The following is a 56,262-nucleotide window of genomic DNA, read 5'->3' on the forward strand; positions in this document are numbered from 1 at the left end:
GAAGGCGGAACTCATCTGGCGGCAAGGCTGGCCAAACCGGCGTCAGGCGGAAACTGCAATCTTCCAGTACATAAATGGCTTCTACAACACCCGTCGCCGACATTCATATCTGGGCGGCATCAGCCCACTCGCGTTCGAAGCCAAGGTGGCATAATGAGATAGGTGACCGGCACAAAACCGTTACAAGTCCAACTGTTCCGATCGCAGCCCACGAGGCGAGAGGCAAACCGAGGGCAGTTGAGAAGTTCACCTCGGGTTTGATACCGCGGTCACTGGAGCGCCCCTCGTATCGATGTCCGACGTGATCACTAGCCGGTAGAGAAAGGCTCTCCCTTCAGCAGCGCAGCATCGACAGCGGCGGGGGAGATCGTGGTGGTGAACTCACAGCCGAAGAAGCGATCACTTTGCCAAGCTATCCGCCCTGTCACGACCTCTTGGTCTGGAAGACTGATATCGACCCGCTCATCGACAGCCAGAGCTCCAGGCTCAGCCTCCAAAAGAAGCCCTCCTCGGGAGATGTCGAGCACAAAGACCGGGAGACCATCAGCCGAATGCGAATTAGCTGCCGCCGAAAGACGCAAGGCTCGCCGCTCGGTCCGGCGGCGGTCAGCTGCTTTTGCCGTGCCGCTCGTGATGTTCGCCGGGTTGTCAGCGGGATGTCCAAGTACGGCCTTCAATTGCATTTGCTCAACCTCCGTGGGGGCGGCAGTAGCGCAGGACTCTTAAGAGAACCTTCGCCTCTCGAATCCGCGTGAGCGGCGGCACATGAGAAGCACTGAGGTGCAGATCGGGGCTGAGTCGACACACGCGGACTAACCGTTTCCAACTTTTGATGATTACTGCTTCTGGCTTGCAGGAAGGATTAGGCAGGCGGCTTCTCTCGGCTTAATGCTTGTCCACCGGCCCGTACTTTAGGTTCAATCTGCCCTCTGAACGTATGTCACGAATTCGCGGTGTAGATAGCCTTGATACGCTCGGCCAAAGTCAGCGGATCGAACGGTTTGGCAATCACGTCAACGGCACCTAGCTGTCGAAGACTCTCTACGTGCTGAGGCATCACGCTGGCGGTCATGAACACCACCGGGATATCGCGAAGGCTCTCGCTTCGCCTGATCTCAAGCAGAACTTCAGCGCCATTTAATCCGGGCATACGGTAGTCCAGTATGATGATGTCAGGCCTCGCGGTCTTGAGCGATCTTAGAGCATCCTCTCCCGACGGATAGTGTGTTAGATGAAACCCTCCGAAGTCCTCCAGTCCGATCCGCGCAAGTTCTGCGATATCCAGATCATCTTCGACGAGTACAACCCGCTGAAGAACGCTCATGCGACTTCCTCCTCGCTCGAACTTGATAAAGTAAACCAGAAGCAGGCGCCCTGTGCCGGTTGGCTCTCGTAACCGATTTCGCCTTGGTGCTGGTCGATGATAGCTTTAGTAATTGCGAGCCCCAGACCTGTGCCTGTAATCCCTGATCGATGACTTGGATCAGCTTGCGCAAAGCGCCGGAAGATTTGCGAACGGAAGTCAGGCGGAATGCCAGGACCGCGATCTGCAACACTCACCTTAACCTGCCCATCCTCATGCTGACCAGTCACCTCCACGGTCGCGCCGGCTGGTGAGAATTTAAAGGCATTTGAAAGGAGGTTTGAAAGCGCTTGCGCCAAGCGCCCGGTGTCCCCTCTCACTGGGAGAAACTCGTCCGTTGTCAGCGCAATTTCGACTTCATGAGATACCGCAAGGGGGCGCAACTGCTCACATACTTCGCGCAGAACCTGTGCGAGATCGATCTGTTCCGAATGCATCGTTAGCGCGCCTGAACCAAGCTTCTCGATGTCAAGAATGTCGTTCACGAGTTCCGCTAAGCGCACAGCATTTCTGCTGGCCATTTCCAGCATCTTCTTCCCTTTTTCATCAAGCGCCTCGCCGCTCGTTTTATTGAGCACCAGAAGTGCGCCGCGGATAGATGTGAGCGGAGTTCGTAATTCGTGGCTGACCGTTGAGACGAACTCGTCCTTCATTCTGACGACCTGCCTTCTTTCGGTGACATCATGCACGGTGAGGATGGAATGCTTTCCCGGTATCGCACTGTGCCAAACTTCAAAAATTTTTCCGTCGCCCCCGCACAACTCGAATCGGCTAGGTTCATCACTTTTGAGGCTTGGCGAGAGGAGCGAAGCCGTAAGTCGTTCCGAATTGCTCGAGCTTTCCCATCCTCCCTTCGCTGCAGCTGAAAGCAGTTCATGCAGTTGTGTTTCTCCAGCCGGCCAGTCTGCTACCTTCAAACCCATCAGTTGAAATAGTCGTTCGTTAGAAAGGATGAGCACGCTTGCAGCGTTGAAAACGGCGATCCCCTGTTGCACGTTGTCGACGGTAGCGCGCAGCAATTCGGTCTGAGCTCGGAGCTCACTCTCCCGTTGGCCGCGTAGACGGCTACCGATGCGCAGCTCCATTATGCCGGATACTGTATGCGCCAACAGACTTAAGCGGCGCGCATCTTTTTCTGAAAACCGACGGGGGCTTTGGTCGATTACGCACAACGCTCCAATTGGGACTTCCGAGCCGACCCGGATCGGTGCACCTGCGTAAAAACGGATGTAGGGCTCACCCGTAACCAGCGGGTTGTCGCAGAATCGCGGATCAGCTTGCGCATCTTCAACTACGAAGACTTCGTCTTCCTCAATTGTGAAGTTGCAAAATGCGTCACTCCGCGGGCTGCCATCTGCACCTAGTCCGCAGGCACTTTGAAAGATCTGACGATCGCGACTAAGCACCGTCACTGCTGAAATCGGAACATCGAATAGCTCGGCGGTCATCTGCGTGATCGAATCCAGCTCCGGTTCCGGGCCTTCTTCGTCGAGTTGATACTGCGCAATCGCTAGCTGGCGAACGTCTTCGAGGTCAGTCATGCCAGTGCAATGCAGTGGCGGCGCAAAGGGTTCACACTCAATCTCATCAAGGGCACTTTCGTAACTTTTGCACGTTAAGGGCCGAGCAATGCTTAAACAAAACGTCGAATTATGACTGCACCAAAAGCAGACAATCAGGAAAGAAATCTGGAGACGCGCTTGGCGAGCCTGCGCGAACGCTTCAAGCTGCGCCTGCTCACTGATCATGAAGCATTGGTCCACGCCGTCGCGAGCGGAGACGCTGATAGGACGCTAAGAACTGTGCACAGATTAGCCGGAGCAGCGGCGAGCTTTGGTTATGTGCAAATTGGAGAATGCGCGGCCGAGGTTCAGGTGAGAATGAACTGTGGCGCTTCAGCAGAAGAGTTAAAGCCAGCACTTGATCGGCTAATCGCCGAGCTGGGAAGGTACGGAGAGGGGCCGAGATGAGGGGAGGGTTACAGTGATGGCTGACAGCGAGGCTGTGAGGATCAATCGTCTTAAAAAATGTTGCCTTGGTTCCGCGTCCTTAGCGGGACTGTTAGCCTTCGCCCCTACAGCGCACGCCGATCCGGAAGTGTACGGAGGCTATTCCGTCGGAGGGCTGTACTCAAGCGATGCCGCGCGAACCGTGGACGAAGAGCTCGACGGCTCGGCCGTGCTTGGCAGGATCTATGTTGGCGCGAGCTTCGACGCCGAGGGCAACGAAACACGCTTTGAAGCATCGAGCGGATACTACGCGTATTTTGATCGTGAGAATCGCTGGACTAATCGGGTCGAGGCAGAGCAAATCATTAGGCTCGGGAAAGACTTTAAAATATTCGTCGAGGCTGCTGGGGCCACGAATCTCATCACTTTGGAGCGCCGCGGAACCGATCAAGCAGGTGCTGGGGCGGGCTTAGAGTTTGAGAAGGGTGACCACCGAGTGAGCGTTGCCGGAGCATTGCGGCGACGCTGGTACGAAGGTGGCAGCGCAAGCTCTTGGGCGCCCCGCATCGAGGCTGCATACCGGTACCAAATTGGCAGCTGGCATTCTGCGCAAATAGAAGCTGCTTCCGATTGGGTAAATAGCGATCTTGAGAGGCTCAATTATGGAAGACTGCAGTTGGGGGGATATTATACTCGGCCGCTGGCCCGCCGAACGCGCGTACGCGCAGGGCTGGTTCATCGGCGGTGGACTTGGGACGCCCGCCTGACGCCCGAAGGGGAAGAACGCAGAGAACGGCTTTGGATTCCGCAAATCCGCCTCACTCACCGTCTTCCGGACAACATGAACATCGATCTCGATTACCGGCACGTAATCCGCACCTCGAATGATGAACGGTTCGATCGCAGTGGCAATCGCGTTTCACTGACCTTCCGAAATGCTTTCTGACGAAAGCTACACGTTGAAGGGGGGCGTCGAGTTTGCACGATTTGACAGGAAAGATCAGGAACGGATTGGGTGGCTTCCCGGTCCTCTTTGTCATTCTGCCTTTACTCCTTGGCTTTTTAGTCGCGGGTTTGTCACAACTCGGCTTCTTCCGCGTGCCGAATGCCCTGGTTTTTGATCTTGCTGTTGCACAGGCGCGCTCGACCGAACCCCGCGTGGTGGTTGTTCGTGCCGATCCGGAGAACCTTTCGCGGCTGACCACACGTTTGCGAGAGCTCGGGGCTGAACTCATCTTGGTGACTGCGGACCTAGCTGAAAAAAGCGTACCGCCGCCCGGGGCGCTGATAGGTTTGGCTCCAGCCAGGGTACCGGGAACAGAAACTTGGGTCTTGCCTCCCCTTCCGAGAGCTACCGCTGATATCGTGCCATATAATCAACGGCAGGTCGGACGCCGCTTCTTGTTCTCAATACCCGGCGAAAGCGGATCCATTACGACCCTGGAGGGAGCTGTCGCTGGACGAGAACACGAGAGCTCGGACGGTTTCATTGGATTGGCTGCCGCAGCGATCATGCCAGTTCTGGAAGCCAGACAAATATTGGAGGGAGCATTTCGCCCCAACACCCTCGATGGCAAATACATCGTAATCGGGCCTCCAGCATCTGAGGACCCTCCTTCTATCCTGACTTCGGAAATTCCGGGTAGTCCTGCGGTGGGAAACGCAGGTTTCCACGCACGTGCAATACAGGCGATCTTGTCCGATCAAGTGGTCTTCCAACTGGAAGGTGCCCTTCGATCTCTCATCTTGATTGCCGCTGCCGGGCTCATAGCGCTCCTACTTTTCTACATCTCGCCGCAGCAGCGGATCGCCGTTGCTTTCTTAGCCGCAGTTCTCTCAATCTCTGTTGGCTTGGCTCTGGTATCTGTTGCGGACATCCTCCTGCCTGTCGCCGAGCTTATTCTTTTGGCGCTTGGTCTCGGTCTCGCAGCGGCAGCCTTTGCAGCACGAGAACGGCGGCAGCGATCAGATCAACTGCGCGAGCAAATAGCTTCTCGGCTGCGGCGGGATCAAGATGTACAGGATCCCTCGCGACGGGCTGAGTTCTTTTCGACAGCCGCCAAGCTCACAGGCGTTCAACGCAGCCTACTTTTGAGGGAGCGAAGAGACGGCACATTTGTGCCGCTTGCCGCGTTTGGGCTTACCGAATCTGAAAACTCGATGAGTTTAGCGCGCTCGCCTGATTTCACGCGCGCCGACGAGACACGGCCTGAACCAGCGGATGTTATGGGTTTGGTCGGGTGGCATGATGCACAAATTAGTCGAGTAGACGGCACAGAAGGGGAAGGCGTCTACTGGCTGTACGTTGTGCCATCTTCATCGCGGGATTATCATGCAATTGCGGCGGCGGCGGCGCGGCTGGCGAGGAGTAGGGCCAGGCAATCGGATGGGCTCGAAGAGCCCCAATTCGGACCCCGTCGGCGCGAGAAAGCAGAAGTTCGGCTCGGACGAGCCGTCGCCGCCTTGCTCACCAGAGACGAGGAGCTTCGCCGTTATTTAGCCTCACTCCACACCGCGAGCATACTGTTCGATGCAGCCGGTATGCCAGTAATCATGAACGCAAATATGCGAAGTCTTATGACCAGATGCGGCTTGCAGCCCTCCCGAACAACGCCCGTAGATCTGGCTGTGGCAATCACCGGAACAGAAACTGACAGGGTGCGAACAGCCATTGGAAAACTCGTCCGGTATGGTGGCCACTTGCGCCTCCCTTCTGAGGCAGAAATTGACGGTCGCAGCTATCTAGTTCGAGCAGCGGAAATTGCGGGCGATCTCCTTGTGGAGATCATAGATACGACGGAACAGGAGCGGCTGAGCAGAATACAGACGGAGCTTGCAAGCGGCATTGATGCGCAACTTAGAAATGACCTTGAGGCAATTGGATTAGCGGCCAATCTAGCGGGTAACGAAAAGCTCGCTCCAGAGAAACGTAGGCGCGCATTCGGATTAATTAGTCAAGCAGTGGAGCGCACGCGGGAGACGCTAGATGCGTTAGCCCGCCTCGTAGATCCTTCCGCCCTGAATGCAAAAGGCGAACCTTTTCCTGTCAATCCCCGCTCTACTTTGGAGCAGGAGTTGATGAAGATAGCTCCACTAACCGAGCGGGCGGGGGTTACACTCGATGTGCGTCAGCCCGCCCTTACCTCGCTCGTCATGGCAGACCCGAGGCTGCTAGAGGAGCTTATCGCGGCGATGCTGCAAGTCGTCATCAGTGATAGCGGACGTGGATCCAGAATTGCGGTAAGCCTTACCGAAGCCGCGCAAGAGACTCGTCTCGAAATCGCGGGCGGTTTCGGCCTGCCCGCCCGACGGCTTGCAGATTCGCTTGCCTCGAACGCTGTTGACGTGGCGTTCCCGCTCCGCGTTATCAGAAGTATTCTTCCGCATGTCTCTCACTGGGGAGGGGCGTTCCAGGCCGAAAGCGAGACTGGTGAGGGATATAAATTCAACCTACAGTTGAGGCGAGCATGACAGAGTATCGGCGTATTCTGCTGGTCGAAGATGATCCATTACTGAGTGAACTACTCGAGATGTGTCTCGTTGCCGAGGGGCTGGATGTCGATCATGCCGGTGACGGTTTAGCTGCTCTGAGGAAGCTCGATGAAGGTGAATTCAACCTCATCGTTCTCGATCTTATGATGCCCTTTATGGACGGTTTCGCCTTTCTGAAACAGCTGGCTGCTACTCCAGGTGAGAAGCCGCCGGTTCTGGTTCTTTCAGCGAACACCGATGCGCAGACAGCAGAGCGGGCACGCAAGTGCGGCGCTGCTGCAGTCGCACGTAAGCCGGTCAACCACGAGGAATTCGTTGCACTCGTGCTCTCATTGGTCGAGCCAGGGCAAGACGAGGCATGATCGATTTCGTCCTACCTATCTTGCCTGACGGAAGCCTAGCAAGTTCGGTGATTACAACCGTTTGGGTAGGGGTGCTGGTCGTTTGTTTCTTCAACCTACGATTTGGTTGGGTGCTCTCCGGCCTCGTAGTACCAGGTTATGTTGTCCCGCTTCTGATCACGAAGCCGCTTTCCGCCATGGTGGTGCTCTTTGAAGCATCTTTAGTATACTGCTTGTTTTGGCTTTTTTCGGAAAAGCTATCCGGACCGAGCCGCTGGAGCAGTTTCTTCGGGCGTGATCGCTTTATGGGGCTGATCCTCGTGACCGTCTCCGTCCGTCTCGTCATGGATGGCTGGCTCCTGCCGATCGCTGCCGAGCAGCTAAGCGAGAACTTCGGGTGGCGAATAGAGTGGGCGAACAGCCTTCATAGCTTCGGCCTGATTGTTATAGCGCTCTTAGCAAATCAGTTTTGGAAGCCTGGCTTCGTACGTGGAATGGCTCAATCTTTGGTGATGATTGGGACCACCTTCATTATAGTACGCTACGGATTGATGGAATTCACAAATTTCCGCATCGGGTCTGTCGCATACCTCTACGAAGATTTCGCCACTTCGATACTAGCCAGTCCGAAAGCTTACGTCATTCTGATAACAACTTGCTTGGTCGCCTCGCGGCTGAACCTGCTTTACGGTTGGGACTTCAGCGGGATCTTGATTCCGGCGCTTCTGGCCCTGCAATGGTATCAGCCTTGGAAAATTCTGACCTCGATCGTCGAAGCACTTGTAATCTTTTTTCTCGCTAGCGCCCTTCTGTCTAGCCGTCTGTTTTCTGGCAGCACGATAGAAGGCGGGCGCAAGATCCTGCTCTTCTTCAACATCAGCTTCGCCTACCGGCTCATTCTTGGCCATGCGCTCTCTTGGGCGGACTTCGAGTACCGCGTGACAGACTACTATGGCTTCGGTTATCTCCTGCCGACGCTGATTGCACTGAAGGCTCACGACAAAGGTATTCTTCCGAGAGTTCTCCGAACCACGGTGCAGACCAGCCTCGTAGGAGCCGTTGTGGGCAGCGCCATTGGGTTTAGCCTTAACCTGCTCCTGCCGCGGACGAGCAATCAGGCTCTTGCGACAGGGTCAAATGCACAAAGATTGCTAGTTGCACCCGCGCGGATGGTCGCAGTCACGGTCGGGGCGGCCCAAATCGATGCCGCAGAAGGAGAGGCCCCTAGTATTCCGAGGCGTACGGCGGAAGGCCTGCAGCGTGCGTTAGCAATGATCGACAGTGGCAGGACAGGAGCGGAAGCACGATTGCTGCTAAAAGACGCCGGTTACTTTTTGGAGCCTCTTGCTGGGGGCGGCTGGGCTATACGTCCCCGGACGGAGAGCGGAGTTGCTTTTCTCTTTGATCCCTCCACGCAACTAAACGGCTGCATAAATGTTCGTGAGCCGCTTCTTGTGCCGGGGCTCGCGATGGCTTCTTTGGGCATCAAAGATGCACTACAAGCACGTTGGCTCGCAATTGGCGGCGGAGCTCGGCTGGCAGAGGCGAAGGCAGGGGTTTCTCTCTCGTATTCCTTCGAAGAAGCGCTGGGACCATGCTTGAACATTTCGTTTAGAAGAGATGGGCATGCGCTCATGAGACTTGCCGGAGAGACAGGAAGTCAGCTCGCGCTGACATCGCTGCGGTCGCTTTTGCCTCGGCTGGAGATAACCTTTTCCAGCTCAGCAGAGCAAGGCTCTTCACTGGTCCTTACATCTAGAGCCGTAGAGAGCGTGCTCACCGAAATGGCACCTCTCGATACCGAAAATCGTACGGCTCAATCGCTCACTCGCGAAGAGCTTGCCTTCCTACTTTTCGAAGTTGTCGATCCGCTGCTTGAAGGAGGCGCATCCGCGGTCCCGATCGTGCGCAACGCAGCCGCTGCACTTGATCTCAAGGTTACGCTTGAAGAAACTCAAGCCGGCCAACAAGTGATCGCGTTAAGGCGCCGCGGTGAGCCCGACCAAGTCTTCATCCTGCGTCCGGAATCAAGTGGACCCATCCTTCAGATCAGGGCCGATGAGAACATCCAGGATTTAGCTCAATCCTTATTCCGTAAACTCAATGCTCGGGCTCTTCTTGTAATTACCGAACGGAACACACCTAATGAAGAAGGAGCCGAACTGGCTGCTCTGATTTCCCAAGCGTTACTGCGTCGTAGCTCGAGAGAAGCGTTAATATTGCAGTTGAGGCGTCGGCCGGTATCCTATGCCAACTCGGACGAAAATCAGATGTTGCTGGCTACTGACCTAATTGGGCCTGGTGACGGCTTGGAGGAAGCTCTCGTACAAGCGCTCAGAAAGGCAGAACTAAATGTTCGCCCGCTCGAGTCTAGCGTCGGTAGTGCGGGGCTCGAGATTGGCTCCGCCGCACAGTTGCGATTTGCGCGACAAGCTCTTGGTGCACGCGTAGCGATCCTCTGGGCTCCCGCGGAGCAGAAACGATGAGGATACTCGGTAGATCGCTGTTTGCGGCCGCGCTACTTGGCTCGGTAGGGATAGCCATATTCCTGCTCATGTCGCAGCTGCCCTCCTTTGAGGCACGATCCCCGTTAACTGCAGCTAAGGATCTGGATGCCAGCATTGTCTATCCATTGCGCGGCCAAACTACCGAGTTCGTGTTCAGCACACCACAGGAGCAGACTAGGATACTCTCAAGCGCCGACGTCTTACCAGAGGGGACTTTCCCGAGCTATGCTTACACCGTGGAGGCACTAGACGGCGGTGGACGGGTTCTCTGGAAAAAAGATATTAACCTTCGTTCTCTTCGCCTCTTCGTGCGCGGCCCAGAAGGGCTCCTAATACCCCATGCTTTCACCAGCGCCGATAAATCAACGATCCCCTCGGCCGGAGACGAGACTTTAATCGACTTCGGTCAGCCGGTCGCTGCAATTCGTTTACGGGAGCACTGGCGCGGTCCTCATGTCGGCCGTATTCTGGTGCGCGTTCAGGAACACGAACCGATTGCGAACCGCCAATTGAAAACCGCCTGGCAGCGGCTTAGCGTCGCTGAACAGGAGGACCTCGCAGCGGGTTCACCTCTCGGCCCGGAACTCCTGACGATTGAGGAAAGACGACAGCTGCTGATCAACCGCTGGAAACCTGTCGGGCCTTCCGGCATTCCTGGTCGCGACTATTCACAAATCATGCTTTACGAGCGCCCGGGTGAAAAGATTGCGGCCCCGGAACTGGCAGACTGATGCGATGCCTGGAATCACTTCCTTCTTTTTGCCTCTTGCTGCCGGAGCAGCCATCGTGATTGGGTTCGTCCTTCCCCCCTTGTTTGATGCTTCGCAGCCGACTGAACTCGATGCTCACGCTTATCGTCGCGCACAAGCGGACTTCACCGGTCTGATGATTGGGCGATCGGATCAAGCCCCAGAAGGATTTCGAACGGGAGAAGCAGAAGGTTTACTTTCAGCGGCAGTGGTGCAGGAGCTAAAAGGACAGTGCCGGGGTGGTGGGACCTACCTAGTTCGGAAGTCCGCTGCGCCCGGGCCGCCGCTACTCATCGCTGCACCACATCGGCGTGCAGACCGGCTGACAGGGACGCTGACGCTGCGCCTCTTTCAAGAAACCGGAGCAGCAGCCGCTGCATGGAACAGTGTTCATCGTCGTGCTAAATCAGAATGCAGGGGCACTACGGACTTGGCTCGCTTGCGGTCTCACCCGTTCACAGCTTTTGCGGCGGCATTCGCTAACACTCACCCCAACGGGCGCGTAGTACAGATCCACGGCTTTGATCCCGCACGTCGGATCAGCGCCGCCGGAAGACGCTCGGCCGTTATTCTCAGCAGCGGCTCGGAGGAGATCACGCCGGCAGTTTCGGCAGTGACCAATTGCTTGCGCAGAGCCATGCCAAATCACCGAACTTCTGCATTCCCCATCGATGTCCGCGAACTAGGGGCGAGAAAAAACGCGCAAGGCCAGGCATTGCGTGCGCTCGATTTTCCGGGGTTTGTTCATGTCGAGCTCGCTTATCACCTTCGAAAGGAGCTGATGAATGATGAGAACTTGCGGAAGCTCTTCGGAAAGTGCCTCCAGGCGGGCTTATGATGAAGCAGTCTCCAGATATCCGCAGGGTCGAACAAGACTTGGAAGATTGGGTTCGGAGTGATTTGGGGCCGGAACCGGATGCGACCGCAGCCGCTGAGTGGGTGCAAGCGCGTTTCGCCCGCATTGCTGAGCTTGATCGGCTCGAACTTATGTTTGAAGCGCAGTTTAAGGCTGCGCTAGATGAAGCCGGACGGCATGCTGCCATTCTTGATCTAGTCGCAAAGCTAGGCAGGCGTCGCGGCGAGCTGGCCCGCGATGCCCGCTCTTTAACTCTTTTCTTCGACCGTGAAGCTGCGATCGAGCGGGTGCGCCGCCGTATAGGTGAAGAGGAAAGGGCAATATCCTTTTGGATGCGCCGAATGGGTCCCGTGTCAGGTGTTGCCTTGGGCAATGCTGCGATTCAGGGCGTGCTTAACTCGGCATGGAGTTACACCCGTGATCCTCGCATTCGGGAGAGCGGTTTCATCTACTTGCGCCTGGCTTTGGAAGGAGGAGCTGGCGGGGACGTCAGCGAAGCAATGTTGTGGCAGGCCCAGCGGGCGTCATTGCAGAAGAACGAAACGGTTTGGATCCAATGCGAGGCACTGAAGATTCTCTCAATCGCGTTGCCTCAAGCGGCCGTGGAGATTGTGCGGCGACGTCTGTCGGAGCCGCTTGGTGACGACGATTTCTTTGTTCGCCGACAGGCGGTGCGGCTCGTCGCAAGGGACCCTGCTTTCGACGTAAGTTGTCAAGAATTGTTCAAACTTGCGATGTCCGATCCAAGTGCTGCGGTTCGCCAGTGCCTCGCTGCGGAACTGTGGCGCCGACAGTCGGGCGCGGATGCGTACACAGAGGCTTTGTCCGAAGATCCAGATCCAAAGGTCAGGGCCACGCTGTTGGTTTGCGGGCCTCTGCTCGTCCAAGCCGTAGGGCAGGAAAGAATTGTAAGGCTATTGCGTTCGAGGCTGGAGCAGGACCAGGACAGCTTCGCAATCCGAGCGGCGCTTCGAGTTGCAGCGCAATGGGCTTGGGAGGAGCGAGCAGCAGCATCGATTTTGCGGAACGAGCTCGATGCTGCGATTAGGGAAATTTATTCATCGAATCCCGATCCGAAAGTGCGCCGCTGGGCGGCCGAAGCGGCAGAGCAGCTCTGGTGCGCTGCTGATCCGGAGGCTCGCTCAATAGCCAAGCGCATTTCCCTGGCGATCTCAACAGTGAAGGAGGGGCAGATAGTGGCGCTTCCGGGTTTGCTAAAGGAGGCTGAAAGAAGCGGCGAACGCCTTGGCCGCATTCTCAGCGTCCTCGCGCAGCATGGATTTACGCTGGAGCTCTTGCCTGGCGGCAAGATCCGCCATGGCGAACTGATCACATTCCGCAGTTGGCGCCTACTTCACGAATGGCGAAATCCGAGTTCGGACAAGCGTCAAGGCTTCGCACATTGGACTGGTCGCGTGTGGCGCGGGCGCAGGGTTGCACCAAGCGCAATCATGGCTGAGCTTGCTCCCACAAAAGTACCGGGCGAACCGCTGTTTCAGCCTACAGAGGGCAATTGGCGCCCGTGGCTCCCCCTTCCGGACCTTATCCTATCCACGATCGATACAGGCGAAATCGTCTCCGTTCACTCGGCTGAAGGAATTACTGAGATTCATCCTCCGCGCGGATTTGTGAAACGCTTCCGTGCCCGAATGCAACTTACCCGAAATTTCGCCAACTTTGCCGGTCTGCGCAACTGGACAGAAGGAAGCGGGAGTCCGCCGAGCAGCTATGCTGAGGCTTTGCGCGAGCTGGGGGTTAAGCTGGTGCTGAAGCCCAACCGCGAGCGCGATGTCGATCCGCAGGTTGTTCAATTCTTCTCGTTTGCCCCGAGCCTAGTCGCCATTCCCGCGCTGTGGGATGAAGTTGGCGTCTACTTCAGCTCTCTTTACGCAAACACGCTTACGCAGCTGGCGATATTCGCCTTTCTTGCGACTGTTTGGTTCTTTGCGAAGCACGTGATCCGAACGCAGCAGATGCGCCGCGCGCGAAGGTCCCTTGCGCTGGTGGTCGGGGGCTGGGGCACACGCGGAAAATCAGGCACTGAACGCCTGAAGGCAGCGGTATTCAGTGCACTTGGCCATCCCTTCGTTTCCAAGACGACTGGGAACGAAGCGATGTTCCTTTGGGCTCTGCCGTACGGCGATATTCGCGAAATGTTTCTGTTCCGCCCGTATGACAAGGCGACCATCTGGGAGCAGCTTAACTTGGCTGTTTTGGCAAGCAAGCTTCACGCGAAGATTTTTCTCTGGGAGTGCATGGGTCTGGCGCCAGCCTATGTGAAGGTGCTGCAGCGCCACTGGATGCGCGACGACATCGCAACGATCACCAATACTTATCCTGATCACGAGGACGTGCAAGGTCCCGCTGGCCGCAACATCCCGGAGGTAATGAAGAACTTCATCCCGCAGAATAGTCGCCTCATCACAAGTGAAGAGCAAATGCGTCCGATTCTGGTCGAAGCAGCCCGCGAACTGGATACCTCATTCAAGTCGGTGGGCTGGTTAGAAGCAGGTCTGATACCCGACGAGATGCTCTCCCGTTTCCCCTATGAGGAGCACCCCTACAACATCGCTCTAGTGACCGCTATGGCTGCGGAACTGGGGATCGACTCTGACGTGGCTATTAAGGAGATGGCTGATCGCGTGGTGCAGGACATCGGCGCGCTTAAGGTCTACCCGGAAGCACGCGTCCGCACCCGCCGACTAGAATTCGTACTCGGGAATTCGGCGAACGAACGCTTCGGGGCGCTAGGCAACTGGACGCGCGTGGGCTTCGACAAACAGGACCCTGTTGCAGAGCCAGACGTTTGGATTAGTACGGTGATCAACAATCGCGCTGACAGGGTGCCGCGATCCCGCGTGTTCGCTTCAATCATTGTGAAAGATGTATCTGCCGACCGGCACGTACTGATCGGATCGAATCTGCAAGGTTTGCAGGGGTTCATCGAAGAAGCGTGGAATGAGTTCACGCCAGCGATCACCCTGTGGCCCAGTGATCGGGAGGGTACCAACCCTCTGGAAGAGCTGAAGAGCTGGGCGAAACGGCTGCGGGTTGTCCACAGCTCAGATCAGTTATTCAGCGTTCTGCATGCAATGTTGTGCGGTCAGCCCGAAGGGATGGAGTGGGCTGCTCAAATTGAGGAGCCTGAGCCAGCTGGGATCGGTCCGCTGATCCGCGAGAGCGGGCTGCCCGACGCCGAGGCGATTGCAGGGCACTACGAGGCCTCACTTCATCAACTGCAAAGCTACGAAATGATCGAAAAGTTGGTGCAATCGGGGGGACAGCAGGCGGAGATCGACCGGCAGCTTCGGGAGCAGGCTTGGGAATGGTTCCGCGCCAAGATTATCGTCGTCGAGAACTACTATGCTACGGGCGAAGAGATAGTGCGCCTGCTTGCGAAAATTACTCCGCCAAACTTCCGCAACCGCATCATGGGGATGCAAAACATTAAGGGAACAGGGCTGGATTTCGTCTATCGCTGGCATGCTTGGGAGACGGTACACCGTGCAAGCGTCGACGCGCTCAGCGAAGACCCGATGCAATCGCAGCGCGGGCTGGAAACGCTTGCCTTTTTCCGCGAGTACGGGATTCTCTCTGCCGAGTGCGTGCAATCTACTGTTCGAGAACTGCGGTCGCGCGAAGCCTCGCAAGGGGAGATCGCCGAGGCGCAGCTTGACCTCGTTGAAACTCAGCTTCGCGAGCAACTCGCGATACAGGAAAAAGGGATTGATGAATCCCGCGGAGGGCGGTGGGCAGCCGTCATCGCTGTGCTGGAGGCTTTCCTAGATCCCGGAGATGCTGCCCGGCGGCGAAAGAAGGCTGATCTCATCTATCGCGAGCTAGCATCTGAACGGATCAGCTCCGCGCGTGCCGTCCTCGAGCTCAAGAAGCTGAACACACGTCAGAAGGGTGGGTGGCTTCTGAAAAAGGCTCAGGACTGGCGTAGAAGATTGGGTAGCCCTTGAACAGAGTGGCGGCCGCAGCAATTCTCATGGCCTAGACCTATCAGATCGCTTGCGAGAACGGCAGCGGGCCGGGGGGGCGGAGGCGCTGCCGATGCTAGCTGGACCCGAGTTCAAAACGTTCCACTGACCTCCAGCGACAGCGTCGGGCCAACACTCCGGTCGCGCAGTTCCACAAGTTCCAGCTGTTTGGTACAGCGCCCTGCGAAGACACTTCTGGTGGCAAGATCGTCAGCTCCGACCAGGTTTTTAACAGCGGCCTGCACGGTAAGCCCGAACACGTTCTTATGTTCGATAAAGAGCTCACTGTCGAACGGGCTCATGTCGTAGCTTTCGAACACTTCGCCGAGCCGCACTACGGGTGCTCGCCGTGTCTGACTGACCTCGCCGCCCCACGCCCAGTCCGTATTTGTAAGATCGTGCCGCAGCTCAAGCTCGATCTGGCGGGTAAGGTCGTTGCTGATTAGGCGTGGAATGCCGGTGAGAGGATCGTCATCGATGCCGATCGGCGGAGCGTGCGTTACCGTTCCACGCGGGACGATGACGCCGCGCTTCGTGAGAAGCTGCGCGAGCTGGCGAACCAGCGCCGCCGGTTCGGCTATCGCCGTCTGCACATCCTGCTGCGCCGGAAGGGCGTGATGATCACGCGCCCGCGAGCTCTGCAGGTCACGCGCAGATCGTAGCCGTGACGGGATAATCGCTGATCGAATCAAGTCGCTTGCTGCTCATGCGTCTGTGGAACATAGGTAGAACAGACTTCAAGCTAGTGGTCTAATTGCTTCCGTGTTTCCCACCATCTGACGCACCGAACATCCCAGCCGATCCTCCTTCTGGCAGGCTTCGCAGTTCATGAGCTAACCAGAGCAATAAAGGGTTTGGCTCTGCATCTTGCTCCGTTCCAGCGGTTGCCTGCTTCGCTGCCTCATCCGCTAGCTGCTCCAAGTCTGCTGCTGCGATCATGTGCGGCACTCCGGCGTTATGAGAGATTGTGATGGCAGCCCATTGAGCAAAGGTCTTAAAGGCTTCCTCAAGACTATCTTGGCGCCTCGAAAGTTCATCGAAGACTTCTAGCTCATCTATGCTGTTACCTGCCACGCCAATCTCCTCGTTGGGCATGACTTCATGGCAGGCGGAGCGCAGAATTGTAACACCCATCCTTCTGAGCGAAGATCAGATGAGCGACTGCAAAGGTGAGGGCTGATGCTCTACACGCTCCTCAAGACCAATGAGCTGCTGGGCAACAAGGGCTAGAATGTCGACTGCTTCCGTGCCGCTCTTGCCGCTCTCGGGACCACCCTGCTCGTCGAGAAAGGCGAGCGAGAAATACCTCTGGTCTCCCGCTCCGCTGATCTTTAAACCCTTTTATCGCCAGCTCGGCTCTTAAACTTCCGCGGCTCAGGAGATGATTATGGCTAAGCAGACTGTGGATGCCTCCAGGCGATCATTGGCTGAGATCGAGAGCGATCTTCTAAAATCCGAGGCTGCATACAATGACGCCGACACCCGAATGAAGGCTGCAGAGCGTGAGCGACAAAGCGCTTTGGAGACTATCAACCTTCATCAGGGAGAGCTTGATACCGCGCTGGCCACGCTTCGACAGAGGAGCACGCCGGGATCACGCTGGCGTTCAGGGGACCAGCCGAAGGAAGTCCTCTCATTAGACCGGGAGAGTGAGCTGCCGGGAAATAGTGAGGACGCAGAGCAAAGCACAGGTTCTCTTTCGGCACCCACCGTCAAGTCTGTTTCCGCGCACTTCGACCGCCTAAAATTTCACGCAAAGCAAAACGCACCTGAAGAGCAGCCGAGGACCTTGAGGCGTTCCCCAAATTAAGCTGCTTTCAAAATAAGTCTGGATTGGGAGATCCGCCAACCACATCGCTCCTTAGCCAGAAGCGGACTGATTGCTTGCTTCCTTCTTGCGGAGCGACAGCAGCTCGAGCATCGCATATTCCTTGCCGGTCACGTGAATACGCGCGCCATCAACATCGACGGTCTTGGCGTCAACGTTTACAGCGATCCGACCGGTGTGGATGAACGACTGGGTGTGGCCATTAGAGCGGCGCACAACGGCGTAGATTCGAGCTACCAACTCAGCGCGATGAAACGGCTTGGTCACGTAATCGTCGGCGCCAAAGTCGAAGCTGCGGATCTTGGATTCGATTTCGGCGACGCCCGACAGGATCAGCACTGGCGTCCTTACCTTGGCGATGCGCGATATTCCAAATATCTGCTGACCAAGGCTGTCTGCGCTCACTGGCACAACAGATCCGGTCCTTATTTGAACCGCGTAATTCAGGCTGCCGCCAAGATGAGCTGATGCTCACCGAAGTGGCATAGAGATCATCATTCGGCAAAGCTGTGATGAGCCAGTCCTGCACCCTTGCGCGGCGAACCTTTAGACCGGCGACCAGGCCGTAGCTTAGCACCAGCGCCGCAAGCAGTATCCCAGTACGGGTTGAAATTCACCGTTTTCTCCCGGTGAGCAGCCTTGTTGCGAAGCAGGCGCCACTAGTAGGCGGCCGTACGCGAAAGATCGCGCAGGCGCGGCCACGCGGCCGATTACCGCGAACTGCCAAGTGATCTTATGTTAAATCAGGCTTGAGCCGCGCGCTGTTCCCCCTTGGAGCATTTCGCATTTCGCCCAACCCAAAACGAACGACTGGACTCCTCCGGCAAGCCGAGCATTGGTGGTGTTGCTAATCGCGGCCGACGACGGCTGCCGCCCCGGATGATAGCACATCATCGGGGCTGTGGGTGGTGGGAGCGGCACGGTGCCGCTCAGATGGAGTCCACCACATGCCGAATACAAACATCTCTGCCGAACCTGATGCTGCCATCGCGCCGCGTCCAACCAGCAAGTCCGCAGCCGTCGTCGAGTTGCTGCGCCAACCCGAGGGAGTGACGCTCGAGCAGCTCACCGTTGCCACGGGCTGGCAACCTCACACAGCGCGCGCCGCACTGACGGGTCTGAAAAAGAAAGGCCATAGCGTCGAGCGAACAAAAGAAGATGGGGTCAGCCGCTACCGCATCACTGCAGGCACCAGTCAGTGACCCGTCTTGAGAAGGAACTCGCCGCCGTTGAGGTTATGTCGGCTGAGCAGCTTCGGGCGCAGTGGAGCAAGCTTGATCCCGCTGCGCCCCCCAACGTCGCCATACCTCTGCTTCGCTTACTGGTCGCTCACCGTCTGCAGGAAAAGCGCGAAGGAAAACTGCCGGCACTGGTCAGACGAGAGCTGACGCGCTTGGCGAAATCGGGCGAGGGCAGCGGGGCGCCTGCCATTCGCCAGAAACTGTCGCCTGGTGCCCGCCTGCTGCGCGAGTGGAACGGCCAGACGCTGCTCGTCGAAGTGCTGGAAACCGGATTTCGGTTCCAGGACCGGGAGTGGAATTCGCTGAGCGAGATCGCCCGCCACGTCACCGGCACACCGAGATCGGGTCCGCGGTTTTTTGGGCTCACCGCCAATGGCTGACCGCATATTTCGCTGTGCCATCTACACCCGTAAATCGACCGAGGACGGACTGGACCAGGAGTTCAACAGTCTCGATGCACAATACGAGGCCTGCGCTGCCTATGCCTTGAGCCAACGCCACGAGGGCTGGGTGCAGAATCCCGAACGATACGACGATGGCGGGTTCTCGGGCGGCAATATGGACCGTCCGGGTCTCAAGCGCCTGTTGGCCGAAATCGAAGCAGGTCAGGTCGACATCGTGCTGCTCTACAAGATCGATCGCCTGACCCGTTCGCTGTCCGACTTCTCGCGGATTGTCGATGTGCTCGACAAGGCTGGCGCCAGCTTTGTCAGCATAACGCAGGCCTTCAACACAACCACCAGCATGGGACGACTTACGCTCAATATGCTGCTCTCGTTCGCGCAGTTCGAGCGCGAAGTTACCGGCGAGCGGATCCGCGACAAGATCGCAGCGTCCAAACGCAAGGGGCTCTGGATGGGCGGCACGGTGCCGCTGGGATACCGGGTGAAGAACCGCAAGCTAGTCGTCGTGCCAGAGGAAGCCGAGCAGGTCCGGCACATCATGACCCGTTACCTTGAGGTTGAGAGTGTACCAGCGCTGGCCGAGGAACTTGAGCGGGACGGCTACCGGACGAAGGTTCAGAAACGGGCCAGCGGCCCTCACAAGGGCGGATGCGTCTATCAGCGCGGCACTCTCTATCACCTGCTTTCCAACCGAATCTACCTCGGGATGACAGTGCACAAAGGGGAAGCCTTTACAGGCGAACACGAACTGATAGTTGGAAAGGAGCTGTTCGCACAGGTCCAGGCGAAGCTGGCGCAAAACGCCTCGGGCTCATCGCGCCGGAAGAAGGTACAGGAGCCGAGCCTACTCGTGGGGCTGCTTGAGGACTGCCATGGCCGCCCAATGACCCCCAGCCACTCCGGCAAGAGCAGCAAGAGCCAGCGCTATCGCTACTATATCACACGACCCGACCAGGTGGGCGCAGAACTGGCAGAGCGAGTGTCCGCACCGGATCTCGAGGCGATCGTGGGTCAGAAGCTGTCGGATTGGATGACCGGGCCTGTGTTTGTGCTCGATCTGCTCGGGGACAGGCTCGCGGATGCAGTCTCCCACCAGAAGTTGCGGGCGAAGGCTGACCTGGCGGCAGCAGAACTCCGCAGCGGCAACGCGCACGCGCGAGCGCAGCTATTCTCGAAGGTTCTCGCGCGAGTCAGCCTCGGAGAGGAGGAGATTGCGCTGCATGTCAGCCACGAAGGGTTGGCGGAGGTGCTGGAGCTGGACACCCGCCAAAAAATTCCGGACGAGCAGTTGGATCTGAAGATCCCGGCGGTGCGGGTCCGCAAGGGCCATCAGCTGCGTCTCGTTGTACCCGGCCCTGAGCACAAGGTTGTCGAACCTCCGCGTCACGATGCCAGGCTCGTGGCTCTTGTCGCGGACGCACTAGCGACCCGCGATATCGTTCTGGCTTCGCCCGGGAAGGCGCTCTCCACCATCGCTGCAACTGAAGGCCGGTGCCGCACGCGCTTAAGCAAGCTTGTCAGCCTGTCGTGCCTTGCACCGGAAATTGTGCAGATGATCTGCGAGGGCAGACAGCCCGCCGGTTTGACCGCAAAACGGCTCTCAACCATCCAGCTTCCGTTATCCTGGGCCGAGCAGCGCAATGTCCTGCTTGCCGGCTCTGCAAGCTGAGGATCCGGCCCTTGTTCGCGTCAGTCAGCGGGGTTGAGAATGGTTTCAAAAAGCTGGTCGGGACTTGTGCCCGCCATGCGCGCTTGCTGCCGCTATGGCTACTTCCTTGAATCCGACCGATTACAGAGCTGAGCACGAGCAGATTGTCTCAGCGTTGTTCGGCCTGCTTACAGCCAGGCCTGAGGATGGCGCAGCACTTGCAGTGGAAGGGCAGGGGGTGGGCGGACAACGAGGTAAGTCAGAGCTGGTGTCCTCGGTCAGCGTGTTGCTTGAAGAGGCTGCCATATTGAACCAGGCGATCTCGACCATTCTCATGCTGGCAGCAGGCAGTCCTGGCTCAAATGTTGAGTAGTTCACCCGGAGTTAAGCCAAGAGTAACGCGCCGGACATTGGGCCTTCGGCAGACTGTCCGCTTACGGCAGCGAACTAAACGATCCGGACGAGCTGCCCCTTAGGCCCTGCATCCTCGAACTGGGTACCACGCCCTGTAAAAAGCGCGATTATGTCAGCCGCAGTGCGGGTGTGCTGGCTGATCTTAACGCTCGTGAATGCACCACCGCCGGCTAGCGCCATCGGAAGCAGAAGCTGATCCTGCAAATACGGCCCGGCGAAAGCGCCGGACGCTTCGTAACCCGCCATCCGCTTGCCTGCCGTCCTGCCGATGCGTTCGGCGGACAGGCCCAGCTTACCGAAACCGGACACAATCTCGGTGACGTTCTCGAAGCCCGATTCCAGGATCAGGGCAATGCCCGGGCCCTGATCGGCAGGCAGCTCGCGCAGGACGATCGCGTCGTTGCTCCAATCGGGCAAGCTCTTGAGCGCCGCCTTGCGGAAGCGTGCCGCTATCGTGTCGTCGAGCGATGCATAAAGAACCGAGCCGGAGCGACCGGTGGGTTCGCCGCGATCTATGCATTCGATCCGCCGCAGCGGTGCAGGTTCGATATCAATTTCGATACGACCGCCACCACGCGGGAAGAAACCGTGCCTCTTGATCCGCATGCCGACCTTCGGTCCCATCCGCGCAAACACGGGCAGGAAGCACTTTTCGATGAAGTCGAACGGGGGCGCCATCGATGCATGGGTTCCGCCCTCGATCACAAGGTGGGAGGGCTTGTCCGCAAGCGCCAGCGGTACCAACACCGTCTGAAGCACAAGCGCCGTCGAACCCGCTGTGCCAACGGCGAAGCTGTAATCGCCACCCGTCACGCTGCCGGGCCGGAAGATGATGCGGCTGGAGCCGAGCTCCATTCCTTCGCACTCCGCCCCGCCGATCATGCACGCCGCTTCGATCGCGGTCAGATGCTGGCGCATCAGCCCCGGCTGATCGCGCCCGCCGCGAATATTCTCGATTGTGAAAGGCTCACCGGTAACCAGCGACAGCGCGCACGCATTGCGCAGCACCTGTCCGCCGCCCTCTCCTTCAGAGCCGTCGATCGTAACCATTGTTCTGTTCCTGCAAATTTCGCCGATGGCAGCTTGAAGGGCGTCACCCCTTCACGCATACCACCTGTTTGAGCGTGTGCACGATTTCGACCAAATCGGCCTGCGCGGCCATGACCTTTTCGATCGGCTTGTAGGCCTTGGGCGTTTCATCGATCACGCCCACGTCTTTCCGGCACTCGACCCCCTGCGTATCTGCGATGTGCTCTTCAAGCGACACCTCCTTCTTCGCCTGGGTACGGCTCATAATCCGGCCTGCGCCATGCGAGCAGCTGTCGAAGCTGTCGGCATTGCCCAGCCCGCGTACGATGAAGCTTTTCGCGCCCATCGAGCCTGGGATGATGCCAAGCGTTCCCTTGGCCGCGCGCACTGCACCCTTGCGGGTAACGAGCACATTTTCGCCAAAGTGGTTTTCGCGCGTCACGTAATTGTGATGGCAATTAACCGCTTCGCATTCGGCCTGGAAGGGCTTGGCGATCTGGCCCCGCAGCGCGGCAATGACATGGGTCATCATCACGTGGCGGTTGAGTTTGGCGAAGTCCTGCGCCCATTCGACCGCCTCGACATAATTGTCGAAATGATCGGTTCCCTCGGGGAAATAGGCGAGGTCCTCGTCGGGCAGGTTGATGTGCCACTTGCGCATGTCCTGCTTAGCGAGTTCAATGAAGAAGCGCCCGATCGCATTGCCCACGCCGCGGCTGCCGGAGTGAAGCATTACCCACACGCGCTGATCCTCGTCGAGGCACAGCTCGATGAAGTGGTTGCCCGTTCCCAGCGTGCCCAGATGGACAAGATGGTTGGAGCGTTGGAACTTGGGGTAGCTCGCCGCGATCCGGTCGAACCGCTGGACGAGCGTTGCCCAGGCTTCGATCGCTTCGGTGGGCGGATCCCCCCACGCACCCTTGTCTCGCCCGCCGCGTCCCGAAGAACGCCCATGCGGTACGGCCCGCTCGATGGCCGAGCGAATACCCTCGAGATTGTCTGGCAGATCGCTCGCCATCAGCGAGGTGCGCGCAGCCATCATGCCGCAGCCGATATCGACACCAACCGCCGCCGGGATCACCGCACCTTTGGTCGGGATAACAGAGCCTACTGTCGCACCGATACCGACATGGACGTCGGGCATCGCCGCGACGTGCTTGAAGATGAACGGCATTTTCGCCGCACGGCCAAGCTGCTCACGCGCCTTGTCGTCCACAGGCACGCCCCGCGTCCACATCTTGATCGGCGATGCACCGTCAACTTCGTACAATTCGTATCCGGTCTGCGTCATGTTTGAATTCCCTTGCGAGCCCGTTGGGGGTGGTCGGCCCATTCCGACCACCCCGGCCTCGTCGCTACCGGGTGTTCGAGGACCCGGCCCTCTCATCATTGCAACGGGCGTGCCAGTCTGGCTGGCGCGCTCCAAATTGCAGCGTATGCTTCTGATATAGAAGCAAACTAGTCATGCTACCCATCTGTCGTTCGATAGGCGCGCGGCCGCATTTGCTATCGCATTGTATCGTACATTATCCTACAGGATAACAATGTCCAAAACTACAGTTATAGGCTTTCTCGGCTCTACGCTCGATGCCAGTAAGCGAGATGCGTCGCGCTGGAGCAAATGGCGGCCAACGGTGGGGCTCTGCATGCAGCCGGATCTGCGCGTGGATCGGCTGGTCCTGCTGCACGGTGCCCAGCACGAAAGTCTTGCCCAGTACATTGCCGAGGATATTGCCGCCGTGTCGCCAGAGACGGTATTCGAGCCGCATGCGATCAGTTTCGATGATGCATGGGATTTCGAGGAGGTTTACACCGAGCTACTCGATTTCGCGCAAGACTTCGATTTCGAGCCCGAAAGCGAAGACTATCTCGTCCACATCACCACCGGCACTCATGTCGCGCAGATATGCCTGTTCCTGCTGACTGAAGCGCGCTTCATTCCCGGAAAACTGCTTCAGACCCAGCCGAAGCGCGGTAAGCCTGAGCCATCGGGCGTATGGAATGCGATCGATCTCGATCTTTCGCGCTACGACAGCATCGCTCGGCGTTTTGCCGAGGGCAGCCGCACGAGCACGTCCTTCCTAAAGGGCGGGATCGAGACGAGGAACGTGCGCTTCAACACGATGATCGACGAAATCGAGCAGGTCGCCTCGCGCTCTTCCGCGCCGCTCTTGCTGATGGGGCCGACGGGCGCAGGCAAGAGCTTGCTGGCGCGCCGCATATACGAGCTCAAGGTCGATCGGCGTCGGCTCTCAGGTCCCCTTGTCGAGGTGAACTGCGCCACGCTGACAGGGGACAGCGCAATGTCGGCGCTGTTCGGGCACCGCAAAGGTGCCTTTACCGGCGCGATTGCCGAGCGCGATGGCCTCCTGCGCCGCGCCGATGGAGGGCTGCTGTTCCTCGATGAGATCGGCGAACTCGGGCTGGACGAACAGGCGATGATCCTGCGCGCAGTGGAGGAAGGCCGATTCCTGCCCGTGGGATCGGACAAGGAAGCCTGGAGCAGTTTCCAGCTTATCGCCGGGACCAATCGCGATCTCGTCGCCGCTGTCGGCGAGGGCAGATTCCGCGACGATCTGTTCGCGCGGCTCAACCTTTGGACCTTTGACCTGCCTGGCCTCGCCGACCGGGTCGAGGATATCGAGCCGAATGTGGATTTCGAGCTCGACCGCTTTGCATCTGCCGAAGACACGCGCGTCACGTTCAACAGGGAGGCGCGCGAGCGGTATCTTGCATTCGCTGCCAGTCCGGCAACGGCGTGGCGTGGCAATTTTCGCGACCTCTCCGCAAGCATCACGCGCATGGCCACCCTCAGCCCGGACGGTCGCATCGATCGGCGGACGGTAGATGCCGAAATCGGCCGGTTGGAAAAGCTGTGGAGCGGCAGCTCGTCGAGAAAATCTGAAGACGATCTTTTGCTAGTTCTGCCAGCCGAGGAGATCGGCGAACTCGATCCCTTCGACCGCGCACAGCTGGCTGAGGTCATCGCCACTTGCCGTCGCTGCCGGACGCTCTCCGCTGCCGGCCGCGAACTGTTTGCAGCGTCGCGGTTACGGCGCAAATCCACCAACGACGCCGACCGTCTTCGCAAATATCTGGCACGATTTGGACTGTCGTGGGACGATTTCGGGTGAAGGGCTAGCGCCCTAATCGAGAACAGCCGCCAGGCGGGCGCGAGCCAGATTGACTTTATCGTGGAGCGAACTGGCAATGCCATTCTTCGGATTGCCGAGGATAACGGGCCCGGCATCCCCAAGGCGGACCGCAAGAGAATTTTCGAACCCTTCTTCACCACTCGCCGCGCCACGGGCGGAAGCGGCCTTGGGTTGCCAATCATTATGTCCTTGGTCGAAGCGGCGGGTGGCACGCTGTCCCTTGATGATACCTAAGTCGGCGCGCGTTTTGCGATCCAACTGCCGCCCGCGGAATGAAATGGCGGGTTATGGGCCGTTAGCAGAATGGCAGCTAACCTGCTTTCGGTGACCTAAAGCAGACGGTCTGCAATCGGCCCAAAAGCAGACGTTAGCAGCGTCCTTGCGGTCAGCGTCCGCTATTGGGCCGTTAGCTGCCGTTCCGGTTTCGCGAAGCGAGATGATGACAGCTGCCGTTCGAAATCAGCGTGAAGATGCAGTGGCCCTGAACCTATGAAGCGCCTGATGATGAAGGCGGCAGCAGTCCCACGCGCGAAGTGCCGGCGACATGGAGCCAGAGGGAACACATCGACCTTCTCTTCGCTAAAGATGGTGAAGGAGAACGACTATGAAGTGGACTATTCTTGGAATTGCCAGTCTAGCGACAGCCGCCCCTGCGCTGGCGCAGACCCCAATTCCACAAGATGTGACTGATGGTATGTATGTAACAGTCGCCGAGGTGCGTTCCAACAGCATGGACACTTTCGAGGCTTTCGCTGGTCCCGACGGCGGGCCGATTTCAAAGCAGGAGTTTGTCTCGACGCAAGTTCCTACTGACGTTTACCCGAACAAGCCCGAAGGTCCGCAGCTAGAGCGTCTGTTTGGCCTCCTTGACGCAAATTCCGACGGGCAACTTACTCTCGGCGAATGGCGAAACCGGATTAACAAGGATCTCGGTTTTGCTGACCAGAACAGCGATGGTCGCATTAGCATGAAGGAGCTCACCAATGCTCGGCAAAACATGAGCATCGGCGACACTTTGGGAATGGTTTTCTAATCAGGGTATGCAGCGGACGATGCTTACTGGCTTGCGCCCTCAGGCACGGACCCGCCGTAATCGTGACTCCCGATCAAATCTTGCATTGGCGCTGAGAGAACCATTCGCTCTGCCAGCATCGCCGCAACGGGATCTCCTCCCGCACGTCTAGCGAAGCTCGTCCCGTACCTGCGCATGGTTCACTGCCGCAACCAAAACGGCTCCGCCTATTATGTTTCCGGCTAGCGCCGGCAGGAGAAAGCCGAAGAGGTAGTTGCCCCAAGTGATACTCCCCTGAATTGCCGCATAAGCAACCTCAGCAGATCCAGCAACGACGTGGGAAAGTTCGCCTACCGCGATGAAGTAGGTGATCGTCACGATGACGAAAAAGCGAGCTGCACCAGCTGCTGGGAAGAGCCAGACCATCAACCCGATAAGCCAGCCTGCTGCAATTGCCCGCACGAACGTGGTCCAAGTGCCGACCTGCGATGCATGCACGCCAATCTCATGGAAAGCTGATTTAGCTTCTACGCTGAAAATGTCGGTGAGCGCAGCCGATGAAGCAAACAGAAGGGTGCCAACAATATTCGCTACGAAGACCACGCTCCACAACCGCAGGAGAGCTAACACGGTCTGCTTGCTTCTGTCGTAAAGCACCGGAACGACCGCGGTAAGCGTGTTCTCGGTGAACAGCTGCTGCCTGCCGAGCACGACGACCAGAAAGCCGAGCGTGTACCCGAAACTTGTCAGCAGACCTCGCCAGGGCGCATCCGGGATACTCGCTCTCAGCAGCCCCTCTCCCATGAACGACAGGCCCATCGAGAGACCCGCTGCCAGGCCGGACCACGCTAGCGAGGTTGTTGGTCGATCAAGCTCCTCTTTGCCTTCCGAACGGATGGCCTCGTGAACCACAAGAGCACTGAGACTGGTATTCTCTTCGGCCTCGTTCTGATCGTTCGCTGTACCGGGCGAGCTATTGTCAGATTCACTCAATTTAGCAGCCTTTCTAGGCGTTCAGCATGTCGATTGATCACCATTCCCGCGCTTCAAACAAGTTTCCGGTTGCAAGATCCCGACGGCCTGAGGATCGAGCTCGTGTCTAGCGGTAGATGCCATCCTGGCAGGCGCGTGCAGCAGTTTTCCGGCATCACCCGAGCTTTCCTGCAAGCACACGTAGCAGTTGTTCTTGCGTGTATGGCTTGGGCAGAAAAGATCCGTGGTCAGGCAGCGCGTCGTCGGACATCCGGTGCTTACCGGAGGTAACAACGATTTCGATATCAGGTCGTGCGGCATAGATGCGTTTAGCGAGTGCAATCCCATCCCTTCCCGGCAGATCGATGTCAGTGAAAAGCAGCCGAATGTCGGTCCGCTCACGCAGGAAGTGTTCTGCAGTTTCGGCGTCACTCACACCCACTGCATCGTAGCCGGCGTCCTCAATCATTTCGACTGCCGCCATTCTGATTAGAAGCTCATCCTCCACGATCAAGATTGGCGTTGCAGCTTCCATTGTTTGTCAACCACCTACGGTCCGCCTAGGTTCCGGCTTTCCTCTCTTCCTGTCTTTTCAGCTGATCTTGAAGAGAGGGGCTGCGTATTGCAGAGGCATTCCCAACCAGAAGCCCTCGAACTTGTTTTTACGACACGCCTGCCGGTCATGAAATCGCATGTTGCAGAGAACCTTCGAAATCATGCCCGACAACAGTATGCCGATCATCACCCGGCTGCTGGCACGCTTTTGCGGTTCGCCAAGGGAGCCCTGAACGCTGTTAACGCGGCGATCGTGCAGAAACTTTCGCATGTGGCAAGAAGGTCAGAGTGGGCAAACACAAGATGTCACGCGCCGTTCACTGGAACATCTGGCGAGTTATCTTCCTCACTGCTGATCTCCGCGCGGCGTTCCAGCGCGACCTTGATCATCGCCAGAAGCGGATCGGCCAGCAACAGCCCCAGGATACCGAACAGCACACCCATGATGAGCTGGGTCGCCAGCACCAGGGCGGGCGCGAGGTCGACGGCTTTCTTGGCGATCATCGGCACCACGACATAGCCATCGAAGTTCTGGATGAACAGGTAGACGACGGTGGTGTAAAGACCCATTTCAATCCCGCCGGAGAACCAACGAGCACCATCAGCACCCCGGAGATCAGCGCACCCAAGTTCGGAACGAAGGCAAGCAGTCCGGTCAATATCGACAGCAGCACCGCCATGGGCACAGTCCCGATCCCAACAAGGGGAGCGACGACGGCCAGCATGATATAGGTGAACACGCCTACAATCAGCATCCCGAGCAGTCGACCTGCCATGAGGCGGCGCAAACTTACTGCCATGTCACAGACAGTGATGTAAAAGGATGCCCTGCTGGCGCGCGGGAGCATCCATGCAACGCCGCGCTCGCAGAGCTGCGGCTCAGAGGCGACATAGATCCCGATCACGATGATCACCAACACCAGGGTCAGTCCGCCCAAAAGGCCGCTGATGGCGCTGGTCAGTGTACCGATACCGCTGCTGATTGTACCGGCAATTCGCATGTCTGCTCATCGAGCGATGTTCACAATGCGCCAGATCAAGGAAACGTCCGATCATGCTGATCCCGCACGACAAACTATCGCGGTGCGAGCTGGGCCGCTTCCGCAAATAGCCGATGTATGTCCTCTGGTCGGGCAAGGTCCGTCCCTTGCGTAAGCGCCGCCGCCGCTCCGGCCGCGAGCCCGAAACGGAATGCATCGGGCAGGTCTCTATCAGTAGCGAGCGCATATAGAGTTGCCGCCAAAAAACTGTCGCCGGCTCCCACGGCACTCGCGGCTTTTACCGGGATTGCCGGAAGCCGCAGATTGCCGGCGGCATTCGCCAGAAGTGCGCCATCGCTGCCCAACGTGACCGCCACGTGTTCGGCCTGGCCGCTCTGCACGATCCCCTGCGCGGCCTCGGCAATCGCACGCTCGTCTATCAGCTCGCGACCAACCAGCGTGCTCAATTCCCCGATGCTGGGTTTGACGAGATAGACGCAGCCACCTGCCAGCCCCTGCTCCAGCGCGGCGCCCGAACTGTCCAGCACCACGCGAATGCCGCGACCGGCGACGGCTGAAATGATCCTGGCGTAAAAATCCTGCGGGACGCCTTCCGGCAACGAGCCGCTGGCCACCAGATATTCGCAATCCGTCTGCGCCAGCAGAGCAAGACAGTGCTGCCACTCGTTCGGCTGGATGACAGGACCGTTGGTCACGAAGCGGTATTGCTCTCCGGTCAGGCTTTCGAAGATGGAGGTGCTTACCCGCGTTTCGCCGCGGATCGGCACCCGAGCGCGGACCAGCTGGTGCAGATCCAGCAAGCCGTCCAGGGCTTCACCTGTCGCCCCTCCGGCAAGATAGAAACATCGGGCATTGCCGCCCAGGCGTACAAACATGCGCGCGACATTGATGCCGCCGCCGCCGGGATCGTGGCGTTCGTTGCGGCCCCTGATCTTGTGCGTGGGATGCACATTGTCGACGTCGAACGACACGTCAATCGTCGGGTTCATCGTCAGGGTTGCGATATTTCTCATCGGGTCGCCGCTGCTATTCGGGTGTGAAAGCGGGTCGGATAGGGCCGTTCACGGCAAGTCGGGTGCGGGTTCATCGGCTGGTCCTTTGCTGATACGGGAGACGATTGCCTTCTCGATTTCGAGGATCACGAACAGGGCCGCACCGATGGCGATGATGAGTGCCCCTTCGGCCAGGCTGAGCGGCCGCGTGTCAAACACACGCTGCAGGAACGGCAGATAGGTGAAGGCAAGTTGTGCCGTGATCATCGTGGCCAGCGCGATCAGCACCGGCCTGGTGCCGAGTGCGCCCGTTAGCGTCATCGATCGCACATGGATGAAGCGCACGTTAAAAAGGTAGAAGACCTCCGCTACCACCAGCATGTTGACCGTCATCGTGCGCGCCTTCTCCAGGCTAGCGCCCGCATCTTGCGCACCGAAGAAGACCAGCAGCACCGCGGTTGCGAACAGCGCCGAGACCAGCACGACACGCCACAGCAACAGCCCGGTGAGCAAGGGCGCATCGCGCTTGCGCGGCGGCCTTTCCATGACGCCCGGCTCGGCAGGCTCGAATGCCAGGACCAGCCCCAGCGTTCCCGCAGTGACGAGGTTGATCCAGAGAATCTGCGTCGCGGTCAGCGGCAATGCAAAGCCTGACAGGATGGCGAGGATGACGACGATCGCCTCGCCGCCATTGGTCGGAAGCGTCCACGCGATGACCTTGGCGATATTGTCGTAGACGGTGCGGCCTTCGCGCACGGCGGCAACGATCGACGCGAAATTATCGTCCAGCAGGACCATTTCCGATGCTTCCCGCGCGGCCTCGGTCCCGGCGACGCCCATGGCCGTGCCGACATCGGCCTGCTTGAGCGAAGGGGCATCGTTGACCCCGTCGCCGGTCATCGCAACGATGTGCCCCTGAGCCTGCAGCGCGCGCACGATCCGCAGTTTATGTTCCGGGCTGGCGCGTGCGAACACCGCGACATCGGGAACACGGCGGGCAAGTTCCTCGTCGTCCATCGCCTCGATCTGCGGCCCGGTCAGGGCCTGTGGGTCCTCTGACAGTTCGAGCTTGCGGGCGATGGCCAGCGCGGTCGCGGCATGATCGCCAGTGATCATCTTGATGGCGATGCCGGCCGAGCGGCATTCGGCAATGGCCATCCGGGCCTCCTCGCGCGGCGGATCGATAAAGCCCATCAGCCCCAGAATTGTCGCGCCCCGAAGGTCTTGGTGCGACAGTCGATCAAGATCCGCTCGCGTCTCCAGCATGGCGAAGCCCAGCAAGCGCTCGCCGTTGTTCGCCGAGCGTTCGACGAGGGCCTGCCAATCGACGGCGCTTGCCGCATCGCCGCACAGCGACAGCACCGCTTCCGGCGCGCCCTTCACGAAAATCACGTGCCTGCCGTCCGGCGCCCGGTGCAGCGTGGCCATGAAGCGGTATGAGGCGTCGAACGGGATCTCGTCCAGCCGTGGCCAGTCGCGCTTCAGGCCATCGCTCTCGATCCCGGCCTTGGCGGCGAGCGAGAGCAACGCACCTTCCATCGGGTCGCCGGCAACTCCCCACTCGCCGTCGTCCGACACCAGTCGCGCTTCGTTGCACAGCGTACCGCAACGAACCAGTTCGTCTGGATGTCCGACCTCGTCCGACACGCCATCGGCCCGGGTCACCTTGCCTTCGGGCGCATAGCCGATGCCGCTGACCGCATATTCACGATCGGGGGTGAACAGGCGCACCACCGTCATCTCGTTGCGGGTCAGCGTCCCCGTCTTGTCGCTGCAGATCACGCTGGTGGCGCCGAGCGATTCCACCGCCGGGAGCTTGCGGATCACAGCTCGCCGCCGGGCCATCCGCTGCACGCCGATGGCCAGCGTTATAGTGATGACCGCAGGCAGACCCTCCGGGATCGCCCCCACGGCCACAGCCACCACCGCAATCAATGCATCGACCCACGGGTAGTCGCGCACGAGCACTGCGAAGGCGAACAGGCCTGCGCCGAAGGCGAGGATCACCACCGTCAGCAGGCGGGCGAAAGTGTTGATCTGCTGCAGGAGCGGGGTGACCAGCTGCGGCACATCGAACAACATGCCGCTGATCTTTCCGATCTCGGTCCTGCTGCCGGTTTCCACCACCAGCCCCGTCGCCTGTCCGCGCGCAACCAGCGTGCCGGAAAAGGCCATGCTGGCACGGTCGCCCAGTGCCGCGTCCTTGCGCACCGGCGCGTCGTTCTTCTCGGCGGCGACCGACTCGCCCGTCAGCGCCGCTTCCTCAACCGCAAGGCCACGAGCGCGCAGGATCCGCAGGTCGGCGGGCACGCGATCGCCCGCCTCGATCTGCACGACGTCGCCAGGCACCAGGCCCGCTACCTCAATCTCACGCTTCTCGCCGTCGCGCAGGACATTGGCATGGGATGCAATGAGACTTTGCATACCGCTCAGCGCCTTTTCTGCCCGTCCTTCCTGCACAAATCCGACAAGCGCATTGACCAGCACGACCAGCAGGATGACCACCCCATCGACCGCATGGTCGAGCAGGAATGTCGCGGCGGCAGCGGCCAGCAGGAAGTAGATCAGCGGATTGTTGAACTGGCTCAGGAAACGCATCAGCGGAGAGACGGATTTTCCCTCGGGCAGGCTGTTTGGTCCGTGCTCGGCCAATCGCGCCTCGGCCGTCTCATCGGTCAAACCGCCACGATCCGAAGCCAGTGCGCGAAGCGCATCTTCGGCTTCGCATGAATGCCATAAATCGGTCGATTGGTTCGTCAATGCAGAATTCCCGGCTCGTTCGGCTTGAGCAACGGCATGGAATGACTTCTCGTGGAACTCTTGCCGCTGCGTTGGACTTCCATCTTATGATGATAGACCATCATTGCCCAAAAGGGGCTCTACGAATTGCAAGCAATCGGAGAACAGGCATTCAACAGCATGACACCCGCACATCTGTGGACAGTGATACCGTGCCGCCCGCCTTCGCCGGCTTCAGGGCAATCGTGCTCGATCTCGACGGCGCTGTTACCGATACGGCCAAGCTCCACGCTGCGAGCTGGAAGCGCCTGTTCGATGAGTTCCTGCAGCACTGGAACGAGCGGACGGGCTCCGGCCACGCTGCCTTCGATATCGGGTCCGACTATCGTGAGCATGTCGACGGCAAGCCGCGCTACGCGGGTGTGCAGGCGTTCCTCACCGCTCGCGACATCGAACTGCCTTACGGCGGCTCGAAAGATCCGCCGGACCGGGAGACCGTCTGCGGCCTGGGTAATCGCAAGAACGAGATTTTCAACGAAGTACTCGCCAAGGACGGTGTGGAGGTGTTCGAAAGCTCTGTGAAACTGATCCGGCGGCTTCGTCAGGCAGGATTTCGAACGGCGCTGGTTACGTCCAGCAAGAACGCGATGGCAGTTCTGGATGCGGCAGGGATTGCCGACCTGTTCGAGATAGTCGTGGATGGCGTGAAGGCCGAGCGCCTGAAGCTGAACGGCAAGCCCGATCCCGACACCTTCGCGCAAGCCGCCGAGGAACTCGGGCTGGACCCGCGCGATGCGGTGGCGGTAGAGGATGCCCTCTCGGGCGTCGAAGCTGCCAGCCGCGCCAAGTACGGCCTGGTGATAGGGGTGGACCGCAACCACCACGCAGCCGCGCTGCGCGAGCATGGGGCGGATATCGTAGTGCAGGATCTGGGAGAACTCGACATGGCCGCTGTTCCGCAAGGCTCCGGCCCTCCTGACGCGAGCACACAGTTCGTGGAAATAGCGCGCCGGCTCGAGCGGAGGACTCCGGCCGTCTTCCTCGACTATGACGGCACGCTGACGCCGATCGTGGACCGCCCCGAACTCGCGGTCCTTGATGACGATACACGCTCCGTGATCCGCAGGTTGTCCGGGCTCTGCACCGTCGCGATCATCAGCGGCCGCGATCGTGCCGATGTGGCGCGGCTCGTTGGGCTTGACGAATTGATCTATGCCGGCAGCCACGGTTTCGACATCGTCGGACCCGGCGGACTGGAAAAGCAGCACGACCGGGCGAAGGATTTTCTTGGGCCGCTGGAGCGGGCGGAAACCCGGCTGAGAGATGCGCTGGCGTCGGTCGAAGGTGCCGCCGTCGAACGCAAGCGCTTCGCCATCGCCGTGCATTACCGCCTGGTCGATCCGGCTGAGGCGGCCGATGTCGAAGCGGTGGTCGAGCGGACGGTCGCAGACGCGACGGTGGCAGACGGGGCGGTCGAAGATGGGGCCCCGATGCTGCGCAAAACAGGCGGGAAGAAGATTTTCGAGATCAGGCCCAATGTTGCCTGGGACAAGGGCCGCGCGGTTATCTGGCTGCTCGACGCGCTGGGTCTCGACCGGTCCGATATCCTGCCCATCTATATCGGTGACGACGAAACGGACGAGGACGCCTTCCGCGCATTGCGGGCCCGCGGCCTCGGCATCATGGTGGCGGACGTGCCGCAAGGCAGCGCCGCAAAGTACGTCCTCGGCGCCCCGAGCGATGTCGCCGAGTTTCTGGGCAAGCTCATCCAGCTTCTCGAGGCCAGGACATGAACGACTGGAAGCTGTGCTACGACGGTTTCGATCCCGCTCAGGAAGGCCTGCGCGAGGCGCTTTGCACACTCGGGAACGGCTATTTTGCCACGAGGGGAGCCGCCGAAGAAGCCGAAGCGGGCGAATTCCATTATCCGGGCACCTATCTCGCAGGCGGGTATAACCGCCTGACCACGGATCTCGCCGGCCGCTCGATCGAAAACGAGGACCTAGTCAATCTGCCAAACTGGCTACCGCTGACATTTCGCCCTGAAGGCGGCGACTGGCTGAACCTGCTTGCGACCGAGATCCTGTCCTATCGTCAGGAACTCGACATGCAGCATGGCCTGCTGCGGCGGATGATGCGGGTGAAGGACCGCGAGGGTCGGATAACCGCAATCAGCGCGACCCGCCTCGTTCACATGCAGGAGCACCATCTGGCAGCCATCGAATGGGAGATCCGGCCGGAAAACTGGTCCGGCAAGGCGACTATCCGCTCGGCTCTGGATGGCCGCGTGGTCAATTCCGGGGTGGAGCGCTATCGGCAGCTTGCCAGCAGGCACTTCGCCGTCCTGACGGCCGAGCAGGTCGGTGAAGAGAGCATCGCGCTTCTGGCGGAGACCAGCCAATCCCATCTGCGCATCGCGCAGGTGGCGCGCACCCGTGCGTTTGCCGGCCATCAGCCGGTGCGGCTCGAGCGGCAGCTGGTCGAGGAACAGGACTTTATCGCGCAGGATCTGGTGGTGGCATCGTCGGCCGACCAGCCACTGAGAGTCGAGAAAGTCGTGGCGATGTATTCCTCACGCGATCGTGCGATTTCCGATCCGCTGGGGGCCGCGTGCATCTGTATCGCCGGAGCGGGAGATTTCGCAGAGCTGCTCGACAGCCACAAGCGGGCCTGGTCGCAATTGTGGTGGCACGGCGATCTGGTGCTGGAGGCGCGGCACCGCACGCAGATGATCTTGCGGCTGCATATCTTCCACCTGCTCCAGACCGTCTCGCCGCATACGGGCGACCTCGACGTCGGGGTGCCCGCTCGCGGCCTGCACGGCGAAGCCTATCGCGGGCACATATTCTGGGACGAGCTGTTCATCTTCCCGTTTCTCAACCTCCGGCTGCCGCAGATCACGCGTGCGCTGCTGCTGTACCGCTATCGTCGCCTTCCCGAGGCGCGCCGGCTTGCGCGCGAGGCTGGCTTTCGCGGTGCGATGTATCCCTGGCAAAGCGGCAGCACTGGGCGCGAGGAGACCCAGGTGGTGCATCTCAACCCGAAATCGGGACGCTGGCTTCCAGACAATTCGCAGCTTCAGCGTCACGTCAGCGCAGCCATCGCCTACAATGTCTGGCGCTATTACGATGCGACGCGCGATGAGGAATTCCTGAATTTCCATGGGGCCGAAATGCTGTGCGAGATCGCGCGGTTCTGGGCCAGCATCGCGCGATGGAACCCGAAGCGCGAGCGGTACGATATTTGCGGCGTCATGGGGCCGGACGAGTTCCATGACTCCTATCCGGACGCCGAGCAGGCAGGTCTGGACAACAATGCCTACACCAATGTGATGGCCAGCTGGGTGCTGCAACGGGCGCTCACCGCGCTCGACCGGATCGAACCGGTGCGCCGCGGCCAGCTGTGCGAGACGCTGTCCCTTGACGACGCGGAACTCGAGGCTTGGGACGAGATCAGCCGCAAGCTGTTTGTGCCCTTTCACGACGGCATTCCGAGCCAGTTCGAAGGCTACGAGCATCTGGAGGAATTCGATTGGGAGGGCTATCGCGGGAAATACGGCGACATCCACAGGCTCGACCGGATTCTCGAGGCAGAAGGCGACAGCGTCAACCGCTACAAGGCCTCCAAACAGGCCGATGTCCTCATGCTGTTCTATCTCTTTTCGATTGAGGAACTGCAGGAGCAGCTCGAACGGCTCGGCTATTCGATCGATGACGATACGGTCTCCAGAACGATCGACTACTACCGGCAGCGGACGTCCGATGGTTCGACGCTGAGCCGGGTCGTTCATTCTTGGGTACTGGCGCACTCTGACCGCTCCCGGTCCTGGACGCTGCTCAGGGAAGCACTCGAAAGCGATGTCGCCGACACGCAAGGCGGCACCACCGCCGAAGGGATCCACCTCGGCGCAATGGCGGGCACCGTCGATTTGGTGCAGCGCGGTCAGACGGGGTTGGAAATCAGGGAGGCGTTCTTTCGCCTCGACCCGCACCTCCCGGAAGATATGCGGGGCCTCAGCTTGCGGCTGCGCTATCGGGGGCACTGGCTCGAACTCGAGTTCGGCTGCGACACGTTGACCGTGACCGCGCCGAACGGATGGTCCGGGCCCGAAAGCATCATGATCGGGAGCGATACGTTTCCGTTCGGCGCGGGCGCAAAGCTGGATCTGCAATGTCGCGGCGGCAGCTGGTCTAGCGTTGCATAGCGGCGGGAGCGATAACCGGCTTCGCCGCTCGCGGGTTTGCCCGCATTCAGCTCAGGGTCGCAACGGCATACAGCAGCAGGCCGGCGAGGCCGGCGTAAACAAGGCAGACCGGCAGCGTAAACTTCAGGATCGAACCCTCGCGTCCCACAAGGCCGACAGTGGCGGCCCCGGCAACGATATTGTGCGGAGCGATCACGTTGCCGATCGCGGCGCCGAAACCCTGCCCAGCCAGACCCAGTAGAGGTGACAGTGCAGTTGCCCCGGCGGCCGTCAGCTGGAAGTCGGCGAGCAGGATGTTGGAAGCCGTGGCCGAGCCGGTGACAAAGGATCCCAGTGCGCCGACCAGCGGCACTGCCAGCGGCCATTGCGAACCGAGCATTCCGGCCGCTCCTTCCGCCAGAGCGGCGATCATCACGCTGTGAACCATCACTCTAGCCAGCAACAAAACCGCAACCAGCGCCAGAGCCACCGACGGGAGGCGGGCCGCCGCGCTTGCGAGAGAGGGCACCATTTGTCCGGGCTCGCCGCGTCGGGCCATGGCAGCGCCCCCAAGGGCAAGCATCAGCATTGTTCCCGGGTGGTAGAGCGGGGCGACCGTGCTGCTGAATCGCCCGGCCATGCTCCATTCCAGCGTGAAGCCCTGCAGCGCCTGCGCAATCGGGGGAATGGTGCGGGTGGCCAGGATGATCGCGAGCACTAGCGCATACGGCAGGCCGGAACGAAGAACCGCCATGCCGTCGACAGACTTCGCTCCCGGCCCGGCAGGCCATCTCCACCGGGCAAAGCTAATGAATAGCAGACCGCCGATCAGCGCACCGCCCAGCGCCGGCAATTCCGGCCCGGCCAGCCATGCCAGGGCGAGCGCCGGGATCAGGAAGAGCAGCGCCGCGACCGGTGCCGCCCCCCATGCGGCGCCGGTGGGCGGGCGTGCCAGGCGAAATAAGAGGAATGTCAGTGTCCATCCCAGTGCGGCATGGAATAGCATGATCGTCGCCGAGAGTATCCGGGGCTCGCCCGGCAGAGCCTCAAGCAAGGGCACCATCGGGGTTCCGACCGCACCGAACGAGACGGCGGCCACGTGACCGATCAGGGCCAGCAGCAGCGACCGGTGCGGGGAAAAACCCAGCGATACCAGCATCGGTGCGACCAGCGCTATCGGGGTTCCGAAACCCGCCGCCCCTTCCAGCAGCAGGGCAAAGAACCATGCAAGCACCAGCGCCTGCACTTCGCGCCGGTCGGAGACCGATGCCAGCCAGTCCCCGATCTGCTGCGAGGCACCGGAGCGGGTCTGGAATTCATACAGGGCAAGTGCTGGAAACACGATCCACAGGATCGTTGCCGCGGTAAAGCCCGCCTCGAGCAGCGGTCCGAGAAGCGACGCCGGATCGGTCCCGTAATCGAACGCAATTATCGCCAGCGCGATAGCCGTCGCCGCTCCGGCCAAGCCCGCCTTCGCTGCCGTCCAGCCGAGCCCGATCATGCCTATCAGCAAGATCAAAATCGGCAGCAGGGCAAGCAGTTGCATCATGTCCTCATGCAAGCATTTCTACCGATACCGTGTGGTTGGGCCGGCCAGTGGCGGCGAACTGCGAGATGTTGCCGATCGTCGTCTCGGCGATCGCGGTCAGCGCTTCGATTGTCAGAAACGCCTGATGCCCCGTGATAAGCACGTTGGGGAAGGTGAGCAGGCGGGCAAAGACATCGTCCTGGATGATCGTGCCGGAAAGGTTCTCGAAGAACAGGTCGCTTTCTTCCTCATACACATCCAGCCCCACATGGCCGATCCTCCCGCTCTTGAGCCCCCGGATCAGGCTGCGCGCTTCGACTAGCGCGCCGCGGCCGGTATTGATGATCATCACCCCCGGCTTCATCGTGGCGATTGCCTCGGCATCCACCAGGTGATGCGTGTGCGGCGTCAGCGGGCAATGGAGCGACACGATGTCAGCCTGGGCAAACAGATCGGGCAGATCGACATATTCGGCGCCGGTCTCGACGAATGCGGGATCGTGCCGGGGATCGAAGCCCAGGACATGGCAGCCGAAGCCCCGCATGATGCGCGCCAGGCAGATGCCTATCTTGCCCGTGCCCACAATCCCGATGGTCCGGCCCTTGAGATCGAAGCCCACCAGCCCGTCGAGGGCGAAATTGCCTTCGCGCACCCGCGCATATGCCTTGTGGATCTTGCGGTTCAATGAGAGAATGAGAGCGATCGTATGTTCCGCGACAGCCTCGGGCGAGTAGGCCGGAACGCGCGCTATGGCGATGCCCATATCCCGCGCGGCAACGAGATCGACATTGTTGAAGCCAGCGCATCGCAAGGCCACCAAGCGAATCCCGCGATCCATGATATTGGTCAACACTTCGCGGTCGAGCGTATCGTTGACGAAAGCACAGATCGCATCGCAGTGTCCGCTCAGGGCCGCTGTCTCGGAACTTAGCCGCATCTCGAGAAACCGCAGCTCATGGGAGTTATCCTGCGCAGCGTTCGCCCGCTCAAGGAACGTCCGATCATATGCCTTGGTGCTGTATACTGCTACTTTCATGTCCGTACTCCACGTCTGGTCCCCGCTTTACGATCGGAGGCTTGTTCATCAATACGCGTGCGACTACAAAGCTCGAATTACAGAGATCAGGGCGCGCAGATCCCATTGCCAATGGCGGCATCAAGGGCAGCTATCCCGAAGTCACGCCTGATACCTGCCGGTCCGGTTTGTCCGACGTTGCAGGCAGATCGACCCTACTGATCCAATGTCCGCTTTCAGGCGATCGTCGGCAACGCTTCGATGACCGGCATGGGGCGCTTTGCTGCCGCCGGATCAAAGCTGAACGAACGGCAGCTATCAGGCTCCCGCGGCGGACCGCTCAACGTCCGTAATTGGGGCGCGAAGCGGACCGGCAGCTTTCACTAGGACCCCTGGTGCGGCTTCGGGCCGCACTCAGGCCGATAGACCGAAGCCGCCCTGGCGAGAAGCCGGCTCGGCGACGAAGGAATCCGCATCCAAGCCAGCTTCGCGCAGGAACGGCGCTTCCGACAGGCGGGCATAGAGATTGAGCATCCGCGTTTCGGCGCGCTTGATGAATGTCTCATAGGCCATTGGGATGATTTTCGTCCGGCCTTCCTCGCGGACGCCCTCGCGCGGGCTAAGTCGGGATCCGAGGACGAAGCAGGTGACGCGAGTGCCATCGTCGACCAGGCCTTGGGTCTGCAGTTCGACGACATACCTCCAGGCTTGGTTCTTCTGGTCCATGCCGATCGCGATGCCCGGCCGCTTGAGCTCGACGACGACCAGGTGAGCGACACCGATCACCTCATGCTGATCGTCAAAAGCCGGCCGCGCGAACAAACCGACACTACCATCGGGTAGGATGACGAAATCGGGACGATTGAGGCTGCCGGGGGCGGTGCCGCCGAGCAGTTTTCTGATGACTTCCGACATACCGCGATTGGAGGTGAACTCGATGCTCTCAAACTCGGGTCCGAAGACCCACAGGCTGCGTTCGATAAGCGGCTGCAGTTCACGAACCTCGTCGGCACGTTCGTCGCGAAGCTTGTCGTGCAGCTCAGCGATCAGCTTCAGTCGGCTTTGAATCTCATCGAGCGCCAGCTTGGCCGTTGTGACGCTCCAGTCCGCGAGAATGCCGTCGAGTTGGTCCAGCTCACCGGGCTGAAGCCCGTGCAGCCGCGCGAGCAGGCTGTATTGGGAGGACGACGCCTCCAGATTAACAAGAATGCCGGCGACCTGCTCGATCTGCTCCGCCGAGATTCCAGGGCAGGTGTCGATGACCTGATCGACGAAGCTCGTCCAGCGCTCGCGAGCGCTCGGCGCGATTTTGACAATGGTGGAGGCATAGCGATCGTGGACCGCCTCCTTTGCTTCTGATCGCCGCTCGAAGCTGAACGCGGTAATTTCCTCGCGGATCTTGTCTTGAACGGCGACTTGCGTCTTTTTCCACGTCTCATTGTCTGACTGAAACCCCGACCAATCCGGCAGAACCGCGTCGGTGTCGGCTAGGAAGTCGGCGAAGACGATGAAGGTGAAGCGCTTGGCTTCGCTCGTCCGGCCGTCGAGAACACGTTCGTAGTCGGTACCGCGCCAGCCGCAATCACCGACCAGCCGGTTGTTTACGTGCCAGGCGATGCCGTGCTGGCGGGTGGTCCGATCGGCCCGCTGGGAGTCGATCATGAGAATTCGTGCGCGGCCGATCTCGGGAATATCGACGATGCTCTCCCGCACGAAGTCCTGCGGGATGTCGTCGAAGGTGACGGCTTGACCGTCGACCGACACATTAAAGTTAGGGTCCGTCAGAAAGCGGGTTCCGAGCACTTCGCGAACGTCGGCAGCACTTAGGCGCAGGCGCGTCGGTTCGACAGCCTCGATCTCGACGCCATGCCCAGCGCTCTGCTCACGGTGGATGACTTTCCAGTCGAAGGGCCGCGGGCCTCCTCGGGAGACCCGGTAAGTAACTTTCTCGCCTCCGGCCTCGACGGTAATCTCATAGGGGTTCGAAAAAGCGAACCCGCCATGCCGACCACGGCCATTGCGTCCATAGATTCGACGCCGCGCCAACTCGGACTGGTCCGATGGCGGCGAGACATATTCGCCTTCGAGTTTCACACGGTTGTAGTCGAATACGCCCCAGCGCTGCTCGAACTGCTCGGCCGTCATGCCGCGCCCATTATCCTTGATCGAGAATTTGCGGGAGCCGTCGTTTGTGGGCCAGACGATATCGACCTTCGTCGCATAGGCGTCCCAAGCGTTGGCTACCAGCTCGACCAGGGCAACTGAAAGATCGGAAATGATCGGACCGGCATGGCGATCGAGGAATCGCTGGTCGAACGCCAGCAGCGGTTGTTCAGAACCCATAACCAATCCCCCAAAGGCCTCTTAGCGGGGCATCCCTCCCCGGCACGGCACTCACCACAACCTAGAACCCGTCCTTTGGCTTCTGTCTATATCCTTTCAACCACCTATCTACGGTACAGTAAGGTGGCCACTTTGAGGATACGCCACCGGCGCGCTGAACGGCAAAGATTGGCGCGCGAAGCTGCCATCGGTGTCAGTCTGAACCAATGGCAGCTTCTGAGGAAAAATCGCGATCTCTCGAATGATCGAGATGAGGGCGCAAAGCAGCCGCTCAGGCTCATGAGCACAATCGGCATTGCAGTCGTGCTTCCCAAGGGCGAGATTTTGCACCAAGCCGACTAGCGTTTGCTAGCGATCGCTCGGTGCTCTCTGACTGCAATATTTGTAAGAGGAGTTTCGAAAGGGCGCGGAATCGCGCGGCCTACACCGGTAGTGGGCACCAAGTGTGCCGTTGAAGTCTCAATTAAGGACTGTCTGGTGCGGTCGAGAAGACTCGAACTTCCACGGCCTTTCGGCCACAACGACCTCAACGTTGCGCGTCTACCAGTTCCGCCACGACCGCACTAAAGTCTGAAAAGCGGCCAAGGCGCGCTTCACGGGGTAGGCGGGCGCCATTAGCAAAGCGCCTTGCAGGCTGCAAGCGCCATGTTGGCACACGAGGTCGTTTCTGACAGGTTCGCCATTAACCTTTGGCAAGGGAGGTGTCCTCATCCGGGACTGGATTAAGGATCCGCTAGTAAGAATGGTAAAGATTTTCGAAAGATCACGGCATGCTTGCCGCCGCTCTTGTTCTGACCGCCTGCTGTGCAGGGTCCGGTGCGGCCACGCCGGAGGCACCGCGTGCGCCCGTCGCCATGACCTCCAAGGCCAGCGTTCGGGTGGTACGCGCCGAGAAGATCGAGTTTGAAAAAGCTGAACCTGCCGAGCAGCAAGCGAGGCGGCGAACAGTGGTACGGGACGGTCGGCGACTGATCGAATTTGTCTAGCGCCCGTCGCCTGTAACCAGCAGATCGAAGCCCGTCAGTCCGGTTTCCAGCCAATCTCGGCGAATTTGGCGGAGCGCGGGACGTCGGTGACGGCCTCGTTGATCGTGACCGATTCTCCCGGCGCCAGGCTTCTCTGCGGCGGGGCGACTTCCCAGCTATAGACGATCCGGTCGCGGGCATCGCGCAGCACGATCAGGATGGAGGGCACTGCGCGCGTTTCCCGCCCGACATTGGTGACCGACCCGCTGGCGCCGAAGAACTCGGTACCGTTCGGCAGTTCGCGCCGGTCCTGCTGGTCTGCCGGAAATTCCAGAACGAGGTCCGGCTGTTCGACGGCGAAAGTCGGACGGCTGACCGGCATCCAGTCGGGCAGGCCCCAATAGCTGACCGCAGCCACCGCGCCCAGCGCCAGCACGGCGAATATCGCCGCAGCCGCCGTCCAGACTTTCAGCGGATTGCGGCGGGGGCGAAATGGCGGACGGGAGTCGAATTGCGAGAAATCGTCGTCCAGCTCGTCGCGCGGCGCAAAGCCGGTCGGCAAGCGCGATCCGCGGTCCACCGTCGGCGGCACGGGTTCAGGTTCCCCATCCTCAGCGCTTACGTGCTCGGCCGTGCTTTCAGTGATGTCAGCGTCTGCGGCACGCTTTTCGGCTGCTGCTGTGGGCGCGCCCTCGCTTTTAGCGCGAACGCTGATAGCAGGGGCGGAGCTAGCCGTTTCCGCCGGTACCATGGCGCCGGTTGCTTCGGCAGGTTCTGCCCGCTCCGACAGGCCGTGCCCTTCCTGGAACCAGCTGTGTCGGCATTTCGCGCAGCGCACGGTCCGGCCTTCCACGCCTACGGCGCTGTCAGGGACAACATAGCGCGTGGAGCAGGCGGGGCATGCGATGATCATGGTGACCGATGCCTTTACGACGCTATGGCGCGCATTGCCAAGTGTCTGGCCGTGGAACACTGCTCAAGATGCCTTTTTTCCACATCGAAGCGCGGCTATAGCCGCCCGCAGATGCCAAATGCGCGCCCAACCCTCGCCTTCAGTGGCAAAATGTCACGAGGACGCGCGGCATGAGCTCGGCGCCGGGCGACATCGTGCGGTTCGACAATGTCGGCCTGCGTTACGGCACCGACCGCGAAGTGCTGTCGGACGTGTCCTTCACGCTGTACCCCGGCAGTTTCTATTTTCTGACTGGTGCCAGCGGCGCTGGGAAAACCTCGCTGCTCAAGCTGCTCTACCTCGCCCAGCGGCCTTCACGCGGCGTCGTCTCAATGTTCGGGACGGATACGGTTACCCTGCCGCGTTCGCGCCTGCCGGGATTTCGGCGGCGGATCGGCGTTGTGTTCCAGGATTTCCGGCTGGTCCCGCATCTGTCTGCCTATGACAATGTGGCGCTTCCCTTGCGCGTTTCCGGGGTGCGCGAGGATGATCTGCACATGCCCGTATCCGACATGCTGGACTGGGTGGGCCTGAGCGAGCGAGCGCAGGCGCGGCCCGCTTCCCTTTCGGGCGGCGAGCAGCAGCGCGTCGCCATCGCGCGTGCCGTCATCGGCCGGCCCGAATTGCTGGTGGCCGACGAACCGACGGGCAATGTCGATCCTGAGATGGCCTTGAAACTGCTGCGCCTTTTCGATAGCCTGAACCGGCTCGGCACCACGGTCGTCGTGGCGACGCATGATGTGCATCTGCTGCGAAAGGTGCCGGAATCCCTCATCATGCGGCTGGACAAGGGGCGCTTGTCGGACCCGACCGGCGCGTTACGCTATCCGCCGCGCCGTGAGCCGGTTCCCGGCAGTCAGGCCGTGCCATGAGAAAGCCCCCGCTGCCTGCAAAGGGCGCTGTCACCGGCAACAAGCGATTTCGTGGAACACGCGCGGCGCAGCTCGTGCCCGATGCCCGGCTCGCCGGTCCGATGCCGTGGGTGATCGCCATCATGATCGCGCTGACGGTGATCGCGGCTGCGGGCGGTCTTGCCCTGTCCAATCTGGTCAGCGATGCCCGCGCCGATCTGGCCGGCGGCGTGACGGTTCAGATCGTCGAGGCTTCGGCTCCGGAACGGGATGCGCAGGTGCGCCGGGCGGCTCGCGTGCTGGAACAGGACTCGGCGGTGAGGGCCGTGAGGATCGTGCCCGAGGCGGAACTGGAAGCGTTGCTCGAACCGTGGCTCGGGGCGGGGGTGCAGAACGAGGCGGTGCCGATGCCTGCCCTTATCGACCTGCGCCTGCGTGGATCGGCTGATGCGGCAACGCTGCAACGGCTGCGCGGCAAGCTGCGCGAGGTGGCGCCGGCGGCCCGGCTGGATGCGCAATCGGCCTGGCTCGGACCGGTCTTCTCCGCCATTACGTCGCTGCTGTGGCTGGCGGCTGCCCTGGTCGTGCTGCTGGCCGTGACCAGTGCGGCGGCGGTTTGGCTCGCAGCCCGCAGCGCTCTTGGCGGCAACCGCCCGACGATCGAGATCGTGCATCTGCTGGGCGGAACCGATAGCCAGATCGCCCGCATCTTTCAGCGCAGCGTCGCGTTCGACGCAATGCTCGGCGGGGCTGTCGGGCTGCTCCTCGGGCTGGCCGCCATTCTCCTGCTGGGTCAGCAATTCGCGCGTGTGGACTCCGGGATGGTCGCGGGCGGCGGACTGCACTGGCAGGACTGGCTGCTGCTGGCGGCTGTGCCCCTGTGCGGGGTCGGCATCGCGGTACTGACCGCGCGGCTGACGATCCTTGCTGCCCTGAGGCGGATGCTGTGAGGCTGATGCATTGATCCGGCGTTTCTGTTCCTTCGTCCTCGTGATCTGGGCACTCGGCTTTCTGTGGTTCGCGGCCGCATTGCCGCAGCCGCTGGAAGGCACCCGCACCGACGCCGTGATCGTCCCGACGGGCGGGGGCGGGGGCCGCATCGATCGCGGCCTGCAGGTGCTGCGCGCGGGACTGGCGGACGAGATGCTGGTGACGGGCGTCGACCGCGACGTCAAACCGGCCGAATTCGCATCCAGCTTCAACGTGTCCGAAGAACTGATGGAGTGCTGCATCACGCTCGGCTATTTCGCGGTGGACACCAGGGGCAATGCGGCGGAAACGGCGAAGTGGCTCGCGATGCGTAACGTGCAGGATCTGCGCCTCGTCACCACGGACTGGCACATGCGCCGGGCTGCGAACGAATTGGTGCGGCGAATACCGGCGGACATCACCTTGCTGCGCGATGCCGTCAGGTCGGAGCCGACGCTCTACACCTTGTTCCTCGAATATCATAAATTGCTGGCCAGCCAGATCGCTGCGATGATCCGGGACGCATGATGGCCATTCTGCGCAGCCTCCTTTTCTACCCGATTTTCTACCTCGGGTCGGTCCTTTTCGTCCTGTTCACGGCGGCAATGATCCCGTTCGGACCGAGGGCGATCCGTGCCGGCGTGCATGGGTGGACCGGCTGGCACCGGTTTTGCGCGCGCTTTCTGCTCGGCATCCGCGTGCGTGTGGAGGGGCGGGCCAGCAGCGATCCGGCCCTTTATGTAATGAAGCACGAAAGCTTCTTCGAGGCGATCGATGCACCGACTCTGTTCAGTCTGCCTGCGCCATTCGCCAAGGCGGAACTGTTCAGCATTCCCGGCTGGGGCAAGGCGGCGCTGGCCTATGGACTCGTTCCTGTCGAGCGCGAGGCGGGGGCCAAGGCGCTGCGCACCATGATCCGCGAGGCACAGGCGCGGATCGTCGACGGGCGGCCACTGGTCCTGTTTCCCGAAGGTACGCGAACGCCGCATGGGCAGCGCGGCCCGCTGCAGTCCGGCTTTGCGGGTCTCTACAAATTGCTCGCCCTGCCGGTCATCCCGGTGGCGGTGAACAGCGGGCCGCTATACCATCGGCGTTGGAAACGCAGCGGAACGATCACCTACCGCTTTTGCGAACCCATCCCGCCCGGCCTTCCGCGCCGCGAGGTCGAGGCCCGAGTACAGGACGCGATCAACGCCCTCAACCCGGCAGGCTCGTCCGCAGACTAGCCGGCAGACTGCGCCAATCGCGCCAGTTCGTCGGCGATCTCCTCCATCTGCTCCTGCTCTCCGATAGTGATGCGCAGGCCCTGCGGCAATCCCTGTCCGGGCAGCCAGCGGGTGGCATAGCCGATCTTCGCCAGTCCCTCTTGCGCGGCCTCTGCTGTCAGCGCACCGTCGAACAGGATGAGCAGGAAATTTGCCTTGCTGGTCAGGGGACGGAGTCCGTAATTGCCGAGCGCTTCGATGCGGGCGGCGAAACGCGCCAGCTCGCGGGCATTATGCTCGCGCGAGTTCTGCACGAAGTCTCGGTCACCGATGGCCGCGATTGCTGCCGCCTGGCCGGTGGCAGTCACATTGAACGGTCCGCGAATACGGTTGAGCGTGTCGATCAGCCCCGGCGCTCCGGTGGCCCAGCCGATCCGTTCGCCCGCCAGACCGTGGATCTTGGAAAAAGTGCGCGTGACCAGCACGTTGTCATGCACCGCTGCCAGCGCCATTCCCCCGTCATCATCGTCGAGATATTCGGCATAGGCCTGGTCATCCACCAGAACCACGTCGCGCGGCAGGGCGGCATGCAGCCGCTCCAACTCGGCCCGCGGCATATAGCTACCGGTCGGGTTGTTGGGATTGGCGAGGAAGACTACTCGGGTGCGGTCCGTCAGCGAAGCAATCAGCGCATCGACATCGGCGGCGTAGTCGCAGTCTTCCGCCTCGACCGGAGTAGCCCCGCAGCGCCGCGCCGCAATGTCGTAGACGGCGAAACTGTAGCGGGCGAACAGCACCTCGTCACCCGGCCCTGCGTAGCCCTGCGCCACCAGGTTGAGCAATTCGTCCGACCCCGTGCCGCAGACGATACGGTCGGCGTCGATGCCGTGGCAGGCACCGATCGCCTCGCGCAAAGCCGTCGCACCCGGGTCGGGATATAATTCCGTGCGCCTCGGCTGGGCCAGCGCCTCGCGCGCCGCCGCACCGGTGCCGAGCGGGTTTTCATTGGCCGACAGCTTGATCAATTCGCGCCCGTCGGCTGCTTTCGACTTGCCGGGAACATAGGCATGGATCGCCTGGATCCAGGGTTTGGCTACAGGGCCGGTTCGTGTGGTGGTGGTCATGGCTCATGCGGATAGCGTCGGCGCAGCGGAATTGACAGCCCGCACGCTCTGCCCCAATCGCTGCGCGGTCATGGGCTCCGAAACACCTCCCGATCTCGCCGCACGAGAAGACGGTGCAGCACCTGCGGCTCCTCGTTCGCTCGGCCTGTCACGCCCCTTGCCGCTGGACAGCGGGCAGAGCCTCGAGAGAGTGACGATGGCGTATGAAACCTACGGCAATCTTTCGACCGCGCGCGACAATGCGGTCCTGATCTGCCACGCACTGACCGGCGATCAATATGTCGCCAGCACGCACCCGCGCACCGGAAAGCCGGGCTGGTGGGCGCGCATGGTCGGACCGGGGCTGCCCATCGACACCGACAAATTCCACGTCATCTGCGCCAATGTCATCGGCAGCTGCCTTGGCTCCACCGGCCCGGCCAGCCTTGCCGAGGATGGCGAGCCCTACGCCATGCGCTTTCCTGTCATCACCATCCGCGACATGGTCCGCGCGCTGGTCGGCATGCTGGACGAAATGGGCATAGAACGGCTTTACAGCGTCGTCGGCGGATCGATGGGAGGGATGCAGGCGCTGAGCATGGCGGCGAACTTCCCGGGCCGTGCCGGTCGCGTGCTGGCCATTGCGACCACCAGCCGCCATTCGGCTCAGAACATCGCCTTTCACGAGCTTGGCCGGCAGGCGATCATGGCCGACCCGGATTGGCAGCAGGGTGCCTATTACGGCACCGGCCGCGCACCCGGTGCCGGCCTGTCCGTCGCCCGCATGGCCGCGCATATCACCTACCTTTCCGAAGACGGCCTCACCCGTAAATTCGGCCGCCGCCTGCAGGACCGCGACGCAGTGGGCTTCGGTTTCGACGCGGATTTCCAGGTCGAAAGCTATCTGCGTTACCAGGGCAGCGGCTTCACCCGCCGCTTCGATGCCAATTCCTACCTCTATATTACGCGTGCGATGGACTATTTCGACCTCGCGGAAGAACATGGCGGCCAGCTTGCCCGCGCTTTCGCGGGTCACAGGCGAGGGACGGAGGCCCGCTTCTGCCTCGTCAGTTTCGATACCGACTGGCTGTATCCGACGGCAGAGTCGCGCCACGTGGTCCACGCGCTGAATGCGGCAGGGGCGCCGGTCAGCTTTGTCGAACTGTCCGCGCCCTACGGGCACGACAGCTTCCTGCTTGATGTGCCCGCGCTCGACCGCGTGGTCGCGGGGTTCCTGCATGGTTGAGGGGGTGGAGGCGCTCCGGCCCGATCTGGCGGTGATCTTCCGCTCGGTCGAGGCAGGCAGCAGGGCGCTGGATGTCGGTTGCGGCGACGGGGCCCTGATGGCGGCGCTGCGCGATCACAAGCAGGTGGATGCGCGCGGGATCGAGATCGACGGCGCGATGGTCGAACGCTGCGTCGCGCGCGGCCTGTCGGTGGTGCAGGGCGATGCCGATCGCGACCTCGCCTGCTACCCCGATGGCGCCTTCGACTACGCCATCCTCAGCCAGACCCTGCAGACGGCGGAACGGCCCGACCGGATGCTGAAGGAACTGCTTCGCGTGGGCCGCCGCGCCTTCGTCTCCTTCCCCAATTTCGCTTATTGGCGGATGCGCTGGGCCCTGGTGCGGCGGGGCCGGATGCCGGTCACGCGGCATCTGCCGGTCAGCTGGTACGAAACGCAGAACATCCATCACGTGACGGTCAGAGATTTCGAGGCACTGGCGCATGATCTCGGCATAGGCATCGAGCGTTGCTGGTTCTTCACCGGGACCCGCGAATGCGGGCGCGGCGCCGCGAACTGGCGTGCCGAACATGCTCTGTTTGAGCTGGCGCGGGCTGACTGAGGCTGACGTATCAGTGCACGGCGGCGAAATATTCGGCGATCAGATGGCCGGGCGCTTTCACACTAACATTTGAATCGATTGGAAAAGATCGGGAGCTTTACAAGCAGAGTAACGTTGCAGGGGCATCAATCGGGAAAGCTGATCGCAGGAGACGGGAATGGCAGGGGAAATCGACGGCAGCGGCCTGTCTTCATTCCTGAAGAAATTGCTTACCATTCTCCTTGTCGTCGTTCTGGCCTGGTTGGCCTGGAAGCTGCAATTCGTCCTTTTGCTGGTATTCGGCGCGGTCCTGCTGGCCATCATCATCAAGGTGGGCGCCGACGGCCTGCATAACCGGCTGAAGATGCCCGGGAAAATGGCCTTCATCGTCACGGTGCTGGTCATTTTCGGCATACCGGTTTTCGCCCTGTGGTCGTTCGGCGCGGAAATTGTCAGGCAGGCCGACCAGATCGCGCAGGCCGTGCCCGAGGCGATCGCACAAATGCGGCAGATGCCGGTGAGTGCCGGCATCGGCGACTGGACAGAGAACAATTTGAGCGATGCCGTTTCCGGGTCGGAGGTCTATGCCAGCATCAGCGGCCTGTTGCTGACGGCTGCCGATGCGCTGACCAATCTCGTGATCGTGATCGTCGGCGGCATCTATCTGGCGGCAAGCCCGGCGCTCTACAAGCGCGGTTTCCTGAAGCTGGTGCCGCCCAGGTCGCGAAGCATGGCAGATACGGTGCTGTGCGAGATGGGAACGGCCCTCGGTCTCTGGCTGAAGGGGCGCCTTCTGGCGATGCTGCTGGTGGGCGTGCTGACCGGTCTGGGCCTCTGGCTGATCGGCGTACCCTCCTATCTTGCGCTGGGCCTGCTTGCCGGACTGCTGGAGTTCGTACCTTTCATCGGGCCGATCATCGCGGCAATCCCCGCGATCCTGCTCGCCTTCCTCGGCGGACCGACCGATGCCCTGCTCGTCGCCGGACTTTTCCTGGTGATCCAGCAACTGGAGGGGAACGTCATCACGCCAATTATCCAGCACCACGCGGTGGATCTGCCGCCAGCGCTGCTCATCTTCGCGGTTCTGGGCTTCGGCGCCTTGTTCGGCATCGTCGGCGTCATCCTCGCCGCGCCGCTGACCGTCGTCCTCTTCATCATGGTCAAGCGTCTGTATGTCCGCGAATATCTGCACACCGCCACCGTCATACCGGGTACGGGGCATGACGATGACGGTGCCGAAACGCGAGAAATGCGGGTCTGACGATTGGTGCGGCGAAATCCGCTGGCGGGGCGTTCAGCCCGTCAGCCGTTCGGCATGCCAGCGGATATGGTCCGCCATGAAGGTCGAGATGAAGAAATAGGAATGGTCGTAGCCTTCCTGCATGCGGATGGTCGCGTCCATACCGGCCTTCTTCGCCGCCAGCGCCAGCAATCCGGTCTTCAACTCTTCCTTGAGGAAATCGTCGGCCGTGCCCTGGTCCACCAGAATGTGGTCGTGCCGCGCTCCGCCATCGATCAGCGACACGGCGTCATATTGTTGCCAGCCGCTGCGATCCTCGCCCAGATAGCGGGAGAAAGCCTTCTCGCCCCAGGGCGCCTGCGTCGGCGCGACGATGGGTGAGAACGCGCTGATGGAACGGTACCGCTCCGCATTGCGCAAGCCGATGGTCAGCGCGCCGTGTCCGCCCATGGAGTGGCCCATGATCGACTGCCGCGCCATGTCGGCGGGAAATGCGCTTGCGGTCACTTCCGGCAATTCATCCTCGATATAGGACCGCATTCGGTAGTTGGTCGTATAAGGTTCGCGCGTCGCGTCGACATAGAACCCCGCGCCTTTGCCGAAATCATACTCGTCTTCCGCATCGGGCACGTCCGGCCCGCGCGGCGAGGTGTCGGGCGCGACGAAGATGATGCCCGCTTCGGCGCAGGCGGCGCGATATTCGCCCTTCTCCGTCACATTGGCATGGGTGCAGGTGAGGCCGGACAGATAATACAGCACCGGCAGTTTCGCGCCTGTGTCATGCGGCGGAACGAAGACGGAAAAGGTCATCTCCGTTCCCGTCTCGCGGGAGGCATGGCTGCACACATATTGCGTGCCGCCATGCGCCCGGTTCTGCGAATCAAAGCTGATGCTGGCAGAATGCATGCCTGTCAGCCCGGCCGGTGCATCGCGCAGACCTTGTTACCGGCGGGATCGCGCAGATAGGCGAGATACAGCTTCATGCCCGCACCTTCGCGAATGCCCGGCGGATCTTCGATGGCCGTGCCGCCGTTTTCGAGGCCAGCCTTGTGCCACGCATCGGCCTGTTCGGACGTCTTGGCGGAAAAGCCGATGGTCGAACCATTGCCGCAGCTTGCGGGTTCGCCGTTGATCGGCTTGGTCAGCAGGAAGATGCCGCCTTCGTGGATGTAAATTACGCGGCCCTTGGGATCGACGCTGCCCTGCGGCCCGCCCAATGCGGCGAAAGTGGCGTCGTAGAACTTCTTCGAGGCGTCGATATCGTCGGCCCCCAGCATGACATGGCTGAACATTCGTCTCTCCTTGGTTGTTGTCGTGTTTTCGCGGTTGCGATCAGCTCTGGTGGACGCTCTTCAGCACCATGCAGGCGAGAACGCCTTCCGCACCGTCTTCGCTGCCGTGGCCCGACCATTTCACGCCGCCGAACGGAGCGTCCACGGCGCTGACATTGGCACCGTTGATCGCGACCATGCCGGCTTCCAGCTCGTCCGCCAGCCGCCGTTGGCGCGCGGCGTCCTTGGTCCAGGCATAGGCGGCAAGGCCATAGGGCAGGCGATTCGCTTCGGCGATCATCTCCGCCTCACCGGCATAGGAATTGATCAGCGCGACGGGGCCGAAAGGCTCCTCGTTCATGATCTCGGCATCCTGCGGCACGTCGGCGAGCACCGTGGGCGCATAGAAGAAGCCCTGATTGCCGATGCGCTCGCCGCCGGTCAGCAGCTTCGCGCCCTTGTCTACCGCGTCGGCGACCATCTGTTCGATCGTGTCGGGGCGGCGGGCATTGGCCATCGGGCCCATGCGCGTGTCCTTGTCCGTGCCATTGCCGACAGCGATCTTCTTCGCCCGTTCGACGAAGCCGTCGCGGAAATTGTCATAGATGCCCTGCTCCACGATGAAGCGGGTGGGGCTGACGCAGACCTGCCCGGCATTGCGGAACTTGGCGGCGACCATCGTGTCCAGCACGATGTCGACATCGCTGTCTTCGAACACCAGCACCGGCCCGTGGCCGCCCAGTTCCATGGTCGTGCGCTTCATGCCCTCGGCGGCAAGCTTCATCAGGTGCTTGCCGACCGCGGTTGATCCGGTGAAGCTGAGCTTGCGGATGATCGGGCTGCCGAGCAGGTGGCGGCTCACTTCGTCGGGCACGCCGAAGACGATCTGGCAGACCTCGGGCGGCAGGCCCGCATCCAGCAGGCATTGCACCAACATGATGCCCGAAGCGGGCGTTTCCTCGGCCGGTTTGACGATGACGGAACAGCCCGCCGCGATCGGCCCGCCGACCTTGCGGGCGACGTTGATGATGGGGAAGTTCCAGGGCGCGAAGGCGGCGATGGGGCCGACCGGTTCATAGCGCACTTCGGCATGGCTGCCGGCGGGGCGGACCAGCGTACGGCCATAGATGCGCTTGCATTCACCGGCGTAGAATTCGAGCAGCATGGCGGAATAGATCGCCTCACCCTTGGCCTCGCCCAGCGGCTTGCCCTGTTCTGCCGTGAGCACTGCCGCCATGTCGCCCGCACGTTCGCGGATCAGGCCCGCGGCCCTGGTCAGGACAGCGGCGCGCTTTTCAGGGGCCTCGGCCCGCCAGATGCGGAACCCTTCGTCCGCCTTGGCCAGCGCCTTGTCGAGATCGTCCGCACTGGCGAGAGGAAGCTGGCCGATATCCTCGCCCGTGGCGGGATTGACGACTGTATGCGTCCGGCGGTCGCCAACAGCGACTTTTTCGCCGCCGATGATCATGTGAAGGTCGGGATAGGTCATGCATCGCCCCATTTCTTGCGTTGGATCCGTTTGCCATGCGATGCCGGTATTCGCATCGTCATTCAAGCGCCGCGAGCATGAGCCGTGGCATGCTTGGGTTCAGCTTGGGCGAATTAGAAGGCAGACATGAGAAAACCGGCAAACCGCATCACCCTCGCTCTCGCTTGCGCCCTTGCGCTGGCGGGAACGACTTCTGCCTCGGCACAGACAGGAGCGCCTGCGGCAGAAGCAGCGCCGGGTGCGCTGACGCTCGAGCATCGCACGGCCCTGCGCTGCGCTGCCGCGTTCGCGATCACCGCCAATCTGCAGCAGCAGGGGGAAGCGACGGGCGACTACCCGCCGCTGGCTGAGCGGGGCCGCGAATTCTTCGTGCGCAGCGCCGCGCGGGTGATGGACGACACCGGGCTGGATCGTGCCGGAGTCGCCTCAGTCCTCGCCGCCGAGGCACAGGAACTGGCGGAGCCAGATTTGCGGGCGGAGATCATGCCTTCGTGCCTGCTGCTTCTGGATGCGTCCGGAATCTGAACCCACCATTCACATGAAGGTCAGGGGCAAGCGCGATAATACGCGCCAGCTACCCGACAAACGGGAAAGGATCATCATGCGCAAATTCCTGATTGCCGCCGCCTGCATTTCCGCGCCCCTCGGCGCCTCTGCCGCTCATGCGCAGATCGCCGATGCGCCTGTGATCGTGCTTCCGGATACCGGCGCTGCTGACCTCGATGCGATGGCCAGGAGCGGCGAACTGGCCGAGAGACTGAACGATCCCGCCTTGCAGCAGACCCTGTCGAGCAGCGTCGCCGTGCTCGGCGAAGTATTGCTAGACCTGCCGCTGGCACCCTTGGCCGATGCCGCCGCAAGGATGGCGGGTGAAGATGCCGCCGCGATCGATCCCGACATGACGCTGCGAAACTTGGCAGGCCCTGATGCCGACAGGGTGCCCGCGGAACTCGCCGCAAATCTGCCGCGCATGATGGGCGCAGTCGCCGGGGCGCTGGAGGGCGCGCAGGAGATTACCCCGCTGCTTCGCGATCTGGCCCGCCAAATTGGCGAAGCTGCGAAAGGCGTCGCGCCGCAGGATTGACCCTCGCCAGAACGGCGAAGCGCATTTCGCTAATCCGGGCAGCGGCTTGTGGACGGCGCGGGCCATTTGCGGCATGACATGGCCGCATGTGGCGCCTTCATCAATTTCCGCTCTGCCCGTTCAGCCGCAAGGTCCGCCTGCTGATGAGCGAGAAGGGCATCGGCTATGAATTGTGGCGCGAAAATCCATGGGATGGCAGCGAGGCGTTCAGCGATCTGAACCCTGCCGGGCGCACACCGGCGCTGCACGATCCGGAAAAAGGGCTGATCCTGTGCGACAGCCGCGCAATCTGCGAATATTTCGAAGAGACGGTCGACAAGGCGCCGATGATCAACGGCACCGCCGCCACCCGCGCGGAAATCCGGCGGCTGGTCGCCTTGTTCGACGAAAACTTCTTCGGCGATGTCACTGCGCCGCTGCTGTACGAACGCATGAAGAAGCGCCTCGTCCTGCGCCAGCCGCCCGATTCGCGTATCTTGCGCGAAGCCATGAAGCTGGCGCATGACCACCTCTATTATATCGATTACCTCATCGACAATCGCCCCTGGCTCGCCGGGTCGCAGATGAGCCTCGCCGATCTTGCCGCCGCGGCGCAGATCTCTGTCGCCGATTATCTCGGCGGCATCGACTGGCAGGGGCACGAACAGACGCGTGGCTGGTATTCGGTGTTCAAGAGCCGGCCCAGCTTCCGCCCGCTGCTGTCCGAACGCATGGAAGTGATCCAGCCGCCGCGCCATTATGCCGATGTGAACGCCTGACATCGCGCACCGACGGTGCGCGTTTGAAAAATGGCGGGCCGCGTCCCATATCTCCTGCTGAAACAGGAGATTTTCATGACGAACAAGGTCGAACTCAGTGAAGCCGAATGGCGCCGTAAGCTGACGCCCGAACAATATCACGTCCTGCGCGAAGCGGGCACGGAACGGGCCTTCACCGGCAAATATGACAAGAACAAGCAGGCTGGCGAATATCACTGCGCCGCTTGCGGCCAGGCCGTGTTCGAAAGCGGCGACAAATATGACAGCGGATCGGGCTGGCCCAGCTTCAGCGCCCCGGCTTCCGGCGAAGCGGTCGAGGAAAAAAGCGACGTCTCGCACGGCATGACCCGCACCGAAGTGCTCTGTTCGGCCTGCGAAAGCCACCTCGGCCATGTGTTCCCCGATGGCCCCGGCCCCAACGGCCTACGCTATTGCATCAACAGCGCCGCGCTGGAATTCGAACCGGAAGATTGATTGCACGCAGTCCTGCCGGCCCTTTTCCGTTCACGCAGCGTTAGAAGTCGCCTATGCATGCCCGCTGGCGGGTTTTGGACGGGCAGGCGAACCCGGCTGAACGTAAGAAGGCCTGCGGGAAGGGTGATGTATTTCAATGGCGAAACGGGGTAGCCGGCGGCGCTCTCGCCAGCGCGACGGTGACATGGACGACAACGCGCCGAGGCGTGGCTTCTTCGTGCGGCTGATCCGCGGCCTGTTCTTCTGGGGCGCCGGGCTGGCCCTGCTCGGCGTCTTGTTCATCGCGCTTGCGGTCGCCTACACGGCGCAGAACCTGCCAGGCTATTCGCAATTGCAGGCCACGCAGAATGCGCAGACGATCATCGTGCGTGCGCGCGACGGGACGGAGATCGTCGAACTCGGCCCCAGCTACGGCGAATGGCTCGACCGCCGCGAGATCCCGCAAGTCATGAAAGACGCGATGATTTCGGTGGAAGACCGCCGGTTCTATTCGCATTTCGGCGTGGACCCCATCGGGCTTGTTCGAGCGGTGTACAGCGCAGCTGTCGACGATCGCCGCGTGTCGGCCACCAGTACCATCACGCAGCAGCTGGCGCGCAACATCTTCCTCAATTCCAATCGCAGCTTCGACCGCAAGATCCGCGAGGCCGTGCTGGCGGTCGCGCTGGAGACGAAGTTCTCCAAGGACGAGATCCTCGAACTCTACCTCAACAAGGTCTATTTCGGCGGCGGCGCATACGGAGTGGATTCGGCCAGCCGCCGCTTCTTCAGCCATC

At 60.8% G+C, this 56,262-nt stretch carries 54 protein-coding genes, 1 tRNA gene and 2 pseudogenes (1 of these 57 only partly in view); 34 read left to right on the top strand and 23 right to left on the bottom strand.

Annotation, left to right across the window (positions count from 1 at the left end):
• A partial coding sequence (locus tag G7A66_RS12950) for an IS3 family transposase (RefSeq protein ID WP_174296102.1) occupies positions 1-154 on the top strand: 154 nt, incomplete at its 5' end.
• Positions 155-308: 154 nt separating this feature from the next.
• On the opposite strand, the gene G7A66_RS12955 is transcribed toward G7A66_RS12950, so the two are convergent.
• The 3 genes from G7A66_RS12955 to G7A66_RS12965 form a co-directional block, all read right to left on the bottom strand.
• Positions 309-683, bottom strand: coding sequence for a PilZ domain-containing protein (locus tag G7A66_RS12955; protein ID WP_174296103.1), 375 nt, complete (start codon positions 681-683; stop codon positions 309-311).
• A 257-nt stretch (positions 684-940) separates the two neighbouring features.
• Positions 941-1,324 (bottom strand): response regulator, encoded by a 384-nt coding sequence (locus G7A66_RS12960; RefSeq protein WP_174296104.1) that lies wholly within the window; start codon positions 1,322-1,324, stop codon positions 941-943.
• On the bottom strand, positions 1,321-3,111 hold the full coding sequence (locus G7A66_RS12965; protein ID WP_232366892.1) for a GAF domain-containing sensor histidine kinase: 1,791 nt from the start codon (positions 3,109-3,111) through the stop codon (positions 1,321-1,323). Before G7A66_RS12965 ends, G7A66_RS12960 begins: the two co-directional genes overlap by 4 nt.
• Between G7A66_RS12965 and G7A66_RS14690 the strand changes: the two genes are divergently transcribed.
• The 9 genes and pseudogenes from G7A66_RS14690 to G7A66_RS13010 all read left to right on the top strand — a co-directional run.
• Positions 3,016-3,333 (top strand): Hpt domain-containing protein, encoded by a 318-nt coding sequence (locus tag G7A66_RS14690; protein WP_174296106.1) that lies wholly within the window; start codon positions 3,016-3,018, stop codon positions 3,331-3,333. The two genes, G7A66_RS12965 and G7A66_RS14690, sit on opposite strands and share 96 nt — an antisense overlap.
• Positions 3,334-3,349: 16 nt before the next feature.
• Complete coding sequence (locus G7A66_RS12975; protein WP_174296107.1) at positions 3,350-4,258, top strand: hypothetical protein; 909 nt, start codon at positions 3,350-3,352, stop codon at positions 4,256-4,258.
• A 32-nt stretch (positions 4,259-4,290) separates the two neighbouring features.
• Positions 4,291-6,783: a histidine kinase gene (locus G7A66_RS12980; RefSeq protein WP_174296108.1), complete on the top strand. Its 2,493-nt coding sequence runs from the start codon at positions 4,291-4,293 to the stop codon at positions 6,781-6,783.
• Positions 6,780-7,166, top strand: a complete 387-nt coding sequence (locus G7A66_RS12985; RefSeq protein ID WP_174296109.1) for a response regulator transcription factor — start codon at positions 6,780-6,782, stop codon at positions 7,164-7,166. The genes G7A66_RS12980 and G7A66_RS12985 overlap by 4 nt, the downstream gene beginning before the upstream one ends.
• Positions 7,163-9,631, top strand: coding sequence for a poly-gamma-glutamate biosynthesis protein PgsC/CapC (locus G7A66_RS12990; protein ID WP_174296110.1), 2,469 nt, complete (start codon positions 7,163-7,165; stop codon positions 9,629-9,631). The genes G7A66_RS12985 and G7A66_RS12990 overlap by 4 nt, the downstream gene beginning before the upstream one ends.
• Complete coding sequence (locus G7A66_RS12995) at positions 9,628-10,383, top strand: hypothetical protein (RefSeq protein ID WP_174296111.1); 756 nt, start codon at positions 9,628-9,630, stop codon at positions 10,381-10,383. Before G7A66_RS12990 ends, G7A66_RS12995 begins: the two co-directional genes overlap by 4 nt.
• A 4-nt stretch (positions 10,384-10,387) precedes the next feature.
• Positions 10,388-11,239 (top strand): hypothetical protein, encoded by an 852-nt coding sequence (locus tag G7A66_RS13000; RefSeq protein WP_174296112.1) that lies wholly within the window; start codon positions 10,388-10,390, stop codon positions 11,237-11,239.
• A complete protein-coding gene (locus G7A66_RS13005; RefSeq protein WP_174296113.1) occupies positions 11,236-15,222 on the top strand; it encodes a hypothetical protein in 3,987 nt (1,328 codons plus the stop codon). Before G7A66_RS13000 ends, G7A66_RS13005 begins: the two co-directional genes overlap by 4 nt.
• Positions 15,223-15,710: 488 nt before the next feature.
• Positions 15,711-15,875, top strand: a pseudogene (locus G7A66_RS13010) (IS3 family transposase); the annotation flags it as partial.
• A 115-nt stretch (positions 15,876-15,990) separates the two neighbouring features.
• Here G7A66_RS13010 and G7A66_RS13015 read toward each other — a convergent pair.
• Positions 15,991-16,314, bottom strand: a complete 324-nt coding sequence (locus G7A66_RS13015; RefSeq protein WP_174296114.1) for a hypothetical protein — start codon at positions 16,312-16,314, stop codon at positions 15,991-15,993.
• Between the two features lie 313 nt (positions 16,315-16,627).
• Here G7A66_RS13015 and G7A66_RS13020 point away from each other — a divergent pair, with 313 nt between their 5' ends.
• Complete coding sequence (locus G7A66_RS13020) at positions 16,628-17,050, top strand: hypothetical protein (protein WP_174296115.1); 423 nt, start codon at positions 16,628-16,630, stop codon at positions 17,048-17,050.
• Positions 17,051-17,134: 84 nt separating this feature from the next.
• Here the strand turns inward: G7A66_RS13020 and G7A66_RS13025 are convergent.
• Positions 17,135-17,431, bottom strand: a pseudogene (locus tag G7A66_RS13025) (response regulator); the annotation flags it as partial.
• Positions 17,432-18,015: 584 nt separating this feature from the next.
• On the opposite strand from G7A66_RS13025, the gene G7A66_RS13030 reads away from it, so the two are divergent.
• The 4 genes from G7A66_RS13030 to G7A66_RS13045 all read left to right on the top strand — a co-directional run bounded on the left by G7A66_RS13030 (position 18,016) and on the right by G7A66_RS13045 (position 20,734).
• Positions 18,016-18,270, top strand: a complete 255-nt coding sequence (locus tag G7A66_RS13030) for a DUF3489 domain-containing protein (RefSeq protein WP_206675223.1) — start codon at positions 18,016-18,018, stop codon at positions 18,268-18,270.
• A complete protein-coding gene (locus tag G7A66_RS13035; RefSeq protein WP_174296116.1) occupies positions 18,267-18,689 on the top strand; it encodes a DUF2924 domain-containing protein in 423 nt (140 codons plus the stop codon). The genes G7A66_RS13030 and G7A66_RS13035 overlap by 4 nt, the downstream gene beginning before the upstream one ends.
• Complete coding sequence (locus tag G7A66_RS13040) at positions 18,682-20,382, top strand: recombinase family protein (RefSeq protein WP_174296117.1); 1,701 nt, start codon at positions 18,682-18,684, stop codon at positions 20,380-20,382. Before G7A66_RS13035 ends, G7A66_RS13040 begins: the two co-directional genes overlap by 8 nt.
• A 106-nt stretch (positions 20,383-20,488) precedes the next feature.
• The gene (locus G7A66_RS13045; RefSeq protein ID WP_174296118.1) at positions 20,489-20,734 is read left to right on the top strand and encodes a hypothetical protein; all 246 of its coding nucleotides are present in this window, start codon (positions 20,489-20,491) and stop codon (positions 20,732-20,734) included.
• Between the two features lie 74 nt (positions 20,735-20,808).
• On the opposite strand, the gene rtcA is transcribed toward G7A66_RS13045, so the two are convergent.
• Both rtcA and G7A66_RS13055 read right to left on the bottom strand, forming a co-directional pair.
• Positions 20,809-21,825, bottom strand: a complete 1,017-nt coding sequence (rtcA, locus tag G7A66_RS13050; protein WP_174296119.1) for an RNA 3'-terminal phosphate cyclase — start codon at positions 21,823-21,825, stop codon at positions 20,809-20,811.
• A 43-nt stretch (positions 21,826-21,868) separates the two neighbouring features.
• A complete protein-coding gene (locus G7A66_RS13055) occupies positions 21,869-23,095 on the bottom strand; it encodes an RtcB family protein (protein WP_174296120.1) in 1,227 nt (408 codons plus the stop codon).
• A 253-nt stretch (positions 23,096-23,348) separates the two neighbouring features.
• Here G7A66_RS13055 and rtcR point away from each other — a divergent pair, with 253 nt between their 5' ends.
• From rtcR to G7A66_RS13070, 3 genes are all read left to right on the top strand, one after another.
• Positions 23,349-24,938, top strand: a complete 1,590-nt coding sequence (gene rtcR / locus G7A66_RS13060; protein WP_174296121.1) for an RNA repair transcriptional activator RtcR — start codon at positions 23,349-23,351, stop codon at positions 24,936-24,938.
• Between the two features lie 60 nt (positions 24,939-24,998).
• On the top strand, positions 24,999-25,193 hold the full coding sequence (locus G7A66_RS13065; protein WP_332310561.1) for a sensor histidine kinase: 195 nt from the start codon (positions 24,999-25,001) through the stop codon (positions 25,191-25,193).
• A gap of 370 nt (positions 25,194-25,563) precedes the next feature.
• Complete coding sequence (locus G7A66_RS13070; RefSeq protein WP_174296122.1) at positions 25,564-25,992, top strand: EF-hand domain-containing protein; 429 nt, start codon at positions 25,564-25,566, stop codon at positions 25,990-25,992.
• Positions 25,993-26,139: 147 nt separating this feature from the next.
• Here G7A66_RS13070 and G7A66_RS13075 read toward each other — a convergent pair whose 3' ends face one another.
• The 7 genes from G7A66_RS13075 to G7A66_RS13100 all read right to left on the bottom strand — a co-directional run bounded on the left by G7A66_RS13075 (position 26,140) and on the right by G7A66_RS13100 (position 32,251).
• Complete coding sequence (locus tag G7A66_RS13075; protein WP_174296123.1) at positions 26,140-26,964, bottom strand: formate/nitrite transporter family protein; 825 nt, start codon at positions 26,962-26,964, stop codon at positions 26,140-26,142.
• 154 nt (positions 26,965-27,118) lie between these two features.
• Complete coding sequence (locus tag G7A66_RS13080) at positions 27,119-27,478, bottom strand: response regulator (RefSeq protein WP_174296124.1); 360 nt, start codon at positions 27,476-27,478, stop codon at positions 27,119-27,121.
• Positions 27,479-27,535: 57 nt separating this feature from the next.
• Entirely contained in the window at positions 27,536-27,769 is a 234-nt protein-coding gene (locus tag G7A66_RS13085) for a hypothetical protein (RefSeq protein ID WP_174296125.1), read from the bottom strand.
• Positions 27,770-27,804: 35 nt separating this feature from the next.
• The gene (locus tag G7A66_RS14450; RefSeq protein WP_269748217.1) at positions 27,805-28,068 is read right to left on the bottom strand and encodes an AI-2E family transporter; all 264 of its coding nucleotides are present in this window, start codon (positions 28,066-28,068) and stop codon (positions 27,805-27,807) included.
• Positions 27,999-28,499: an AI-2E family transporter gene (locus G7A66_RS13090; protein WP_269748218.1), complete on the bottom strand. Its 501-nt coding sequence runs from the start codon at positions 28,497-28,499 to the stop codon at positions 27,999-28,001. Before G7A66_RS13090 ends, G7A66_RS14450 begins: the two co-directional genes overlap by 70 nt.
• Positions 28,500-28,573: 74 nt before the next feature.
• On the bottom strand, positions 28,574-29,512 hold the full coding sequence (locus tag G7A66_RS13095; RefSeq protein WP_174296126.1) for a 1-phosphofructokinase family hexose kinase: 939 nt from the start codon (positions 29,510-29,512) through the stop codon (positions 28,574-28,576).
• Positions 29,513-29,560: 48 nt separating this feature from the next.
• Entirely contained in the window at positions 29,561-32,251 is a 2,691-nt protein-coding gene (locus tag G7A66_RS13100; RefSeq protein WP_174296127.1) for an HAD-IC family P-type ATPase, read from the bottom strand.
• A 176-nt stretch (positions 32,252-32,427) separates the two neighbouring features.
• On the opposite strand from G7A66_RS13100, the gene otsB reads away from it, so the two are divergent.
• Together otsB and G7A66_RS13110 are read left to right on the top strand one after the other, a co-directional pair.
• The gene (gene otsB, locus G7A66_RS13105) at positions 32,428-34,023 is read left to right on the top strand and encodes a trehalose-phosphatase (RefSeq protein ID WP_332310562.1); all 1,596 of its coding nucleotides are present in this window, start codon (positions 32,428-32,430) and stop codon (positions 34,021-34,023) included.
• On the top strand, positions 34,020-36,434 hold the full coding sequence (locus G7A66_RS13110) for a glycoside hydrolase family 65 protein (protein WP_174296128.1): 2,415 nt from the start codon (positions 34,020-34,022) through the stop codon (positions 36,432-36,434). Before otsB ends, G7A66_RS13110 begins: the two co-directional genes overlap by 4 nt.
• Before the next feature lie 46 nt (positions 36,435-36,480).
• Here the strand turns inward: G7A66_RS13110 and G7A66_RS13115 are convergent, their stop codons facing one another.
• The 3 genes from G7A66_RS13115 to G7A66_RS13125 form a co-directional block, all read right to left on the bottom strand.
• Complete coding sequence (locus tag G7A66_RS13115; RefSeq protein ID WP_174296129.1) at positions 36,481-37,962, bottom strand: L-lactate permease; 1,482 nt, start codon at positions 37,960-37,962, stop codon at positions 36,481-36,483.
• Positions 37,963-37,966: 4 nt separating this feature from the next.
• A complete protein-coding gene (locus G7A66_RS13120) occupies positions 37,967-38,977 on the bottom strand; it encodes a 2-hydroxyacid dehydrogenase (protein WP_174296130.1) in 1,011 nt (336 codons plus the stop codon).
• Between the two features lie 393 nt (positions 38,978-39,370).
• On the bottom strand, positions 39,371-41,299 hold the full coding sequence (locus G7A66_RS13125) for an ATP-binding protein (RefSeq protein WP_174296131.1): 1,929 nt from the start codon (positions 41,297-41,299) through the stop codon (positions 39,371-39,373).
• A 168-nt stretch (positions 41,300-41,467) separates the two neighbouring features.
• Here G7A66_RS13125 and G7A66_RS14030 point away from each other — a divergent pair, with 168 nt between their 5' ends.
• Entirely contained in the window at positions 41,468-41,641 is a 174-nt protein-coding gene (locus G7A66_RS14030; RefSeq protein ID WP_206675224.1) for a hypothetical protein, read from the top strand.
• A 133-nt stretch (positions 41,642-41,774) separates the two neighbouring features.
• Here the strand turns inward: G7A66_RS14030 and G7A66_RS13130 are convergent.
• A tRNA-Leu gene (locus tag G7A66_RS13130) sits at positions 41,775-41,861 on the bottom strand.
• Positions 41,862-42,069: 208 nt separating this feature from the next.
• Between G7A66_RS13130 and G7A66_RS13135 the strand changes: the two genes are divergently transcribed.
• Complete coding sequence (locus G7A66_RS13135) at positions 42,070-42,285, top strand: hypothetical protein (RefSeq protein ID WP_174296132.1); 216 nt, start codon at positions 42,070-42,072, stop codon at positions 42,283-42,285.
• A gap of 34 nt (positions 42,286-42,319) precedes the next feature.
• On the opposite strand, the gene G7A66_RS13140 is transcribed toward G7A66_RS13135, so the two are convergent.
• Positions 42,320-43,237 (bottom strand): zinc-ribbon domain-containing protein, encoded by a 918-nt coding sequence (locus G7A66_RS13140; RefSeq protein ID WP_408609272.1) that lies wholly within the window; start codon positions 43,235-43,237, stop codon positions 42,320-42,322.
• 110 nt (positions 43,238-43,347) lie between these two features.
• Here G7A66_RS13140 and ftsE point away from each other — a divergent pair, with 110 nt between their 5' ends.
• From ftsE to G7A66_RS13160, 4 genes are read left to right on the top strand one after another with little or no spacing between them, the layout of a single operon-like run.
• Positions 43,348-44,088, top strand: a complete 741-nt coding sequence (gene ftsE, locus G7A66_RS13145; RefSeq protein ID WP_174296134.1) for a cell division ATP-binding protein FtsE — start codon at positions 43,348-43,350, stop codon at positions 44,086-44,088.
• A complete protein-coding gene (locus G7A66_RS13150; protein WP_174296135.1) occupies positions 44,085-45,017 on the top strand; it encodes a cell division protein FtsX in 933 nt (310 codons plus the stop codon). The genes ftsE and G7A66_RS13150 overlap by 4 nt, the downstream gene beginning before the upstream one ends.
• A gap of 10 nt (positions 45,018-45,027) precedes the next feature.
• A complete protein-coding gene (locus G7A66_RS13155; RefSeq protein WP_174296136.1) occupies positions 45,028-45,564 on the top strand; it encodes a YdcF family protein in 537 nt (178 codons plus the stop codon).
• Positions 45,564-46,262 carry a lysophospholipid acyltransferase family protein gene (locus G7A66_RS13160; protein ID WP_174296249.1) on the top strand — a complete coding sequence of 233 codons (699 nt, stop codon included), beginning with the start codon at positions 45,564-45,566 and terminating at the stop codon, positions 46,260-46,262. Before G7A66_RS13155 ends, G7A66_RS13160 begins: the two co-directional genes overlap by 1 nt.
• Here G7A66_RS13160 and G7A66_RS13165 read toward each other — a convergent pair.
• Entirely contained in the window at positions 46,259-47,365 is a 1,107-nt protein-coding gene (locus G7A66_RS13165; RefSeq protein WP_174296137.1) for a pyridoxal phosphate-dependent aminotransferase, read from the bottom strand. The two genes, G7A66_RS13160 and G7A66_RS13165, sit on opposite strands and share 4 nt — an antisense overlap.
• Positions 47,366-47,435: 70 nt before the next feature.
• Between G7A66_RS13165 and metX the strand changes: the two genes are divergently transcribed.
• The 3 genes from metX to G7A66_RS13180 all read left to right on the top strand — a co-directional run bounded on the left by metX (position 47,436) and on the right by G7A66_RS13180 (position 50,431).
• Positions 47,436-48,590: a homoserine O-acetyltransferase MetX gene (gene metX, locus G7A66_RS13170; RefSeq protein ID WP_174296250.1), complete on the top strand. Its 1,155-nt coding sequence runs from the start codon at positions 47,436-47,438 to the stop codon at positions 48,588-48,590.
• The gene (metW, locus tag G7A66_RS13175) at positions 48,583-49,191 is read left to right on the top strand and encodes a methionine biosynthesis protein MetW (RefSeq protein WP_174296138.1); all 609 of its coding nucleotides are present in this window, start codon (positions 48,583-48,585) and stop codon (positions 49,189-49,191) included. Before metX ends, metW begins: the two co-directional genes overlap by 8 nt.
• Positions 49,192-49,348: 157 nt before the next feature.
• Positions 49,349-50,431: an AI-2E family transporter gene (locus G7A66_RS13180; RefSeq protein WP_174296139.1), complete on the top strand. Its 1,083-nt coding sequence runs from the start codon at positions 49,349-49,351 to the stop codon at positions 50,429-50,431.
• Between the two features lie 33 nt (positions 50,432-50,464).
• Here G7A66_RS13180 and fghA read toward each other — a convergent pair whose 3' ends face one another.
• The 3 genes from fghA to G7A66_RS13195 are packed head-to-tail and all read right to left on the bottom strand — an operon-like array spanning position 50,465 to position 53,170.
• A complete protein-coding gene (gene fghA, locus G7A66_RS13185) occupies positions 50,465-51,316 on the bottom strand; it encodes an S-formylglutathione hydrolase (RefSeq protein WP_174296140.1) in 852 nt (283 codons plus the stop codon).
• A 5-nt stretch (positions 51,317-51,321) separates the two neighbouring features.
• A complete protein-coding gene (locus G7A66_RS13190; RefSeq protein ID WP_174296141.1) occupies positions 51,322-51,702 on the bottom strand; it encodes a VOC family protein in 381 nt (126 codons plus the stop codon).
• Positions 51,703-51,742: 40 nt separating this feature from the next.
• Positions 51,743-53,170, bottom strand: coding sequence for an NAD-dependent succinate-semialdehyde dehydrogenase (locus G7A66_RS13195; protein WP_174296142.1), 1,428 nt, complete (start codon positions 53,168-53,170; stop codon positions 51,743-51,745).
• Between the two features lie 126 nt (positions 53,171-53,296).
• Between G7A66_RS13195 and G7A66_RS13200 the strand changes: the two genes are divergently transcribed.
• The 5 genes from G7A66_RS13200 to G7A66_RS13220 form a co-directional block, all read left to right on the top strand.
• Positions 53,297-53,695, top strand: coding sequence for a hypothetical protein (locus tag G7A66_RS13200; RefSeq protein ID WP_232366895.1), 399 nt, complete (start codon positions 53,297-53,299; stop codon positions 53,693-53,695).
• 13 nt (positions 53,696-53,708) lie between these two features.
• Complete coding sequence (locus G7A66_RS13205) at positions 53,709-54,254, top strand: hypothetical protein (protein WP_206675225.1); 546 nt, start codon at positions 53,709-53,711, stop codon at positions 54,252-54,254.
• Between the two features lie 86 nt (positions 54,255-54,340).
• Positions 54,341-55,012 (top strand): glutathione S-transferase family protein, encoded by a 672-nt coding sequence (locus G7A66_RS13210; protein ID WP_174296144.1) that lies wholly within the window; start codon positions 54,341-54,343, stop codon positions 55,010-55,012.
• Between the two features lie 75 nt (positions 55,013-55,087).
• On the top strand, positions 55,088-55,486 hold the full coding sequence (msrB, locus tag G7A66_RS13215; protein ID WP_174296145.1) for a peptide-methionine (R)-S-oxide reductase MsrB: 399 nt from the start codon (positions 55,088-55,090) through the stop codon (positions 55,484-55,486).
• A gap of 184 nt (positions 55,487-55,670) precedes the next feature.
• A protein-coding gene (locus G7A66_RS13220; RefSeq protein WP_232366896.1) for a transglycosylase domain-containing protein crosses the window boundary here: on the top strand, positions 55,671-56,262 show its beginning. 1,565 nt of this gene lie beyond the right edge of the window; 592 of the gene's 2,157 nt are visible here — the first part of the coding sequence; its start codon is at positions 55,671-55,673; the stop codon falls past the right edge of the window.

Source organism: Alteripontixanthobacter muriae (genome assembly GCF_013336795.1).
Taxonomy (GTDB): Bacteria; Pseudomonadota; Alphaproteobacteria; order Sphingomonadales; family Sphingomonadaceae; genus Pseudopontixanthobacter; species Pseudopontixanthobacter muriae.

What these genes read in the sequence shown, in the direction of transcription:
- G7A66_RS12955 (WP_174296103.1), bottom strand. Translation starts at nt 683, where the DNA reads ATGCAATTGAAGGCCGTACTTGGACATCCCGCTGACAACCCGGCGAAC.
- G7A66_RS12960 (WP_174296104.1), bottom strand. Translation starts at nt 1,324, where the DNA reads ATGAGCGTTCTTCAGCGGGTTGTACTCGTCGAAGATGATCTGGATATC.
- G7A66_RS14690 (WP_174296106.1), top strand. Translation starts at nt 3,016, where the DNA reads ATGACTGCACCAAAAGCAGACAATCAGGAAAGAAATCTGGAGACGCGC.
- G7A66_RS12965 (WP_232366892.1), bottom strand. Translation starts at nt 3,111, where the DNA reads ATGATCAGTGAGCAGGCGCAGCTTGAAGCGTTCGCGCAGGCTCGCCAA.
- G7A66_RS12975 (WP_174296107.1), top strand. Translation starts at nt 3,350, where the DNA reads ATGGCTGACAGCGAGGCTGTGAGGATCAATCGTCTTAAAAAATGTTGC.
- G7A66_RS12985 (WP_174296109.1), top strand. Translation starts at nt 6,780, where the DNA reads ATGACAGAGTATCGGCGTATTCTGCTGGTCGAAGATGATCCATTACTG.
- G7A66_RS12990 (WP_174296110.1), top strand. Translation starts at nt 7,163, where the DNA reads ATGATCGATTTCGTCCTACCTATCTTGCCTGACGGAAGCCTAGCAAGT.
- G7A66_RS12995 (WP_174296111.1), top strand. Translation starts at nt 9,628, where the DNA reads ATGAGGATACTCGGTAGATCGCTGTTTGCGGCCGCGCTACTTGGCTCG.
- G7A66_RS13000 (WP_174296112.1), top strand. Translation starts at nt 10,388, where the DNA reads ATGCCTGGAATCACTTCCTTCTTTTTGCCTCTTGCTGCCGGAGCAGCC.
- G7A66_RS13005 (WP_174296113.1), top strand. Translation starts at nt 11,236, where the DNA reads ATGATGAAGCAGTCTCCAGATATCCGCAGGGTCGAACAAGACTTGGAA.
- G7A66_RS13020 (WP_174296115.1), top strand. Translation starts at nt 16,628, where the DNA reads ATGGCTAAGCAGACTGTGGATGCCTCCAGGCGATCATTGGCTGAGATC.
- G7A66_RS13030 (WP_206675223.1), top strand. Translation starts at nt 18,016, where the DNA reads ATGCCGAATACAAACATCTCTGCCGAACCTGATGCTGCCATCGCGCCG.
- G7A66_RS13040 (WP_174296117.1), top strand. Translation starts at nt 18,682, where the DNA reads ATGGCTGACCGCATATTTCGCTGTGCCATCTACACCCGTAAATCGACC.
- rtcA (WP_174296119.1), bottom strand. Translation starts at nt 21,825, where the DNA reads ATGGTTACGATCGACGGCTCTGAAGGAGAGGGCGGCGGACAGGTGCTG.
- G7A66_RS13055 (WP_174296120.1), bottom strand. Translation starts at nt 23,095, where the DNA reads ATGACGCAGACCGGATACGAATTGTACGAAGTTGACGGTGCATCGCCG.
- rtcR (WP_174296121.1), top strand. Translation starts at nt 23,349, where the DNA reads ATGTCCAAAACTACAGTTATAGGCTTTCTCGGCTCTACGCTCGATGCC.
- G7A66_RS13070 (WP_174296122.1), top strand. Translation starts at nt 25,564, where the DNA reads ATGAAGTGGACTATTCTTGGAATTGCCAGTCTAGCGACAGCCGCCCCT.
- G7A66_RS13080 (WP_174296124.1), bottom strand. Translation starts at nt 27,478, where the DNA reads ATGGAAGCTGCAACGCCAATCTTGATCGTGGAGGATGAGCTTCTAATC.
- G7A66_RS13085 (WP_174296125.1), bottom strand. Translation starts at nt 27,769, where the DNA reads ATGCGAAAGTTTCTGCACGATCGCCGCGTTAACAGCGTTCAGGGCTCC.
- G7A66_RS14450 (WP_269748217.1), bottom strand. Translation starts at nt 28,068, where the DNA reads ATGGGTCTTTACACCACCGTCGTCTACCTGTTCATCCAGAACTTCGAT.
- G7A66_RS13090 (WP_269748218.1), bottom strand. Translation starts at nt 28,499, where the DNA reads ATGCGAATTGCCGGTACAATCAGCAGCGGTATCGGTACACTGACCAGC.
- G7A66_RS13095 (WP_174296126.1), bottom strand. Translation starts at nt 29,512, where the DNA reads ATGAGAAATATCGCAACCCTGACGATGAACCCGACGATTGACGTGTCG.
- G7A66_RS13110 (WP_174296128.1), top strand. Translation starts at nt 34,020, where the DNA reads ATGAACGACTGGAAGCTGTGCTACGACGGTTTCGATCCCGCTCAGGAA.
- G7A66_RS13115 (WP_174296129.1), bottom strand. Translation starts at nt 37,962, where the DNA reads ATGATGCAACTGCTTGCCCTGCTGCCGATTTTGATCTTGCTGATAGGC.
- G7A66_RS13120 (WP_174296130.1), bottom strand. Translation starts at nt 38,977, where the DNA reads ATGAAAGTAGCAGTATACAGCACCAAGGCATATGATCGGACGTTCCTT.
- G7A66_RS13125 (WP_174296131.1), bottom strand. Translation starts at nt 41,299, where the DNA reads ATGGGTTCTGAACAACCGCTGCTGGCGTTCGACCAGCGATTCCTCGAT.
- G7A66_RS13135 (WP_174296132.1), top strand. Translation starts at nt 42,070, where the DNA reads ATGCTTGCCGCCGCTCTTGTTCTGACCGCCTGCTGTGCAGGGTCCGGT.
- ftsE (WP_174296134.1), top strand. Translation starts at nt 43,348, where the DNA reads ATGAGCTCGGCGCCGGGCGACATCGTGCGGTTCGACAATGTCGGCCTG.
- G7A66_RS13150 (WP_174296135.1), top strand. Translation starts at nt 44,085, where the DNA reads ATGAGAAAGCCCCCGCTGCCTGCAAAGGGCGCTGTCACCGGCAACAAG.
- G7A66_RS13160 (WP_174296249.1), top strand. Translation starts at nt 45,564, where the DNA reads ATGGCCATTCTGCGCAGCCTCCTTTTCTACCCGATTTTCTACCTCGGG.
- G7A66_RS13165 (WP_174296137.1), bottom strand. Translation starts at nt 47,365, where the DNA reads ATGACCACCACCACACGAACCGGCCCTGTAGCCAAACCCTGGATCCAG.
- metX (WP_174296250.1), top strand. Translation starts at nt 47,436, where the DNA reads ATGGGCTCCGAAACACCTCCCGATCTCGCCGCACGAGAAGACGGTGCA.
- metW (WP_174296138.1), top strand. Translation starts at nt 48,583, where the DNA reads ATGGTTGAGGGGGTGGAGGCGCTCCGGCCCGATCTGGCGGTGATCTTC.
- G7A66_RS13180 (WP_174296139.1), top strand. Translation starts at nt 49,349, where the DNA reads ATGGCAGGGGAAATCGACGGCAGCGGCCTGTCTTCATTCCTGAAGAAA.
- fghA (WP_174296140.1), bottom strand. Translation starts at nt 51,316, where the DNA reads ATGCATTCTGCCAGCATCAGCTTTGATTCGCAGAACCGGGCGCATGGC.
- G7A66_RS13190 (WP_174296141.1), bottom strand. Translation starts at nt 51,702, where the DNA reads ATGTTCAGCCATGTCATGCTGGGGGCCGACGATATCGACGCCTCGAAG.
- G7A66_RS13195 (WP_174296142.1), bottom strand. Translation starts at nt 53,170, where the DNA reads ATGACCTATCCCGACCTTCACATGATCATCGGCGGCGAAAAAGTCGCT.
- G7A66_RS13200 (WP_232366895.1), top strand. Translation starts at nt 53,297, where the DNA reads ATGAGAAAACCGGCAAACCGCATCACCCTCGCTCTCGCTTGCGCCCTT.
- G7A66_RS13205 (WP_206675225.1), top strand. Translation starts at nt 53,709, where the DNA reads ATGAAGGTCAGGGGCAAGCGCGATAATACGCGCCAGCTACCCGACAAA.
- G7A66_RS13210 (WP_174296144.1), top strand. Translation starts at nt 54,341, where the DNA reads ATGTGGCGCCTTCATCAATTTCCGCTCTGCCCGTTCAGCCGCAAGGTC.
- msrB (WP_174296145.1), top strand. Translation starts at nt 55,088, where the DNA reads ATGACGAACAAGGTCGAACTCAGTGAAGCCGAATGGCGCCGTAAGCTG.